Source organism: Bradyrhizobium pachyrhizi (genome assembly GCF_001189245.1).
In the GTDB taxonomy this organism is placed as follows: Bacteria; Pseudomonadota; Alphaproteobacteria; order Rhizobiales; family Xanthobacteraceae; genus Bradyrhizobium; species Bradyrhizobium pachyrhizi.
Map to the genome: position 1 here is coordinate 159,994 of NZ_LFIQ01000025.1, position 51,966 is coordinate 211,959.

Sequence of the window (51,966 nt, forward strand, 5' to 3'; positions counted from 1 at the left end):
GGCCCCGACGACGAGAAACTCATCATCCGCTGCAAGGCCCTGATGGCCCATGCCGGCGGGGAGAACCGCGACGTCGCCAGCCTTCAGCGTGAAGATCCTCCCCTTGTTGCCGCCGAACCGAACGCGGCCCTTGCCGCGCGCGACGCCGAGCACCTCATGGATCCTGGAGTGGTAATGCACGTAGTCGTAGATGCCGTCCCGCCAGGTGTCTCCCCATCCGTTCGCTTCAAACAAGTCTTCGATCACCGCCGCGGCATCCAGGCGGTTATCGAAAGCGACAGCGTTTCGATAGATAATGAGCGGCCATCGCGGATGGTTCGGGACGAGACCGTCATCCCTGAACCTGACAGTGTGAGGTTTTCGCACCCGCTCGAGATCCATAACCTTGCGCTTCCCGGGGCGCTGTAAACCGGTTGCGCGCTCCACGTATCCCTTCAGGTCTTCAAGAGTCGGCATGATCGTCCTCCGTTGAAACGCCGTTCGGGTAGCCGGTCCACAGCCGGAGGGCCCGTTCAAGCACCGCGCCAAGCGCGAAGCCGGCCACAACATCGCTCGCCCAATGCGCCATGATCACAATGCGCGTCAGCGACAGCGCGGCCGCAAGCGCCAGAAACGCCCGCCGGGGGCCAGCCGGCAACGCGCTGGCCCCCGATGCCAGCGCACCCATATGCAGCGCGTGACCTGAGGGAAAAGCATCCTCTCGTTTGCCGGAAATGGGGACGCCGTGGACGTGCCCAATCACCGTTCGACGGTCTGGCCGGGTTTGCTCAAACACAAGTTTCAAACCATGGGGCAGCAGTGACGCAGCAACTGTAACGAGCAAAGCGTGGTTACCTGCGCGCCGCAGCGGCGTCGCGCACCCGCGGGAGGCAAGCCACCCGACGGCTGCCAGGGCCAGCAGAACCTTCTCGTCGGCGCCCCAGGTCAGGGCGCGGGCCACCAGTTCCGGAGCCGGCGCGGTGTTGCGGGCGATAGAGCGCGCGACGACGACATCCGATCTGGTCGGCCGGACAGTGACCGGAAAGCCTGGCCTACGGCTAAGGCGCCTTGCTGACAAGCTAGCTATTTTGAACATGTCTCAAAGGATCGGAAAGGTAAGTACCCTTCCAACGCGTCACCTGCCGACAAGGTCCTCCCTTTGTCCTTTGGTCGAGATCCGGGCGCGCAAAGCGAAGCGGGAGCCGACAATTCGCGCCATGGCCGACCACTGCCGCGTAGACTGTCGAGCGAGAGACAGCGATTGAACAACGCCTTGATCGCGGAGGATGACCTGTTGGTGCGGCAGATGCTGGAGGACGCACCGATTGAAGTTGGCTTCGTTCCGGAAGTCCTTTCCTCCGCGGAGTACGCGGTCACGCTTCTCAACGGCGACGACGCCATATTCCGGGCGCTCGTGACCGACGTAAACCTCAGTGGCGCTATGACCAGCTGGGACTCGCTCCCGTGGTGTACATGACCGGAACGGCTGCGAAGGACCGGGCCAGGTTCGGCCTGGCCCACAGCATCCTTCTCACCAAGCGTTCGCACTGACTCAGCTCGTCACCGCGGTTGCCCAGCTTCTCAAACGCTAGCTGACCGCCAGCCTAGCTGTGGGTCGGAGGAACGGAACGTTCCGCCATGACGGCGGTTGCCCGAAGGGGCAGCCTTGGGCCGCGCCGAGCCAATGACGACTGCGGCGAAGATTGGAAGACACGTTGTAGCCGGCGAGCGAGAACGGTCGGCTGGGCCGGACAGTTGGACCCATCATCTCGGGGGTGGCTCTTCTGATGGCAGCGGCCCTGACTGCCGTACTGATCCCGGAAGAAAGCCGCCCTGTCGAAATCCCCGGAGGAAGAAATCCATCGCGAGACGGGTCCCGAGACACGGCTGCTCCCGAAACGGCAGGCGATAGCGACCGCGGCCGGCAGGCGAGTTCGCCCTCCGAGATCCCGGCGCGCGGATGGAAGGACATTCTGCTGCGGGTCTATTCCAACACCTCCGAGCACCGGATGTTGGCGCTGGCCGCGGGCATGACCTACTACAGCCTGCTGGCGATCTTTCCAGCGCTCGCGGCTCTGGTCGCGATCTACGGCCTGTTCTAGGATCCGACCGCCATCGCCGGGCATCTGGCCCAGGTTTCCGGATTCCTGCCCGGTGGCGCTGGCACTGATCTATCGTTACGGACCGAGCCGCGAGGCGCGGCGCTGGCGCTGGATCACCTGGGGCAGCGCTGCAGCCGCGGTGCTCTGGCTCGGTGCTTCCGCCCTGTTCTCCTGGTATGCGTCCGGTTTCGGGAAATTCAACGAGACCTATGGCTCGCTCGGCGCAGTGATCGGCTTTATGACCTGGCTCTGGATCTCCGCCATCGTCATTCTGATCGGAGCCGAGCTGGACGCGGAGATGGAGCATCAGACTGCGCGCGATACCACGACCGGTTCGCCGAAGCTGATGGGGGCGCGGGGCGCCAGAATGGCTGTCACGCTTGGAGCAGCGCGCAGCGACTGACGGCTTCCGGCTCTGCAGAGGATGGGCGGACCGCCACTCCTCGGGCGGATGGTGCCGTCAGCCAGCGGCTGGTATGTTCTGCCGCTTGCCACCGCCGGACTCCCACTCGGCGATCCGATCAAATGTTGGGACGTACTGACGCGGCCTGTCGCTCGTGCCCACGTACTCCATCGTGACCTTTACGAGATTGACATCGATCCAGGCGCTCATGCGCTCTTCCTCCGTCAGCGAGGTTCGAGCGGCACGCGGGCCGGATCCATCCCGGCCGTTGGACCGAACGTCAACGGCGACTTATAGGTCGGAAGTGCTCGAATCCGTTGTTCGCAAAAGTATTCTTCAAAATCTCGTCGCCGGCCTTGAAATGGGCCGTGGCTATGGCACCCGCGACGACTGAGCTGTGTCCCTGAGGTACTCTCACCATTCCCTCCAGGGCCAATGTTCCCGTCGAACTCTGCGCTACTCTTCGCGACCGCCGGCCGGTCTCGGCGCAAATCGCCGGAAGGGCAAATCCGTCGTGAGTAGGAACCAACGCCAGCGACCAATGTTCGGGCTGATATCCCCTCTAACTCCGAGGCCTTCCATGTATCACCATGTCAAGAAGCTGATGTTCACTGTCCGCGTCGACGAACCGGACCCTCGTTTTGGCAACATGCTTCTTGAACAGTTCGGCGGCGCCAACGGCGAGCTCGCGGCCGCGATGCAATATTCCATCCAGGGTCTGAACTGCGAGGACCCGGACCGCAAAGACCTGCTGATGGACATCGGCACCGAAGAACTGAGTCATCTCGAAATCGTGGGCACCCTCGCCCGCATGCACCTTCAGCCGGCGAAGTTCGATCGCCAGGCGGCCGAAGCCGATCCCCTGATTGCGATCGCGGGCGGCGGTGGCGTGAACCTTTTCAATTCCCAAGGCAATGCCTGGACGGCCGACTACCTGAAGATCACCGGCGAGCTCGACGTCGATCTTCGGAGCAACATCGCCGCCGAGGCGCGCGCGAAGATCGTCTATGAGCGGCTGATCAATTTCTGCGACGACGCCGGCAGCAAGGATGCCTTGCAGTTCCTGATGACCCGCGAGATAACCCACATGAAGGCCTTCGCGCTGGCGCTCGAGAGCATGAGCAAGCCGGCCTTCAGCATCGGCCGCATCGCGCCGACGCCCGGGCTGGTCGATCAGTTCTTCAACGATTCCACCGGCACGGGCGACCACGGCGAGATCGACGCCCGCGGGCCATGGAATGAAGGAAACGGCTGGGTCTTCACGGAATCCCCGGCGATTCAGGCCGACCCCGACGTCTCGACAGCGATCGTCGCGGAGAGTTCGTCCCCGAGCGAGCAGGCCGGCCTGAGTGACCTGTTGGTCGATGAGCTCCGCGACATCCTGCACGCAGAAAAGCAACTAACCAAGGCGCTCCCGAAGATGGCGGAGGCAGCTCGCTTCGATCAGCTCCGTGAGCTGTTCGAGCAACATCTCGTTGAGACCGAAAATCAGGTGAAGCGTATCAATGAGTGCTTCGAGCGGCTCGGCAAGTCCGCGCGCGCGAAACCTTGCAAGGGCATGATGGGGCTTGTCGAGGAAGGCCAGGAGATCATCGCCGAGGGCAGAAAGAAGGAGGACGCGGCCGCCGACCTCGCTCTGATCGGCGCGGCGCAGCGTGTGGAGCACTATGAGATCTCCGCTTACACGACAGCGAAAAACCTCGCCCAGCAACTTCGCCACAGCGCCGTCGTCGCGTTGTTGTCGAAGTCGCTGGCCGAAGAAGAGAATTCGGATCAGCTACTCAACCAGGTCGCCCGATCGCTGATGTCGGTAGCAAGAATGCCCGCCACACTCGAGCAGGCGGAATAGTATTGCCGGCCGGGGGCTAGACTTAGATACCCGCGGGCATCTACGAATAGTTCAGCGGCAGCTCATTATGGATGTGGCAGGCTGCGACGGCAGCGTGCCCGAAGGCGACGGATATCTGGTGCAAATCGCTGACGACGTCGCCAACGCCGTAGAGACCGCTGATCGTGCTCTGCTGCTTCTGATCCACGGTCAAAAATCCTTCCGCTGTATGATCTGCTCCCAACGCAAGCGAAAGCTCCGAACGAACCTCGCTCCCCATGGCGGCGTAGATCACGTCGAATTCAGCCGAAGAACCGTCGACCAACCGTGAAACAATTTGGCCGTCACGCGTTTCAAGGCGCGCCAAGGCTGCCGTGATTTGCACCTCTGCTTCGTGCGGCTTGGCAACCAACGAGCCCTTCCCCTCCTGGATGTCATTGATTGGAATGAGCACGACCTCCCCTGTGAATCCGCGAAGAAACCGTGCCTTGCCGATGGCATGATCCAGCGGCCCGACTACTCCTATCCTCTTGCCACACGACTCGAAGGCGTCACATATCGGACAATAACGGAGCAGGCTCTGCGCGACGGCACTCACCCAGTCCTTCATGGGAGGATGTCGATCGACGATACCGGTCGCGAGCACGACTTTGGTTGCTCGAATGTTGGTGCCGCGGACAGAGGCAACGAAGCCGCCCGTCTCTTTGGAGAGGGTATCTACCCTGCCCTCGACAAGGTGAATGCCGAGTGCCGCCACCTGCTCCCTCATGCGCGCGAGCAATTCGACACCCGAAATTCCGTGTGTAAATGCTGGCAGGTTGTGGCTCTCGGGAATCAACGCTGCACGGCTGGCGTTCGCGTCGATGATCGCGACCTTTCGTTTGAACCTGCCAAGGTAGATTGCGGTCATAAGCCCACCGGGGCCCGCGCCTACAATCAACGCGTCCACCTCTTCCTGCGAACGTGCGGCAGAGTTGCTCAAATGGTCCTGCGCCTTCCGGCGACAAACCCGTAGATCAGCAGCACGATGATCGCCCCGACGATCGCGCCGACGAGCCCAGCTCCCTCCCCAGGGCGGTACCATCCGAGCGACTGCCCAAGAAAAGTTGCAACGAATGCCCCGACGATGCCAAGGACGGTCGTGAGGATAAATCCCGACGGCTCATTGTCGCCAGGCATGATGAACTTGGCAACGACCCCCGCGACAAAGCCGATAATTATCGTCCATATCACGCTCATCATGTGCTCCTCGCGATTCCTGGAAGGTTATGCATTCCGGTCGGGCAGGCGGCCACCGGGCGTGTACTTGTCCACGGCCGCCGGAAGCTCACGCGAAAGCCTCGCAAGCAGCTCTTCCTGCGGAAGGCCGGTCTGCTGCTCCAGCGTAGCTAAGATCTCCGGTCCAATCGCTTGCTTCAGCTGAGGCGGCGAGATGTCCTTGTTCGGCCCGTCGTTGATCCACGATTGAGCGGCATCCCCCTGGCCATTCTGCTTGAATCGGTCGAGGAGCTCTCCAAGCCCGCTATTCAATAGACCGCCCACGCCAGCGCCGCCCAGCATGCCCGATAGGTTGCCGAGCCGGCCTCCACCCGACCCGGCTTGCGGCTGTCCACTGGTCTGGTTGCCAGATCCGATTCCGCTGAGAATTTCCGCAAGCTTGTCCCTGTTCTGGTAGCCAGCAATAGCGAGCAGACCGAGCAAAGCCGTCAAGGATGGCATTCCGCGGCTCATGGCTTTCTCCCTTAAAGGACCGATGTCAATTTTGTTGGCCAACTATGCGAACGTCGCTGTCGCGGTTCGGCGCGCCGCTCGGTTCGAGGTGCGCTGCGCTCACCTTCCCCCGCACTGCATCCATAGCGCTACGGCCTGTCTCCTGCAGACGCTCTAAGGCTTCGGATCCGACGTCACCGAGTTCGGCTTTAAGCGTGTCGGAGGCCTCGCGGACGCTTTGTGAAACGGCTCCGGCGCGCGCGTTGAGATCCTCTTTTACTTTGTCGCTGACTTCGCCGGCCCATTTGTCTTCGAGACCCGATGTGGCGAATGCGCCAGCGACGGCTGCGCCGAGGGCCAAACCGATGGCGCCGAGCATCAACGGTTGTCTCTCGATCAGGTCGGAAAACGACGATTGCACTTGTGCAATGGTCTCCTTCCGAGGCAGCGTCTCACTCACCTTGGTGAAATTCTCCCGCGCGTAAGCGACGCCTTCGTCGAACCGGTCCTTGATCGTGTCTGCAGCGCCCGATACAGCGTCGGTCGCGGTTCTCGTGCTCTCGCGCAGGGTGTCGCCAACGTGCTGCGACAATCCGTGATCCATTTCCGGGGCGGTCGGCGGACTGTTCGTGAATTTGGGTGCGTTCGACCGCAGATTGGCGCTGACGTTGGCGAGCGGTGCTGTCGCCGCGCTCTTCAGCTTCTCCTTGCCCATCAAGAGCCACAGCGCACCGCCGCCGATGAGGGCAGCAGCAAGCGGATTCTCGCGAACCGCTTCCCTGAGGTTTTGCATGAAATTGACTTCGGTAGCACTCATCGGACCATTTCCTTCACGGTGTCCTTGTCCTTTTCGAGCTGCCGCATCGTTTCGCGAGGCGCCAGCTTCCGGGCGTTAAGGCGGTTCATGCCCACCGCAAACAGGACGCCCGCCAACACCGCGGCAACCACTGCTGAGACAAGGTAGGAGATCGATTGCGACCAGCCACTAGCGATCAAGGCGGCCGACAGCGCGAACAGGGCCATGACGAGTGCAGGAACAACCAGGACCGCCCCGGCTGCGAAGAAGCCGACCGCCCAACCAACCTGCTGAAGGTTCTCGCCGAGCTCGGCTTTCGCGAGATCGACTTCGTTCTGGAAGAGCTTTGCAAACTGAGAAAGCGCATCACCCAAGAGGGTTGAGATGGTCCGAAGGTCGGATTGGGTGCTCATGACGCATCCTTGTCTTGTGAGGATGAGGTCGGTTTGCCAGAGGCTCGAAAGAAACGCACGGCTGCGAAGCCCGCGAGGACCGACAGTCCAAGGAAAGCGGCGGGCTGGCGCTTCGCAAAATCGGACGTCCCATCGACGAGATCGCGGAAGGTCCCATTGCGGATTTTCTCGGCCGCGTCTTCGACGTAGTCGGCGGCGGAGTTGATGCCGCGCGCGGCAAAGGGCGCATCGTTGTCAAATGCATGGGCGGCTTGTCGGATGTTTCCCGCGAGCCGGTTTACGAAATCCGCTCCGGAGCGCTGCTGCTCCTCGGCCTTGTCCTGGAAGCGATCCGCCGCTCCCTCCGCCACGTCCGTGGCAACGTCGGCCGCCTCCTTGAACTTGTCGCGCGCGGCGTCCGTTGAAGCCCGCAGCGCATCACCTGCGCGTTGCCTGACATCGGCGCCTGCATCGGCGATCTGATCCTTGAAATTTTGCGGCGAGGCCTCGTCCTGCCCCTGAGAAGCGGCTTGCCGGATATGGGTATCAAATTCGCTCATGACGGTTTCTCTTCGGTTCGAGAAGGATTGAATGCCGCCGTGACGATATCGTCGGCCGCTTCCTTCAATTTTTCGGACATATCCTGGGTCATGCGACTGGCGTGTTTGCCGAGATCCGCCTGGGACACGCTCTTTGCGGCAGCATCGGCCGCAGAGAGCACACTATCCTTTGCAGTCTCGAATCCGGACTGGGCGGCCTTTCCGGCAGCGCGCTTGGCACTATCGCTGGCCTTACCGATTGCGGCAGCTTCCGCCTTGGTGTCAGGAAGGGAAGCTGCGATGATTGCGCCGATCGCAACCCCCAGGCCAGCGATCAGGGCAGCATTGTCATGGATCATCTGCCGGGCGGTTTCCGGAGCCGCGGCCGCCTTGTCGCGAACGGTCGAGCGAACTTGCTCGATCTTGTCTTTCGCGCTTTCCGAGGCGGCATCGATGTCGGCCCTCATTTTATCCGTGGTCCGCGCCGCCCGATCCTTCAGGTCGTCGGCCATTCCGGCCGCCCCTGCTTGAGCCTCCCCTGCGATGTCGGTGGCCTGCTTGCCAAAAGACTGGACACGTTCGGCAGCCTCACCCGCCACTTCCTTGACCGTTTCGACCGTCGGAGCCGCTGCCTCCGCTGCGCGGGCCCGCACGGTCTTCGAAGTTAGGGCGAGGCCCGTGCCAATCATGAGGAGGGGAAGCGGGAGGCCCCGTGCCCGCCGCAGGGCCGGCACGGCAACCGCAGTCCCAGCCGCGATCGCCTGCAGCGGGTTTTCCAGGGCTCGCTGCTTGAGGCTGTCGAGCCAGCCCTGGGTTTTGCGGCTGACAAACTCGGAGAGTTCAGACTTGATGGCTTCGGGCGAGACCTTGTGGCGGAGGTCTTCTGTGGTATCGCTGATCTGCTCTCTCAAGCGATCGACAGTCGCTGCAAGCTGCGCCCGGCTCCGCTCGGACTCGCGCCTTAATTCCTCAAGGGATCGTGTCATGGCTTCGCTGCTTTGTCGTTCTTGTTTGAAAGCGAACTCACGCTTTATTGAATCGTTCCTCCGACCCGCCAGCCGGCGAGCGCGGCTTGGTCAGCGCGGCGCCGAACAGGGTGATCTGGATTAGCGCCGATCGTGAAGAGAGCGGCAGTAGCGTCGGAGCGAGCTAGAGTCGCGGCAAACTCGCTACTACCTCATTGGGGTGTGCGGCGGGCATTGCAGCAGAAATACCCCCTCAACGGGTATGGTGGACGCCGCGAGTTAGTACTTTGGTTTGGCTTCCTCGCCTTGGCCCTCGGAGTGGACGGGATCTTCCCGCGCGATCCGGAGCCACGCCTTGCGATCCCGATCAGTTGGAGCAGGTGCGCCTGTTTCTTGGCCTCCTTGACCGCGCGGCGGTAAAGAGCAGGACCGTCACTTTCCGGCTGGAGCATGAACGCGAAAGCTTGCTTAGGCGAGCTGGCGTTGCTGAGACGGGCACTCACCTGAGCGACTGGTTGCAATCGACCGGCTTGCAGCCGCCCAAATGACGAAAACCGCACTCGAAATACTCATCGAAGTACAGGCCTATCTTGGGAACTGAGGCGCCTCGCCCATGGCGGGACGCAGCTTGAGGAGCCGCGCGATGCTCGAAACGAATGATCTAGTGAACTGTCCGAAATGCGGTGCTTGGCCGATGGCCGTCGGCTCTCAGAAGGACATGCTCGCGCAGCCCCAGATCACCTTCAGATTTTCCAGGTGCGGCAGCGAGGAGACCGGGCGGCTCCGACGTGCTGCCTCGTTGTCGGTCTCGGCAAAGGCAATCTGGAGGCGGCCTGAGCGTGATCCCGGGCCGATCCTCTGGAATTCGTCTTCTTGCCGGGACTGGTCACCGACGATCCTGACAGCGGTGTGGCTCTTGACGTTCGCATCGATCGCCGGCGGAAGCAGGGCTGCATCAAGGGCGCAACCGTCGGGGGAGTCGCCGGCCATATGGCCGGCATGGCAAACCTGGCGCTGCGTCTGGATGCGTGATCGGGCATCGCGAGGCCAACCGAAGAACCCGAACAACTCGAATGCCCAAGTACCCTCGGGCCGGAAGTAGCACCGGCACTAAGACGTGCAGCCGATGAAGATCCGCGCCGATTCCGGCAGCCAAATCCTCGAAGGCTGCATGGACCGCCCCCGGGCGCACCCCGTCGCCGCCTTAGGAACGGATGCGATGTCGCTTCCGTTGACCGCGAAACAGCAAACTCCAGGAGGTCGACATGGCCATGGAAGATCGGGAGACCGCCAGTCTCATTGGAAGCGACAAGGTCGAAGGCACGGACGTGTACGGGCCCGACGGGCAGAAAGCCGGTTACATCGAGCGCGTCATGATCGACAAGGTCAGCGGCAAGGTGTCCTACGCGGTGCTCAGCTTCGGCGGCGTGTTCGGCATCGGGGACGATCATTACCCGCTGCCTTGGCAAACTCTGAAGTACGACACGAACCTCGGCGGATACGTCATCGGCGTCACCCAGGACCAGCTCCGCGGCGCTCCCAAATACGCCGACGAGAGCAATTGGAATTGGGACGCACAAACGAGGCGCTCGGTTGACGATTACTATGGGGTGCCGGTCGCCTAGCGAGGCGGTCGGACACCGCACGTTACGCACAGGAAGGAGCCGCCGCGTCACCGCGGTCGGTCTGCGAGGCACCATGAGAGCGGTTTTCGCGCGTCGCCGACAAGCGCACGGACATGCCCAGTTATCGGTGGCAGCGGTCCTGTTCGCGCTTGTCGCCGGCCTTCTGCTGCTATGCGCAACCTCGTGCAGCGCCGCCGAGAGCTGAGGGGCGGAGGCCGATGCGGATCGCCCAGATCGCTCCGTTGGCCGAAAGCGTGCCACCGAAACTTTACGGCGGCACGGAGAGGGTCGTGGCTTGGCTGGTCAACGAGCTGGTCGAGTTGGGCCACCAGGTGACCCTGTTCGCGAGCGGCGATTCCAGGACGCGCGGAGAGCTACATGCGGTGTGGCCGCGCCCCCTGCGGCTCGGGCGCCCGCGCGTCGACCCGAACACGGCGTGCACGCTCTTGATCGAAGCGGTCTCGCGTCGCGCCTGCGAGTTCGACGTTATCCATGCGCACATCGACTGGCTGCATCTGTCCGCCCTCAGCCGGTGCGGGATCCCTTTCCTCACCACCCTGCACGGGCGCCTCGACCTGCCCGGGATCGGCGAGGTGGTTCGGCAGTTTCGGGAGGCGTCCTTCGTCTCGATTTCCGACAGCCAGCGCGCTCCGCTCAAGGACGCGAACTGGTGCGGGACGGTTCATCACGGTTTGCCGGCCGGTCTGTTTCGGCCATCCTACGCGCCCGGGTCGTACCTCGCCTTCCTCGGACGGCTAACGCCGGACAAGGGGCCCGAGGAAGCCATCCGGATCGCGCGGGCGGTCGGCATGCCGCTGCGGATCGCTGCGAAGGTCCCTCGAGGCGAAACCGGCTACTTCAAAAAGCGTATTCAGCCGGAGATCGACGGGAATCGGATCCAGCTCATCGGCGAGGTCGATGAGTTGGGGAAGCAGTCGTTTTTGTCCGGCGCTGCGGCCCTGCTGTTTCCGATCGATTGGCCCGAGCCGTTCGGCCTGGTGATGATCGAAGCGATGGCCTGCGGCACACCGGTCATCGCCTATCGGGCCGGATCGGTGCCGGAGGTCATCGACGAAGGAGTGACCGGGTTCATTGTCGAGAACGAAGCGGAGGCGATGCGCGCGGTGAAGGAGCTGGCACGGATCGACCGGCGCAAGGTTCGGGCGCGGTTCGAAGAGCGCTTCACCTCAGACAGGATGGCACGGACCTACGAGGACCACTATGGGCGGCTTCTCGCCGCCGGCAGGCCTGCCTACCCGCCCGTCGCCTCCGAACGCCTCGGTACGCTCGCGTCTCCGCTCGTCCCGTGAGCGGCGCTGATCAGGGCGTTGGCTTGGGTTCGATAGAAGGAGGATTGCATGCGCTATCAAGAAAGCGAGCGGCACCCGCGGCGGTGGTTCGCGTCCATCGCAAACAAGGCCTCGCAGGCTGCCGGCCGTGCATCGGCCTTCATCTTGGCCTGCGCTGTAATCGTCATTTGGGCCGTCACGGGACCTCTGTTCCGATTCTCCGACACCTGGCAGCTCGTCATCAACACAGGCACGACCATCGTGACCTTTCTGATGGTTTTCCTGATCCAGAACTCACAGAACCGGGACAGCGCTGCGATCCAGGTCAAGCTGGATGAGCTCATCCGAACCGGAAGCGTCCAGAACTCGTTTGTCGGCATCGAGCACCTCTCCGCCGACGAATTGGAGGAGCTGCGCGCCCTCTGCGAGGAGCGGGCCAGGGTGGTCGCCGCAGGGAGAAGAGGCTCAGGCAGGCGCCGCCCACCCAGATCCCAGGACGCTGCCGATGGCTAACGGTCCAGCGCAAGAAAGAACGGCCTCGCGGCCAATTCCAGGAACGCACGAGCCAATGCGACGTTCGAGCTGAAAGTAGCCGCAGAATTCAGAGGAGGAATTCACCATGAGGTGCATTGCGAGCGCACTGGTCTTTGCTCTGGCGCTTTCCGCCCCCGTCGCACTTGCCCAGACCACGAAGCCGGATGTCTCCGGCGCTCCGAGCGCGCAGAACTCGGGTGCCGGTATAGCCGGCCAGCCGGGCAACAAGAATGGTCCAGCCGCCAAGCCGGGTGAGACCATCGGCGCCAACTCGAGCTCGAACCAGCAGGATCCGACCGTCCAGCATCAGGACACCTCCAACGTCAAAGGTCGGCCGGGAAACAAGAGCGGTCCGCCAGCCAAGGAGCCCGATCGCAAGTGATGCGGGGACGATAGAGGGATCTTCTCGTTCGTCGGCAAGCCCTTTTCGCCACCGAGCTCCCTCACCATCCGGACGATCTCGTCCAGATGGGCTTCTTCAGGGTGCGACCGCCGAGGTGCAGCGGGCGAATAGCCCCTGGGCTAGATCACCGGCAATTCCGCGATGACGAGATCAGGATTCTTGGCGGCCTCGATGGCGACGACTTGTCTTGGGATCGCCGGACCCGCCTCGCGCTCAAGTTCGATGGTTACCATGATGCGATCCGGCGAGCTTCTCGCCGCTCTCCTTCGGCAAGACCTTGCTGACCTGCCGTCCAATGGTCAGCACCGCCTCGAAAGGAGCCATCGGAAGCAAATGCGAACGCTAAGCCAAGCGCACTGCGGGCCACGTTTTTCAAGCCTATTTAAGGTATTGCACAAATACGAAGCGATCAATGAAAAAGGGAATACCTAAAAGGCGAGGCCGCCCGGCGACTGGCAAAGACCCGTCGCGTACGTTTCGCCTTTCTGATGAGTTCATGGCTCAACTCGACGACTGGGCTGCTCGGCAGGATGATAAACCGACCCGCTCCGAGGCCATCCGCCGGCTGGTCGAGATCGGTTTGAGCGCAAAAAACGAGAGCCCTCGAAAGAGCGAGGACAGGCGACAGCGCAAAGATACGAAGCAACGCGCCCGCGAATTGGCCGGAGACGCGATCGGCGGGATGGCCGAGGCCGCAGCTAGTCCAGAGGACCAAGCCAGTCGTAAGCGTCGGCTCATTAAAGGACCGGCGGAATTTCAGAAGGTCAGACGCGACCGAAATTCAACTTGAGCCAGCGGGTCGAGAGTCGTGGTGGATATGATCAAAACCGCGATAGCACGGTTGGAGTTGCCGCATTGGCTTATACTTGCCGGAGCCATGCTGGTACTGATCGGCCTAATTGGCCTTGTGATCAGCCGTCGCCGCGGGATTGAAGCCGAGGGCGAACCTGCCGCCGAGACAAGTCCCGAACCGCGCCCCGAGCTAACATCGTTGCCCGACCTTCTGGACTCCCGGCCAAGAAAGGGCCGGCAATCACGTTAGCTTCAAGTAGCCAGCTAGGCCGACAGGATCGAAATCCCTATCTGAGCGTTGAGTTTGTTGAACCCGAAAAGGAGGTTCAACATGGTCAACGTTCGAGAGCGGAGGAGCACACCCTCAGGCGCGGAAAGAGAAGCCCGCAAGGTATTCAGAGAGGCTGAAGCGAAAGAAGCTTTGAGCGATTACGCTAAAGCGCAAGAGGCATTTTATGAGAACCGCGAAAGGTTGAAAGCGGAGCGCTTGGCCCGGGAGGCCAAGAGCCGCGAGACCGACGATCTGGCAAGTAAACTCGCTGAATGCGCGAGGGAGGCGCGCCACCAGGCCGCACTGTTGCCGCAAGGTCCAGTTCGCGATGCCTTACTTGAGAAAGCCAAGCAGTACGAAGCGCAGATTCCCAACGACTCCACATACACTACTCCTGTTGTGCAGCGCTGATGAAAATGGCGATCAAGCTATCTGCATAACGCTGGCGCCCATTCCAGGCGGCACGTCTACGAACGAGTGCTCGAGTCTCACTTGCTACAGATGGCAACGTGATCCCGTTTCGATGGCCGTCGGTTTGACTTCCTTGCCGAACTAGGCATCGTTTGGGTTCTCTCACTTCGCAGGGCTTCCTTGCAGCTTTGTTCCCAAAAAGGCCCCCCACGACCGGGGGGAGCTGGGCTAATCTTTAACTGGCCGTCTCAGTGCCGATAGCGATACGGCACCGAACAGGGCGACCAATGCCGCTGCATCTGCTTCGTTCCTGATCAAAGAGATCCCAGCATCCGGATCATGCTGGGGCCGAGTTGGATCGCCGAACCGCTGTCGGCCGAGAAGCAGCGGTCGTCGTTTCGGCTGAAAAAATATCGGATGAAAATCGCCTGCCCTGTACGCCAGATCATCACGCCCGTCGCGGTTTCAGAAGTAACTCGCGTGAATCATCCTAATATATTCGGCGAAGTGTCCGGCCAAAATATAGGCCTCAGCACCTTTGGGCCTGGAGGCCGATGCTGAGGCCAGTTGTCTAGTGTCGGCGCGACCCGACAGGAGCCATTGTTAACGCTCTCCTGTGCGATTTGCCACCTTTTCCCTCAGACGCTTGGCAGGCAGGAACCATCGAGAAGCCAGGGCGTCTATCTGTCGCTCCGGCTGGCCAAAGGCGCCCCCGACTGCCGGAGGAAAATCCGTATTGCCGGGTTGGCGGCTCCCTGGTTGGGGCCGCTTTCGTTCGTTGGGGAAACGCAAGCACTGCGTGACCAAGCTGATCGTCGCGATTCACATAGTGAAATGACGGTCGCCTACGTCCTGGACGCAAACTACCTCACGGGCGAGCTTAAATTCGATTTACGCATCGTTGCTGAGAACGGGCATTGGATTCTCTGTCGAATACGAATGATCGCACGGCTCAGCATCAATCCCGCCTCCGAACGCACTTAATTTCTTGAAGGGAGAGATGGACAATATCGCATGCGAGCACCGGTCATCCAGATCAGCGCGGAGGTCGCGCACGCCCACGCCAAGCATAATGGCTCGCTCAGGAAGCGGGCATCACAAAGCGCAGGCCCCAACATACGACTCTTGTTACAGCAAGACGTGGGCAAGGCCGAGCGAAGCGGGAGCTTTAAAACGCCGTCATGACTTAAAGTCCATAAAACTCGGCACAATGTTGCCAGTGAGCCGCCGCTTCGCGCCACCGCGTGGTCTGCGAGTGCAGTACACCCAAATCAGCACCACGACGATCGGAGGCTATCTCCTTGGCTGCGTTAGACGCTTCCTTGAGCTTGTCGCGGGCAATACCATCGACGCTCGCTGTGCATCTCCGGCGCGTTGCATCATCTCGGTGCGGGCGTCGGCCACCTGAACTTTCAGGGTCTGTGAAGAACCTGTGTTCTGGTTCTAGGTGAAATTCGTCTTCTGGTAGGTCTAAATTGCTAATGATATTTTCTCTGGAGCGTCTCGACCTGTTTTGCCTCATGCGGCTGGCGTGATCGTCCAGATCGGCCTTTTGACGCTCTTCGCCTTTGCGTCGGCTGCGGACATCGTCGCTTCCTTGGCCGTTTCAAACCCGGATTGCGTCGCCTCCCCTGCCGCCTGCTTCGATCGCTCGCTTGGCCCGTCGCCTCGGCTCCGGTCTCGGGGAGAGAGCCGCGGCGATGGTCGCGCGATCGCGATCCCTAGTCACCCGCCGATCAGCGCGGCATCGTCGCCTACGATCTCACTGGCCTTTGCCGGCGCGATCGACGCCGTGTCCGTGTCGGCCGGCACGTCGCTCCTGAGCTTGTCGCTCACCGCGGTGGTGGCCTGCGCAGTTTGGTTCCTGAGATCGTTGGCTTTGCCAGCGGCCTTACCTTGCGCGTCGCGGGCGATGTCCCTGGCGCGGCTTTCAACCGAAGCGACTGGTCTTTGGCTTCGCTCCGCGGTGCCTGAGCGCGCTCGGCCGCCTTATCCAGCATTTCCTCTGTTGCCGGGGCGATGGCCTCCGCGGCTCCGTCGCGAGCTTTTGATTAAGGCAAGACCTGCGCCTATCGTCAGGAGTGGTAGCCGCTCGCCGAGCGCAGGAGCGGCACCATGACTGGGTATCCGCAGCGACTGCCTGCAGGGGATTATCCAAGGCCCGTTGCATCACCGCCTTAACCCCGCCCTTGGTCTTCCCTTTAACAAATCGAAGACTTTGGATTTGACGTGTTGCGGGGAAACCTTGTCTCGGATGCTTTATCCGATATCTGTTCCCTCAATCGATTCGACCGTCACGGCGAGTTCTGCGCGGCTGCGCTCGGACTCGCGCCTCAGCTTCTCCACTGATCGCATCATGGCGTTACCGTCTTGGAATTTGACGTTTTCTCGTCTGAATTTTCTTTCGAGACGAACTCACGCTTTACTGAATCGTTCCTAGGCGATTCGAACGCTGGCGCAGCGGCAAGACAACTCGTCGGCCTTTTAGTCCGGGCTGCACGCTCACGCGCTGCGTCGTGCGACAGGAACACGTCGTCCAACCGCTTCGTTGCCTTTCATGGACCGGCTTCTGCTTCATTTCATTTCAGTTAAGCCCAGCTACCCGGTCTGGGTACGGTATCTTTTGAGCCTGGGGCTGGTCGGCTTGGCTTTCCTGACCAAGCTCCTGCTGGATGACCAGTTGAAGCCCTATCCGCTGCTGTTGTTCATTCCGGCCATTTTCCTAGCCTCAGTCATCTTCGATCGCGGATCCGGCTTCCTTGCCACTGGCGCGAGCGCCGCGCTTGCCCTGCGATACTTTATGCCACCGCCCTTGAGCGCTGAGATCCTGCCGCTCTTGATTTTCCTGATAAGCGGGCTGTCCATCGCGGCGGTGACCGAAGCCTTGCGTACCACGTTGGAGAAGCACTCGGAAGCGAAGGCCTACGCGGACGTGCTGCTGATGGAGCTCGCGCATCGGACCAGGAACGACCTTGCGACAATCATGTCGATCCTGCGCCTGCAAGCGCGATCAGACTCCAACCCTGCCGTGCAGGCGGCGATCACCTCCGCCCTCGCACGCATCGAGGTGGTCGCCAAGGTCCATGACAGGCTGCGCAACACCTCCGTTAACAGCACGGTCGATCTCTCGGCCTATCTGGAGGCGTTGTGCGGAAGCCTCGCTGACTTCCACCGGGGCTTGCGCCCGATTGCGATACGGGTGACCAGCGAAGAAATCGCTGTGAAGAGCTCACAAGCTGCATCGATCGGTTTGATCGTCAACGAACTGGTGACTAACGCCTTCAAATACGCATTTCCGGACGGACGACCGGGCACCGTGGAAGTCGATGTCCGGAGCCGAAACGAGCAGGTCGCAATCACGGTACGGGATGATGGAATCGGATGCCCGTTCGAGGCCAAGAGTGGGCTGGGGACGCGCTTGATCAACCTGATGACCGCGCAGATGAAAGGCAGCATGATCAGGACGCCCATGGCAAAAGGTTGCGAGGTGGAAGTGGTGGTCAACCTTGAGGACTGATTACCGAGATCCGCGGGTTGCCACGGGCCTTCAACTACCGACCGCGGCCAGTGCTGTTTTGCCACTCACGTCGTTCAGAATACGACACGATCGAAGGGGAGGAAAGCGCCGGTCTGGTTCGCGTCGGATGCGAGCTCCTCGTCGCGTTCGCAAGCCTAGGGACCAACTGGACGAGTGTGAAAGCAAAGGAAAGCGAGGTTGCCATCGACGTCTATGGCTCTCTGACCTGCGATCCCAATGTCGAGATCGAACATGTTCGTCCGAACTCGATGCCGGTGATCCAGAACTGCAGCGTCCGCTCCCAGATGGTCCGCTCAAGGTCGTCGCAAGTGGCGAGAAGGGAGACTCCGCGGCGGCTGCCTAGGCTTATAGATAGGCCGGCAGAACAGTGGACAAACCGCAAGTATGGCATTTCGGAATCCCTGGTCTGAGTCAGCAGCTCGGGACGGGGAAGATGATGTTGAGTGAAAGGCGACCGGCGTTCCGCGCTCTGCAGGGATGGACGATCTTCGTGTCGCAGGACGCCCGCGCCATTCGCGAGTGCTCAGAGCAAAGCTGGATGTCTGACCGCGTCGATCCGCATGCCTGAGAGCGAGCGTTTGAGACAGCCCGCCAGGATCCGCCGCGTGGCGTTTCTTCCGAAGACGCTGTGAACGAAAGATGCTCGACTCGATCGGCGACACCCGTCCGGAGTGCTCGCCCGAGGACGGTTTATCCCGCGACTAGTCGAACACAAACTTCCATACTATTCGTATGCCATCGGATCCGGAGGCGAGGCGTTTCAATCTCATCACATGCCATACGATTCGACGGTGGCCGGCAACCTCCACAGGCTCCGCTGGGTTAGATCCGGCGAGGCCGGTGCAGAAGCGAATGTCGACTCAGGGCCATGCTCAAATTCAAATTGAGCAAAATGCTTTCGCTTTCGCGGCAAATCGCGACCGCCCCGTGGGCAAACACACGCGGACTCATTGAACCGACTGCCGCGTTATGTTTCAGATCTCGAACCGAACGGGTCGAATCATGCGCTACGAACTCTCCGACGCTGCCAAACCACGCCGCGCGGCGTACCACGGGCGACGTGACCTGCATCCTTTGTTTTGAGTGTCCTTAGGAACAAAGATCCCGATTCGAGCCTAACGATGCAGGAGGATCGCAAATGGCAGTTGCATCGTGGAAGCGTCCGGGATCGCCAATCGGCAAGAAGGGAGCGCGCAAGGTAAACCCGAAGTACAAGCGCCGTTCGCGCGAACCATGGACGGATAAGGAAGTGAAGCAGTTGCGGTCACTGGCGAAGGCGAACACGCCGACAGGCGTGATCAGCCTGAAGATGCGCAGACCAAAGGGCTCAATCGCAAGCAAGGCGCAACGCGAGGGCATTTCGCTGCGGCCCGTCAACCGCTCACCCTACAATCGGCGCAAGAAGGCAGCGCGACGCTAGCTCTCGGCGGGCGGATTCTCATCGAGCACGCCGTTCACGTCGGGCTCTCAACGCCCTTGTCGATGTCGTCGGAGTTGTTGCACTCGCACGTCATCCCTGCCCCGCACTGACAGCCGTGCGGCTCCGCAGTCCACGCGAGGTGCGGATGATTTTCACACACCCAGCCCAGACCGTGGCAGATCGGACAATTGGGATTGATCATGCCGCAACCGCTCGCCTGTGCCTTCGATAGACCTCAATGGCACGGTTTGCGAGCATGATCTTACGATGCTCGCCGTTGCCAGCCATCTCGTCGATGATCTTCGTCAGGAAGCGGCCTGCCGTGTAGGGGTCGCCGATCTCTCCCGAACGTTCGAGAAAATCCCAGGCGATTTGGATAGCGTCTTCGACGAGAATTGAAATGGGCTCGATCATCCTGTCGCAACGCCAGGAGCAGGCATTCGTTCCTAGTGCGGAATAGCCCCGGTCGGCGGAGGCTCTTCCTGACCTGGAGGGAGGAGAGCGCTCCAAGCCTGTGGCGTCGGCGATTGAGATGCCGTCGAGGAGACCCGTTCGTCGACGTCTGCTGCAATCTCCCGTGTGAGCTCTTTTCAAGAGATGGTCGCGCTCGACCCCTCAGGCGCTTGGAACCTTGTTGGAAAATATCCGCGAACGCAGCGAGTCACTCCTGCAGCGACGTCGTTTGTTTGACCCGCTTTCTAGTTTTTCTTCATCACGCATTCCCTCGGAAGCCGGAGCTTCAGCTCCATCTTCCGAGCAAAGTAAAAAGTCACGAAGGGCGTAGCGCTAGACTAAGTTAGTTGCGCCTCAATCCTTTTAGTGAGCTTGCACGCAGCAGTCCTTTGGATTGAGGGTGAACGCGCTCGCCGTGCCGAGGAAGGGGTCGGTCCGCCTGCCAAATGGGTCTTGCCATTCGGTGGGGCCAGCCTCCAGGAACACTTGCTCAGTCGCGTAATTGAAATCCAACAGCTTTGCGGAGAGAGCCATGCCAGACTATCCAAAGCCGCCTTATCCCGACCAGAAGCAGCCGATGCCCGGCGTCACCGCCAGAATGAACCCGCGTCCGGACCATGGCGAATCCAGCTATCGGGGCTCCGGCAAGTTGGCGGGCAAGCGAGCGGTTATCACTGGCGGCGACAGCGGCATCGGGCGCGCCGTGGCCATCGCCTACGCCCGCGAAGGCGCCGACATTCTCATCTCTTATCTAAACGAGCACGACGACGCGCATGAGGTGAAGACGCTGGTCCAGGCGGAAGGGCGTAGGGCCGTCCTAGTCGCCGGAGACCTTCGCAGCCCCGAGCATTGCCGCGCCGTGATCGAACGCGCGGTCGAGGATTTCGGGGGACTAGACATCCTCGTCAACAACGCCGCTCATCAGGCCAGTTTCAAGGATATTGCTGCTATCTCCGACGAGGAGTGGCGGCTCACCTTCGACGTCAATATCCACGCGATGTTCTATCTAGTAAAGGCGGCAGTGCCGCATATGCGGTCTGGCAGCGCGATCATCAACACGGCATCGATCAATTCGGACATACCGAATCCAATACTGCTCGCGTATGCCACGACCAAGGGCGCGATCCAGAATTTTACCGGAGGACTTGCCCAGATGCTGGCCGACAAGGGCATTCGCGTGAATGCCGTCGCGCCGGGGCCGATCTGGACTCCGCTGATCCCATCGACGTTGCCGGACGAGTCGGTCAGGCATTTTGGAAAGCAGGTTCCACTGAAGCGAGCAGGCCAGCCCGCCGAGCTTGCGACGGTCTACGTCATGCTCGCCGACCCGCGTTCGAGTTATACGTCGGGAACGACGGTCGCAGTTACTGGTGGAAAGCCGTTCATCTAGGACATTGACAGAGCGGCATTCAATCGCAAATCCGCCGCCGCGCGCGACCGCAACGATTGCATTTCGCGAGATTGAGCCGCGCTGCGAGCGCCGTCGGCGCCGATATGGCGACCAGCATGGAGCATCCCGATTGCCGCCGCCATTTAACCAGCTCGATCGAGACGCGGCTGGTGATTGCGCCGGCATCGCGCGGGACGCTGACCCGGCGAGCGCACCCGCAAATCTCCACGCGGTCGCGACCAAAGTATTATCCAGGAGAAATAGGCTGGCCGCATGCGGAACAAGAGCTACGCATTCGAGGGATTGTGCAAAGCGCGCTCGATCTGGCCGTGATCGAGAAAAAAGCGGCCCAGCCTGCGCGGAAGCGGGCGTGATGCCTCGGTGAGGCTCTCGATGCCGCACAGGCCGCAACCAGTCGTGCCGACCAAGGCGGGGGTGGCGGTACCTGAAGCGCTCCCCGAACCAAGCCAGATCAGTAGCTCAATGCCTGCATCTCGCGGCACACCTCGAGTGACGCGGACGACACTTGTATGAGGAATTTGCTCTGCGCTGCCCCTTTGCCGATCGTCGGCCGGGCCGCTTCCATGTTGCTCTTGCCATTCAAGTCCTCCCGTAAGTCGTTCTTGAACGAAGGCCTCAGCAATTCGGTCCCGATGAGCAGGAACGGCAAGATCGGCGGGACGTTCTTCGTTGACCAGAGTCAACGGAGGCTTCAGTGAGCGTCCGACTTGCATCGATAATTCTTGTGCTGTCTTGTGGATTGGCAACTGCACAGCCTGCTAAGCCGGCGGACGATATTCAGGCGCCGACCGGGCGTTCGGCGCCTGAAGACAAAGGTCAATTGCAACCGCAAGGCTGGATCGGGCCCGTCAACACGGGGTCGGGTGGCGCTCCTCCGGAAAGTCCCCACGGTCAAAGCCCGCCGAGGATGCAGTCCGCGCCGGACGGATCGACAAAGACCACGGTCATGCCTCCCAAATAGCTCCAAGCGCCAGCGCGGGTGCGCGAGCGGCACCAGGCCAGAAAAAAGGGCAAGGAACAAAACAATTCGGGTTACGTTGCAGACCCATGACGAACCTAATTAAGCTCCCCTGGCGGGCCCGCGTGACACCGCCCCTAGCGGCAACCACGCGAATGGACTGCCTTTGCGTCGTACCAGTCAAAGCCGATAGACAAGCGGAGTAGGCGCATCGGCCTGTACTACTTTTTCCCGCGGCCGTAATCGCACGGACATGCTTCGAAAATTTGCATCGTGCTACGACCGAATCGGGGTCAGCTATTTCACTCAGCACGGGAAGCCCGGTCTAAAGCTTGCCACTCGCCACCGCTTGCGGTTGTTGCTGACTGTCTTGACTGCCTCCTTCACTGAGACGGCAGACGTGCCTGTCTTCTCCGTCTGGTGACCTCATATTTCTGCCCGCTCGCGAGGCGTGGCCTGCATCGTTCCGCAGGCACAACTTCATGGAAAAGGCCAGATATCGAATTCGCGCAAATACCGCGCGGCTTTTTTCATCGGGCCGGGATTACTAGCGATTCGTGGCCGACCCTAATCTTGCCCAGGGGCCGCGAGCAAGTGTCCCGCATGCTTCATGCTCGGCAGTCGTGTTCGTTCCACCACCGAGCTATCGCCCGGGTTTGCTCGTCCCATATTTCGGTGGGCAGGTCCGGGACGGCAATGCGCACGCTGAAGGCCCCGCTCGTCATGTCGTGAAACCATTCCGTGGCAGCGAAGTCGAACCCGAAGCTTCCGGCATGACGGATCGGAAAACCGGCCAGGCCAAGATCTCTGCTCATCTCCGACGCCGCTTGCCTTGCCTCTTCTTCGTCCAAGGGCCGCCTGCATTTGAGCAACACATAAAGGCCATGCGCGAAATTCGTTTGGCTCACCAGATCGCCGAGCGCCTGACGGAAGAAGCGAGCAGTGCGGCGGCTGTTGCGGATGATCGCAGCCACTCTCCTTGCAGTCAGCGACCGATACTCGGGGCTGCCGACATAAGGCGGGAAGTGGGCCGGCAGTGCTGCGCCGCCGAGCAGCCTGACTGCATTCCGCATCTCATCGGGCAGCTTTCGGAGAGGCGAGCGAACCCAGAGATCGGCCTCCGCGGAGCGGACGAAAGTCGTAGAGCCCAATCGTCCATACTCGACGCCCAGCGAATCCAACTTCGTGTGGCTTCGGATCATAGCCACGGGCACTCCGCACCTGCGGGCCTTCCGCAACGCTCGCGCGATCTTGCCGGAGCCACCGGCGAGGCAACTGTTATCGAAGATGCAGAGGCCGAATTGCGTCCAGGGTGACCGCAGACAGGCCTCGAAATCCTTTGCCGATGCGCAGGAATCCAGAAGAAGGATGCGGTGCGACGCGCCTGAAGCGGGCGCGCCCAGGATTTCCCCGGCCGTGATGCTCTTCAGGTGCCGAGCGTACGCTTCAATGAACTCCAGGGTCTCTCCGTACGTCCCTGGCAGCGACACAATATCCGCTCGATCGAACAAGTGCGACGACGCCAAAAGCAGGGCAGATATGGAGGCCATGCCAGAAGACGTGTAGACGGTCTCCCAATCGATGTCATCGCCGAGATCATAAAACGACGGGCCGGCCACGTCGAGATCGGCGCGCTGGTAGTCGTACCGGAAGTCGAACGGGCTATCGGACGATTGCCTGCGATGCGACCAGGCGGTTTCGGTCGTGGTCCAATCTTTCAGATCGTGCTGGGCTCTGATGGCCGCCGTGAGCTTGAACTTGAGTGCGATCGCTTCATTGATCGATTTCGGCGTTGGCGGCGCAAAGGACTTGTCAAGACAGGCGTCCAGCAACTGAACCTCTTCATGCTTCCGACGGAGGTAGGCTTCCATGGTCTCCATGAGCCTTCAACGTCCGGCATCCACCTTGGCTCCTATTGCGCGAGCTGCTGCAGCGGTGGTCAATTTCTGCAGCAAATGGATAGGTTACAGGCGGCGCTTTGTTTCACCTGTCCATTGTGCATTGCGCACGCTTCTTGTCTGGACGCCATCTGGGGATGGACGACCCATGACCGAGTCGAGCGCGCTGGATCGCCAAGGCGTCGCCGATGCGCTTGTTAAGCTTAGGTTTGATGTGCTCGAGATAGCAAGGGTGGCCATTCGAGCTGACGGCGGCGTGGTGCCGCTTCGAAGGCTATGGACCTGAAAGACCTCCCCCCTGCCCGACTTTCATAGACAGGACAAGTTGGAGAACGAAGTGACGAACAGTCGACGGTGGTGTCGCTCGCTTTGCTTCTGCTGCATTGCATTCCGCCGGCCCCGCTGACGTTCAGCCGGATCACGCTCGGCCGTCCGTCGCGACGACGGCAGAGATTCGCTCTCCGCCGAACAAATAAGGTGACGCGGGTTGCGCAGCGTGGCGCGCGGCCGCCCTATCCAACGAGGCCACGACTTGCACCGATGTGGTGTAGCTCTTCGTTCGAACGATGAAGAAATTGGTTATCCAAGCGGCCAACTTAGCTCTAGTTCCACGAGCGGGTACCCCTCCCGCTTAAATTTAGGTTGTAGGCAACCGACCGGACGATCCGCAGACCGCATCCCCATTTTGGGCTTCTCCCGGGCTTTGAAATCAATCTTGCCGCCGCCGCACTGCTCGTCATCAGGATCACGATGTCAACAACGTCAGTCAACGACGCGATGGCGCTTTGGTTGCTTCGCGCCCACATCGTGCAATCGCTAATTCACCTATCTCGACGCGCCCTATGGCAGTCAGCTCGCGCATTACTGCTTTCGCCGTTCGGACAGTGATCGCCGTTGTACTGGTGCTGGCAATTGCTTAGCATGTAGCCAGCAGTGGCGAGAGTCGGGCTTGCTCGACGCAGAATGGATTTGGCCTGGTCAGGCCGCCAGATCGCAGTTCCGCTCATCCTCCGCAATCGGCCGCAACGCGCCGAAATCGATTAGCATCGCCCACGTTCATTGTCACGCAACACAAGACGGTCAAAGCGACGGTGGCCGGTGCCTAAGTGACCAAAAATCAACTCACACAGATGGGTTGATTTTGACGAGCAACTATACCACGGCCAATTCGAAGAGCTTTTCCCCGACAGGATTCCAGTGACACGAGAGCGGCACCTTCGTGAGAATGTCGCAAACCGGCAAGGGTCTGTTCGCCTTCGCTTCCCAAGGAACGGACCAGCGTAACTTGCGGCACCGCCCAACTGCTGCGAGAAACAAATCAGAGCTGATCTATTAACCTGCGATAATTCAAAAGCGACGAAGTCAGTCTGCCTGCGGTTGAGTAACGCACTTAGCAACCAACCCAATTGATGTTCATTTGTCCTCGGCAATTACCCAACCAGAGGACAAACAGATGTTGCGAGTCTTTGCTATCGTATCCACGGCAGCTCTGCTGAGCTCAGCGCCTGTCTCGGCGCAAACGCCATCAGCGCAGAGCGGCCCAAGCAATAGCGCCGTCAATCGTTCGGGTGAAAACAACTCGAACGTACCCGTGGCGGGCCGAAACAGCTTTACCGAGGGGCAAGCGAAGTCACGGATCGAAGCTGCCGGTTATTCCGGCGTTTCCGACCTCAAGAAGGACGATAATGGCGTCTGGAGAGGAAAGGCCACCAAGGGAGGCAACCAGACCGAAGTCAGCTTGGACTTCCAGGGCAACGTGAACCCGGCGAACTAGAAAGGAAGACCAGCATGACCACTACAATTTCTCGCCTCTATGACAACTATGCCGACGCTGAGCGTGTCGTCCAGCGACTCGAGCAGAGCGGCGTCCCCTCCTCCGATATCAGCGTCATCGCAAACAATGGGGAAGGCTGGCACGGCCGGGATGGAAAAGTTGATCGAGACCGCGACGGCGTTGACGACCGAGCGGAAGGAGCAGGCGCAGGTGCGGGCATCGGCGCAGGTCTGGGCGGAGCTGCAGGATTGCTTGCGGGTCTCGGCTTGCTCGCAATTCCTGGCCTCGGCCCGGTCGTCGCCGCTGGATGGCTCGTCTCCACCGCGGCCGGTGCTGCCGCAGGCGCCGCAACGGGCGGCGTCATCGGCGCGTTGACTCAAGCGGGCGTTCCGGAAGAAGAAGCCCAGCGATATGCCGAGGGAGTGCGCCGCGGCGGAACACTCGTCTGTGCACGTGTCAACGAACAGGATCGCGGTCGAGCAGAGGCTGTGCTCGATCGGTCGTCAGTCGACATCAGCAAGCGCACAGCGGCATGGCAACAGTCTGGATGGAAGGGCTTTGATCCTGCGGCAGAGCCACTCAGCAGCGATCAGATCCAGCGCGAGCGCGAACTCTATGGCGAAGGAACCGGAATAGGTCGCTGACGCACAAATTCCGTTTCCCAATTCGCCTACTGAAGGCCCCGACGCATGTCTCCTCAGCGTCGGGGCCTTTTCGCTGCAGTAGGAGGAACGATCTCAAACGCGTTCTGTTTCCCTGTCTATTCACTAAAAACAGGAAGGAAGCGATCAAATGAAAATCGCAAAAATCGCCTTGGCCACCGTGTTCGTGGTCGCCTCAATTGCTGCAGCCAGCGCACAGGGTGGCGGCGGTGGTGGCGGCAGTGGCGGCGGCAGCGGCGGCGGAAACTCACCGGCGGCGACCACCGGTCAGGGCTCGTCCAGCAGTCCCAGCGCCGCGAATCCCGGCGCAACCCAGAATGACCCAAAACTGAAGGAAGGCACGACGGACAAGAGCGGCGCGACGTCGAAAGAGCACATGAAGAAGTAAACTGTGGCTCGGAAGTAAAGCAGCGGTCCCAACATGCCTTACTGGGTTCGCTTCTTTGCTTCCGACGACCGAGTCCGGCGTGGCCGGTGGCGCCGATCCATCCCAGACGCTTCGCGAGAGCCGGCCTCAAATATCTAATGAGGATCGTCCTCGTCCTTGACCAGGGTTGGCCAGTGCGACCGGCGGAAAAGTGCGCAGCCCCGCACTGCGCGCCCGGTTCTCGCGAACCCATCCGATCGGCACAGTGCGCAAACGCCGCTGCCAGCGTGACGAAATGAATGCCTATCTCAAATCTTTTCAAGGCAATCCCTGAATGAAAGCCAAGCGTCATTAGGTCAAGCAGCCGGCACCTCGGCAATGAGGCGTAAGGTTTCATCGCAAGCTGCCGGACATCGAGCACGCGGGGACGTTTGAGTCGACTCAAGCTGGCCGGATCTACATCGAGAAGATCCACTTTCTGCGGGAACAAGGCGACGCCGGCTGCGTATTGGCTTTGCACGACTGCGATAAATGCACTGCTGGGAAATTCCGGACAGACAAGGCTTGCGAACGCCGCCTGGGTCGTGATCGAATACAGGTTGCACAGCAGGCGAACGGGTCCTTACCGGCTTGCATCATCCTTAAAAAGGGTCCCGCTCTCGCGGAACTCGAGCCACTCGCCGACGCCGGGGATCCTCCGTGAGCCGGTCCTCGGAGACCAGCACTCGAGAGGCACCGCGATGGCCGCCAGGCTATCGGCGGCCCGAGAATAGGCTTTTGCCCGGTAGGGGTTTCAGCGCTCGGCTGCTCTGAAAACTTGTTCGGCGTGCCCTTCTTGCAGCCGCCGGTTTTGATGCGTGCGCCATCTATTTCTCTCGACTTTGGAACGTCTTCTTCCGTGCTCGTTTGAAAACACGCTCGGCGGTGTCGGGCGGGCGCATCTATCCACGCAAGCTGATTTGGGAGCAACGATCGGCTGCGTCTAAAGTCAATTCGACCTATGGAGACGGATAAGGGTGTAACAAATGAGCGTCATCGGTCTAGCCATTGCGCTCGTTATCGGCCTAGCCACTGTGATGGTCGTTTACCTGCTGGCGCGGAAAACCCGGCGTGATCGCGATAGCCAAAGTCGACATATCGCCGATGAACGTGACGAGCACGCTAGCCCGCCAAGCAATCTCTCCACAATCGGCGACCGCGAACGCGATAAGGACGCTCGATCTCGTACAGCGGTCGGGAGCCGATACAGCCACCTTGAAGATGATCCGACCTATGCGACGAGCGTAGAATTGGGCAACGTTTTGATGGACCTGAGCGAGTTAGAGACGGACCTCGCCCTGGCTAAGCAAAGAAAGGACACGGATTTAGCTCTCAAAATCCGACTCGAGATGGATGATTTGGAAAATCGCGCTTCCGAACTAGAGAGCCAACTCGTGAATGGTTCCAATAGTCGCCCGGGCTAGCCGTAGGCCGGCCGCTACCGGAAGTACGTCATGCCGCCGGCAACGATCGACACGACAAAAGCCCAAGCCGTAGCCCCAATAAACCAGGACATGCCACCCGGCGTTCATTGGCCGTCATACAGCTTTGTCTCAAAATCGCATCGCTTCGCGCAAAGGAAGGGCCTCAGCACGAGACGGTCAAGTGCCGAGACCGAGTTTTCTACGTCATCCCTTGTTCAACGCCGATGACGGTCGGCACTGAACAGACCATCAACCGACCGGTTAAGGGATCGTTCCCTATTCCCGGTGTTGCCGTATTAGCTGGTCGTGCCATGCCATGGCTGCCAACGAGCGAATGCGCACCACTGCTGTGGCCGTTTCAGGCTCAACCACGAACCATCCCCCGCCCTTGCATGGAGGGCCAGGTCGCATTGAACCGGCTTGGCAGTCGTCGCTATGCCTCGATCAGGCATCCAGAGAGCGCTCTCGACCGTTACCGCAGCGGGCGCCGAGCGCCGCAGCCTAGCAACGGTCGGCCTCAGATTTCAGCTGATCCCGGATCGGCTTCGTGTAATCGGCAAGGTCGAACCATCGGCGCTCCTCAAATTGGCCCGCTTTGTCGCGCCGCCGTGACACGGCTTGCCATCCTTCATCCAACCGACGCCGCAAAATTCAGACCTTGCCGTGCGGATTAACGACCGAGTTAATCCCGCCCAAACCGCGCTCCTCCACGAAGTTTGGCAGATGTGCAGGCAGAGCCCCTCGTCGATCACCGGCAGATCGAGCCCGGTGTCGCCGAAATGGCCGAGGATCAGAGCCACAGACCGGTCGAGGGCCGGCCGCAAATGCCCAAAGCCCGAGGGTGCAGGCCGATATGACCCGGACGAGATTGCGCAAATCCTGCCAGCTGCTATGGGACCGATACGTGGATCGTGCGCTCACTGCAGCGCTTGCCGCTCAGCCATCCGCAAGATCGCGGCTCATCCTGCGCCATTACCACCAGACCGCGGCACGCCACCGTGGTGATGCCGAGCAATGCCAACCAATCCGCAACGGTCTCGGCCTGAGGATCTCCCGAGCCGTCGGCACGATCCGGACTAGCGGTTCAGTGTAGCCGGACACCAGCGCCGCATCCTGGTCGCCCGGCTCCAGACCTGCGACGAGGAATCGGATTCCGCTAACGAGTTGGCGTCATTCGCCACTCATCCTTCACAAGAGGTCATAGGAACAACGTCCTTGCGATCCGAGTTATTCCCCGCCTCGTATGGAGTACTGCGGTGGTCACCACGATGATCTCTGCAAGGGATCTGGAGCTGGTAGCCCTTCGAGAACTTCGAAGCGTTCCCAGTGGCGAATACGTTATCGATGTCGAAGTCTATCCGAGAGACCGGACTTGGCGACTCAACGTCACTGTCCGGGACGGCGCCGACGTCGATCGCATCCAAGATGCCGTAAAGACCACGACGAGCAGGCTTAAGGAGCGATATTTCCTTCGGGCTGATTGGTGAAGTGCCGTGCGCTGTTCCGATCTCGGCAATGGCGAGCTCGCCGGCTGGCGTTAAGAAGCAGCCGCCCTCACCAAGCGTCGGCCATCTGCAGATCAAGGCACGCCGCTTCAGATCGGCATAGACGACAGTGGCAGCCAATTGCTCATCTGTCTCGATGAAACAACCTCCTCGCCTGGATTGCGCTTCAGGAGAGCGGGCGCCGCCAGTTCAGGTCACGAAGCTCCGTCATTGTAGCCGGCGCACTGGAGTCAAACGTCACAACGATCGAGAATAGCTACGCATCCCGGTTCCTCACAACTTGATGCATGGCGTAGCACCACGGCTTCAAGCGCTCCAAGTGTAGACTTCCCGCGCTGCGCGATGCAGCCGGATGGCGACGGCCTACTTCGGCACCCTGGTCCTGGCGGTGCGTGAAGAAGCTGCGTGGCGGTACATCGGACATGTCGGCACTGGCTTCAGCCATCAGACCTTGGAAGAGTTCCATGGAAAGCTCGCGGAGTTGAAGGCGGCAAAGCAGCCGTTCTCTGGCAAGCTCAAAGACGAGCACGTCACGACGACGTGGGTCCGGCCGTCTCTGGTCGCCGAGGTCAAATTTGAGAGTGGACCAGCAGGGGCGAACTGCACCAACCGGTGTGCCTAAGCCTTCGCTCTGATAAGAAGACAACGGACATGACGCGCGAAGGCCCGCGGGCCCGGTTATAATGTACTTCTTTACGCGGCTGGGAACTAAAAGACCGATCGAACTTTTCTTGTCGGAGGCCTCGGATTCCGCGCTTACGGCAAAGGACGTACAAATGCTGCGAGTGAGTAAGGACGAAGAGCTAGACCGCACGGCCGATGTCGCCGCCGCTATCGCGGAGGAAGGCTTGCGATATGTGAGCAATGCCACTCCGGGCTACCGGCGCAAGCGGACCGGGACTTCGTTCACTTACTACGATAAAGTCGGCAAGCGGATTATCGATCAAGCGGTCATCCGCCGCATCAAATCGATCGGCATCCCTCCGGCGTACGAGTTCGTCTGGATATGCCCGTCTCCCTACGGCCACATCCAGGCAACCGGATTGGACGCACGCGGGCGTAAGCAGTACCTGTATCACCCGAAATGGCGGGAGCTTCGGGAGCAGAACAAGTACGAGCAAATCATGCAGTTCGCGGCCGCGTTGCCACCCCTGCGTGCGCGTGTCGTATCGGACATGAAGCTGAACGGTCTCCCCCGCGATAAAGTGCTGGCAACCATCGTTAGTTTACTTGAAAAGACGCTCATCCGTGTAGGCAACGCCGAGTACGCCGAGAAGAACAAGTCGTATGGGCTCACCACAATGCGGCGCAAGCACGTGGCAATCGGCCGCGGCGTTCTGCGCTTCGACTTCACCGGCAAGTCGGGCAAACAATGGAAGCTTCAGGTCGAGGACAGACGGATCGCTGCGATCGTGAAGCGGTGCGCAGAGATACCAGGGCACGAACTCTTCAAGTATCTCGATGACGACGGGACGTCCCGAACGGTGGACTCCGGCGACGTCAATGGCTACATCAAGGAGATTACGGGACAGGATTTCAGCGCCAAGGACTTTCGGACCTGGGCCGGCACGGTACTTGCGGCCCTCGCGCTGTCTGAGTTCAAGAAATACGATAGCCAGGCAGAGGCCAAGCGGAACGTCGTCGCGGCCATTGAGAAGGTGGCAAAGCAACTCGGCAACACGGCGGCCATCTGCCGAAAGAGCTATGTCCATCCTGAGATCCTGAACGCCTACATGTCCGGCGATCTCGTCAAGATGGTCGACGCCAAGATCGCGCAGAAGTTCAAGCGTCAATACAGCAAGCTCACCTCGGACGAGATCATGGTCCTTGCCTTCCTCCACAAGCGGCTTCGAGCCTCACTCGATGCCCGATGCCAGCTATAATCAGATGGACGTCTTACCTCCGGCGACGGCAACCTTCGTGCAGAAGGTGTGGCTCGACAGAGGATCTGCGAGTAGGTGTGGCAAGCTCCGCCGGTTGACCGACGCGCTTCACCGGCACTTGCTCGCCTAAGTTCTTCATCGCGTCATCCGGCATCGTCGATGGGATGGTTGGCGTTCCAGATCGGTCCGGACACCACGGCATTCACGCGTATTTCTTTCGGCCAGCATCCGCTGCTAGGCCGCCGGTAAACTCGAATGAAGCCGGTCGACTTCATCTGCATCTCTATCTCCGTTGAGGTTAGAGGGCCTTTACCAGATAGGTAGCTGTCAGGCTTCCGGACTCGGCCACCTGCTTCGGCGGCCCTGACGCCACGATCCGGCCACCGTCGTCGCCTGCTCCGGGTCCCACGTCGAGAATCCAGTCGCTCTTCGCCGCGACCGACATGTCGTGTTCGACCAGGACCACGGTGTTGCCAGCGTCGACGAGGCCTTGAAGCTGCCTGCTCAACTTCTGAACGTCTGATGGGTGCAGGCCGGTCGTCGGTTCGTCGAGAACATAGAGTGTCCCGCCGCGCTGCGGCCGCTGCAACTCGGTGGCGAGCTTAACGCGCTGCGCCTCACCTCCAGAAAGCTCGGTCGCCGACTGACCGAGCCTAATGTAGCCCAGTCCCACCTCTCGCAGCACGCCCAGCGACCGGGAAAGCGTCTCGTCTTCTGAGAAGAATGCGAATGCCGCGTCGACCGTCATCACCAGCACATCTGCGATCGACTTGTCGCGAATTTTTATCTCGAGCGTCTTCGCGTTGTACCGAGCGCCCTTGCAGGCCGGGCACGGCGTGTAGACGCTAGGAAGGAAAAGAAGCTCGACGCACACATATCCTTCGCCCTCGCAGGTCTCGCAGCGGCCCTTGGGGACATTGAACGAAAACCGGCCGGCGTCGTATCGCCGGGCGCGTGCCTGCTTCGTCGCGGCGAAGAGCTTGCGCACGTGATCGAGCAACCCGGTGTAGGTCGCCAAGTTGGACCGCGGCGTTCGTCCGATCGGTTTCTGGTCGACGACGACAAGCCGCTTGACCCGATCGAGACCCTCGGCAATCTCGCCGCCCAGCGTACGCACCGTCGCGTCGAGTACGCCTTCATCCGTATCCGCCTCCCGGCGTTGGCCAAGCCGCTCGGCAACGGCCTCGACGAGAAACTGGCTGACCAGAGTGGACTTACCCGAGCCCGAGACGCCGGTGACGCAGGTGAGGACGCCGAGAGGGAGATCGGCATCCAGGCCGTCGAGGTTGTTGCGCGTGACTCCCCGCAGCTTCAGCCAGCCGCTCGGCTCGCGAACCTTTCGTGTTGGCTCGGCGGTTGCGCCAAAAAGGAAGCGCCTGGTCTGCGACGATTCTACTTCCGCCAGTCCCGCAAGTCGTCCGCTGTAGAGTATCTCGCCGCCCTGCTCACCCGAGGCCGGCCCGACATCAACAATCCAGTCGGCCTTGCGCACCAGGTCGAGCTCGTGTTCGACAACGAAAAGCGAGTTGCCCGAGGCTTTCAGACCCTGCAACGCCCGCAGCAACGCTTCGGTGTCCGCCGGGTGCAGGCCGGCCGACGGCTCGTCGAGCACATAGACGACGCCGAAAAGGTTCGATCTGACCTGCGTCGCGAGCCGAAGCCGCTGCAATTCACCGGGAGACAACGTCGGCGTACTCCGCTCGAGCGTCAGATATCCAAGGCCGAGATCCAGCAAGACTTCGAGACGTCCCGCGAGGTCTTCGACGATCCTTTGCACGACAAGCGCCTTCTCGGGATGGGCCTCGTCTGGCTCGACGCGAGCGATATACGGCTTTACCAGCGCGTTCAGCTTATTCAACGGCAGACGCGACATCTCAGCGATGTCCAGTCGGGCGAACTTGACGGAGAGGGCGTCCGGCTTGAGCCTCTTGCCCTTGCAGACCGGGCAGTCGTCGCTTGACAGGAACTGGGCCACGCGCCGCTTCATCATCGCGCTTTGCGTGGTGGCATAGGTTTGAAGAACATACTTGCGAGCTCCGGTGAAGGTGCCCATGTAGCTCGGTTCTTCCCTTTTCTTCAGAGCCCTACGTGTTTCCGCAGGCGTGTATCCGGCGTAAACTGGAACGGACGGTTGCTCCTCGGTGAAGAGAATCCAGTCGCGATCCTTCTTTGAGAGTTCGCGCCACGGCCTGTCGACGTCGTAACCCAGCGTTACCAAGATATCTCTGAGATTCTGGCCCTGCCAAGCCGACGGCCAGGCCGCGACCGCCCGATCCCGGATTGTCAACGTGTCGTCTGGCACCAGCATTTGTTCGTCGACCTGATGGACGCGTCCGATACCGTGACAATTGGGACAGGCGCCTTCCGGCGTGTTGGGGGAGAAGGATTCCGCGTAAAGCAACTCTTGGCCGCGCGGATAGTCGCCAGCGCGTGAGTAGAGCATCCTTAGCAAGTTGGATAATGTGGTGACGCTACCCACCGAGGATCTGGTCGTCGGCGATCCACGTTGCTGCTGCAGCGCGATGGCTGGCGGCAGTCCTTCAACGCCGTCGACGTCGGGAACCCGCATTTGGTGGAAGAGCCTACGCGCATATGGCGACACGGATTCGAGATACCGACGCTGCGCCTCCGCGTATATGGTTCCGAACGCCAGCGAGGACTTGCCGGATCCGGAGATGCCGGTAAAGACCACGAGTTCGTTGCGAGGAATGTCGAGGGAGACATCCTTGAGATTGTGCTCGCGCGCCCCTCTGACGCGAACAAAGCCGTCACGCGCTTCGGGCGGCGGTTCTTCCGGTCTTTTTGCTTTGGCATCCATCCAGGAAAGAAGCTCTGCCGGGGCGCAGAGTTCCGTGCACCGCCACATGCAATTACCGGCCGTGGGTTGCCCTTGCATCTGCCGTTGAGCATCCTGCGATGAAGTCGCCGTATTCTCGCTCGCCTTGTTCATCACTGACTAGGTGGATGCCCCTTGGCGTTGGTTGACGCGGCATCCGTCGCTTCATTGGCCTTTCCGGTCGTCACAGGGCCGGATCCCGCATCGCGGCCGGCCGTGTTGCGGGACCTGCAAGAGCGACTGCTGGACTGACGGCGAGAAGCGCGGCCAGCAATATCGATTTCGAAATCATAAGGTTCTTCTCCTACTTTGCCGGCTCGTGCTTGGCCGTGCCGGGTTCGGCCACCTTGCGATGCTGCTTTGCAAGCAATTCAGACGGAGTCACGTTGGCGATGGCCGACTGCATCTTGTTCTTGAAACCCGTAACGACGTCGCCCTTAGCATTCATCATCGCGTCAAATCCTGCACGGGCGACCAATGCGGGATCGTCCTTCGGCTCAGAACCAACCTTGGTGTCGAGCATATCGGCCCGCTCGAAGAATGCGGTCTCCGTGGCACCAGGCATCAGGCAGGTCACGGAGACCTCGGTATCCCGAAGCTCTTCGCGGAGCGCGAACGAGAGTGAGTTCAGGTAAGACTTGCTGGCATTGTAGACGGCCTGGAAGCTTCCGGGCGTGAAACCGGCGATAGACCCTGTGATGAGAATGCGCCCCTTGTTGCGCCGACGCATCTCATTGCCGACCTTATGAAGTAAACTTGTCGTTCCCGTCACGTTGGTATCGATTACTTCGCAGATTCGGTCCAAGTTCTGGTCAAGAAAAGCATGCCCAAGCCCACGTCCAGCGTTGGCCATGAGGACGTCGACCGCCCGTCCTTTCGCGGCCGCATAAAGCTGAGCAACGCCCCCTTCAGTCGCGAGATCGACATGGAGAGCATCAACCGCGGCCGCCCCGGGCTCGCTTCTCAATTTGGCGGCGGCCTTTTCGATTTCGGGTTCGTCTGCGGCTATCAACAGGTCGAAGCCCTGCTGTGCGCAGATGCGAGCGAGCTCGTAGCCGATACCGGTCGATGCGCCGGTGACAATCACAAATTGTCTTTCCATTACCGTTCTCCGCTCATTCGATCTCGCCTGTCAATCGCGGAGCGCTGGGGCCGTTCCTAAGGCAATAGGAACATCGAGCGAAGCCTGCGCTTAGCCAGCATCTTTGGCTAGGAGTTCCCCATGAAGGCTCTCACGTGGCACGGCAAGGGCGACATTCGATGTGAAACGGTCGCCGATCCCAGGATCGAACATGGTCGCGACGCAATCATCAAAGTTTCGGCTTGCGCGATTTGCGGCTCGGATCTTCATCTGTTCGACGGCATCATGCCCAGCATGGAAAAGGGTGACGTGCTTGGCCACGAGACGATGGGCGAGGTCGTGGACGTCGGCAAGGAGAACACCAAGCTGAAGGTGGGCGATCGTGTCGTCGTGCCGTTCACGATCTCCTGCGGGGAATGCTTCTTCTGCAAAAACGGCTTCTACTCCGGATGCGAGCGATCCAATCCGAACGCCAGGCAGGCGGAGAAGATGTGGGGACATTCGCCTGCCGGACTGTTCGGGTATTCGCACATGCTCGGTGGCTTCGCTGGCGGGCAGGCGGAATACATGCGCGTCCCCTACGCCGATGTCGGGCCGTACAAGGTCGCTCCAGGCCTGTCGGATGAACAGGTACTGTTCTTGTCCGACATCTTTCCAACCGGTTACATGGCCGCTGATTTCTGCAACCTGAAAGGCGGAGAGACGGTCGCCGTCTGGGGTTGTGGCCCGGTTGGACAATTTGCCATCAAAAGTGCCTTCCTGTTGGGCGCAGAACGGGTGCTGGCAATCGACGCGGTTCCCGAGCGGTTGGCACTGGCCGAACAATCCGGGGCGACTACACTGAATTTCCAGAAGGAAGACATTTACGACCGAATTCAGGAACTGACCAAAGGACGCGGAGCCGACGCTTGCATCGACGCCGTGGGCACCGAGCCCGAGACCACAGCCAGCATGGATTCCGTAATGGATCGCATCAAGGTTGCGACATTCATGGGAACGGACCGTCCGCACGTGCTTCGTCAGGCCATCGAGTGCTGCCGCAACTTCGGAACCGTTTCGATCGTTGGCGTCTACGGAGGCTATCTAGACAAGATCCCGATGGGCAGCGCGATCAATCGCGGCCTCACCTTCCGGATGGCCCAGACGCCGGTCCAGCACTATATGCCCAAGCTGATGGAGCGCATCGAAAAGGGCGAGATCGATCCCTCCTTCGTCATCACCCATCGCGCCACGCTCGCGGAGGGACCGGAGCTTTATAAAACCTTCCGAGCCAAGCGAGATGGCTGCATCAAGGTGGTGATGAAGCCGTTCGCCGCATGACGCCTGCGAAACCACGCTGGCTCGCGGCAGCCCAGCTCGGTATCTTCAGCAGCAGCTTCTCGACGCTGCTCAGCCAGGTGACGGCCGGTCAGCTTGGTCGCGACCCGCTGGTCGATTGGATGACGGTCGCGTCCATTCCGGCGCGCGACGGCGTGCTCTCGTCCGATCCCAGCACCGCCGCAATCGCGATTGGCATCGCCTTTCACCAATGGGCGGATTTCTCCTGGACGCTCTTGTTCTTCGGTCTGCTCGGCGACTGCACCGAGCGCCTGCATCCGGTCGCACTTGCAGCTCTGGCAGCCCCCTGGGGTCTGCTGACCTCGGCTACCGAGTGGTTCGTGCTGGTCCCGCTGTTCCCCTTCTGGCAACCCATCTTCACATTGCAGCAGCCCTACTGGATCGGCTTTTTAGTTCATCTGTCATCGGCTGCGATGTACCCGCTGTTCGCTTGGTTTCGATGGCCGATCGGTCACGCTCCGGCAACGACAGCCGTGCCGTTCGCACAACGGTAAGCACTTGGGGCCGGCTGCGTTCTGACCCTCTCGGCCGGACTCGGATTGGCCGACGCGCTCTCCGCGCCGCTCCCGCTGATCAGCAAGGAGCGGGATGCGGATCAGCGCTATATGCGCCGCATGACCACACATCATCAGCAAGGAATTATCCTTGCGCACCTTGCGGTCGCACGCGCACGGGATTCCCATCTGCGCAGCCTGGCAGCCCTCATGGTGGCATCCCAGTCGGGGGAGAACATGATCTTCGCGCGTTGGTGGGATGGGTGGTTTGGCGAGCCGATGCCGATGTGCTCAGACAACGAACGGCCATCGATGCCCGGCTATCTGAATTTGGCGCAGATGGCAGAAGCGCGCGATGCCGCGGATGGCGGCTTCGATTCGACGTTTATCCGGCTCATGAGCCTGCATCATGCCGGCGCAGTGCAGATGGCAGACCAGGAATGGCATTCAGGTGGCGATCCCCGGCTTCGTCTCATGGCCCATGCGATCCGCCATGAGCAACAGGGACAGATCGCCCTGATGCATGGTGTCGATGGAATAGAAGCAATGCGTCAGGCGACACGCAACATGTTTGCGAACAATCTTTGATCAATTTGGTCGGCCTAACGCAGCAATCGAAAAGGAACCAAGGTGCTCATTCGTGCCTTGAGATTGAGGAGGATCAACATGGCACGTACAACATGGAAGCGGCCCGGCTCACCGATCGGCAAGAAGGGACCGCGCAAGACGAACCCTTCGTATAAGCGTCGCTCGCGTGAGCCGTGGACGACGGCAGACGTCGGGCTGCTGCGACAGCTCGCCAACGGCAATACGCCCACCGGCGTGATGAGCATCAAGCTTCAGCGCCCGATCGCAGCTATCCGCAGCAAGGCGCAACGCGAAGGCATCTCGTTGAGGCCGATCAATCGCTCGCCGTATAACCGGCGAGTGACCAAGACGCGCGCAGCGAAACGGCGTTGACGAAGTCGGCCCGGCCCTCCACGGGAGGCGGGGTCTCACCTGTCTTCGGCGCTACAACGCCTCAACTGAACATTTGTAACATGGCGCGTATCCTGATCGGTACCTCCGGCTGGCATTACGACTCCTGGCACGGTCCCTTCTTCCCGGGAGGTTTGCCGTTGAAGGATCAGCTCCGTTACTACGCTGAAAACTTCGAGACCACGGAGCTAAACAGCGTTTTTTATCGCACTCCGACACCGAGCGCCGTGAAGGCATGGCGAGATCAGACCGGCGTCGATTTCGTCTTTGCATGGAAGGCATCCAAATTCATTACGCACTGGAAGCGCCTCTCCGACCGCTCCCGGAACAGTCTCGATCTGCTTGAGGACCGCGCTTCTTTCCTGCGAGGCAAGGTAGGGCCGATCCTGTTCCAGTTGCCCCCGCAGTTCGAGGCGAACGCGGACAGGCTTGCGTCTTTCTTCAAGCTGTTGTCGAAGAAACGCCGCTACACTTTCGAGTTTCGTCATCCGAGCTGGTATCAGCCCCGTATCCTGCGGATGTTGGCGGACGAGAATATCTCGCTCTGCCTGTCGGATCACCACGATGCGCCCGCACCCTGGAAGCGCACAGCGGACTTCGTCTATGTGCGCGGCCATGGTCCGAGCGGACGCTACCGCGGTCACTACAGCCGCCCGACGTTGAGACAATGGGCGCGGCGCATCAAGTCCTGGAAGCGACAAGGCTGTGACGTGTATGTCTATTTCGACAACGACCAAAAGAGCGCCGCGCCGGCTGATGCGCTGAAGCTAAAGGCGCTCCTGACCCGCGGTACTGAGGGCAAGCAGCAACGGAGCTGTAAATAGCTCCTGCCAATTTCGCTTTTTCCTTAACTTATGTGAAATTTTCGGAACAGCTCAACTCGTAAGCAGCTTCAAAGCGACGAGGGCTCAGAAAGTCGAAGGGCCTCCGTCACTTCTCGAGAGACTTGGTCTATTTGAGATGGGGCCGCTCCGTCATATTGCCAACTGGCCACGGCCGCAAGAGCCAACGCCAATAGACGGCCCACCGGCTCAACTTGCGGTCAAAACATCCGGGTTGCCAGCAGCATATTTCTCTCAACCAAAGGAACTTTCGGTCGCCCAAGCGGGCCACGCCTCACATATGCGCTTGAAGACTACAGACCAGACGCACTGGCGTCTCCCGGGGCGACCATCCAGTCCTCCAGGAGGTCCTCGGGATCATCATCCGCAAAGCGCCGATCTCGCTTCGTGCAGCCTCTCTTTTCCTTTGCCAAGTTTCGCCTTCGATGCCACAGCATAACGCATTTTGCCTTCTTTCTCCGTAGAACGGCACAAGATGATTGCAGTTCCTACCGGCAAGCCGACCCGCACGACCATCTGTTACGCTGTTTCCGAGAAGGAACAAATTCTTTACGGCCCCATTTTCCAAAGAGCCGTCGGGGGCGATGACGGGCTTGTTCATTGTTCGAAGGAAAGACGATGGCGCGAAAAGCGAAGAAACGGAAATATTCCAAGAGTTCGGGCAGCGACGTCAAAAGCGAAATGCGACGCTACAAGAAAGGCAAGGCGAAGAGCGGTCGAGGCGGCAAGGGTGGCAAGGTCAAGAGCCGAAAACAGGCGATCGCAATCGGACTTTCAAAGGCGCGCAAGAAGGGCAAGAAGGTGCCGACGAAGAAGAAATGAAAGAGACCGGCAAAGCGAGCCGGGCCGCGTTTCACCTCAAACCTTGCCGTTGCCTCGGTTGGTGAAGCGGGCGTTGCCTAGACCCGTCCCGATTGTCATCACGCCCCAGCGCTTGACGTCCTGCATGAAGGGCATTTCCGAAAGCCCCTGCACCACGCCGTCATAAAGTCTTCGTCCGCCGAGAGACACTGTTGACCGATTCCGGCCGGCAGGCCGCGACATCGCCGGCCTTGAGGGTGAATATCCGGCCCTTGCTGCCGCCAAAACGCACGCGTCCCCTGCCGCGGGCAATGCCCAGCACCTCTTGGATCCGGGAATTGTAGTGGACGTAGTCGTAGATTCCGTCGCGCCAGGTGTCACCCCAGCCGTTGGCCTCTCAGAGGTCCTCTATGACGGCCGCAGGATCAGGCCCCTCACCGAGATCGACGGCGCCCTTGTAGATGACGAACGGCCAGCGCGGATGATTGGGTACGAGTCCATCGTCCTTGAACCGAACCAAGTGTGGCTTTCTTGGCCGCGCCAAAGTCGCGGCTTCGTCCTTGTCCGGACGGCCCAAGCCAGTCGCACACTGCATGTACTCCTTCGGGCCCTCAAGGATTGGCATCATCATCCTCCTTCGATCGCAGCGGATAGCCTGTCCAGAGCCTCAGCAGACGCTCGATGAAGGCGCCAAGTGCGAAGCCCACGACGACACCGCCCGCCCAGTGCGCCAGCACGACGACCCTCGTCAGCGAAAGGCCTTACCGCGAGCACTTGGATAGCCCGTCGCGGTCCAGGCGGCAGCATGCTCGCTGCGGACGTGAGTTCGCCCATGTGCAGGGCGTGTCCCGAGGGGAAAGCGTCTTCGCGCTTGCCGGAGAACGAGACGCCGTGCACGTGGCCGAGCACCGTTTTCCGGTCGGGACGGGTCTGATCGAAGATAGACTTCATGCCGTGCGGCAGCAGGGAGGCGGCGACCGCGACGAGAAGTGCGTGATTGCCCGCGCGCTGGAGCTGCTCGGACCGCCCCCGGGAAGCGACCCTGCCGCCGACCGCCAAGACCAGAAGGATCTTCTCGTCGGTGCCCCAGGTGAGCCCGCGCGAGATCCTCTCGGCGCGGCGGGTGGTGTTGCGAGCCACGGTTTGCGCGATCGCCACGTCCGCCCTCGTCGGCTACACGGTCAGAAGAGCCATCACCTCACCCGCAGCAGAATTCCGCAGTGCCCGCAGTGCCTCATTTGAATTGCAGATGCCATCATAACGTTCGAGCAGGAGCCAAGTTCATCCCTAGGAACACCCGCCGCGGACCGGCATTAGATCGCGTTCGGAGGGATCGTGCGGAAGGAGCGAAACTCGCGTTGGCTGATGGCAAGCGGGACCGCGGTGCCGGCATGTCTCTTCGCTAGCTACCTGCTAATCGGCGGAAAGGACTCCAGCGCAGTCCACGCGAATTCCGGCCTTACAACCGAGCAAGCCGCCGCTCAGGCCTGCGCGAAGCTTGTTCCGACCGATCCCAACTCAAGGTCCAGCCGAAACAGCCTCAAGGAGATCAAGTAGCATGCGCGCCAACCTGCCAGTCGGGAATACTTCAACGACGTCGCAATCCAAAGGCGGCTGGTTCGCTCGTCTGGCCGTTGCGACCGCACGGATTTCCGGCCGGCCCGCAACCTTCCTTCTCGCCGTTGCCGTCGTGGCGGTGTGGGCGGTGACGGGTCCGCTGTTCGCCTTTAGCGACACGTGGCAGTTGGTGATCAACACCGGAACTACCATCGTCACCTTCCTGATGGTGTTCCTCATCCAGGCGACGCAGAATCGGGACACGCTGGCGCTTCAGCTGAAGCTGGACGAACTCATCTTAGCCACCAAAAACGCGCACACCCAAATCGCCGGCATCGAGGAGGCTCCCGACGAGGAGATCGAAAGCGCCAAGGTCGAGGTTCTCAAGCGGGCCCGCTAGAATAGGAACCGCAATGCCAGCCTTCCGTTATTTGCCCCGTGTCTACCCTCGCCTCCTACATCGGCGGTGTCGCCGCCTTCCTAGCCTCTCTTTTACGTGCCCCAGGTCCGGAAGGCCTGGCCTCGCGGATTCACGGCGGATCTGTCGCTCGGAATGTTGGCCGCGCTCACGCTCGGCCTTTCGCTCTGGATCGTTTACGGCGTCATGCAGGGAGATTGGGTCATCGTAGGCTCGAACCTAGTCGGCGGCACACTCGCCGGCGTCGCTCTTGGTTGCAAAGTCCTCGATCTCTCGCCGACGCAGGAACGGCGCCCGTCCGGCTGTCGCTCGAGGAGGGAGCCATGAAGGACGGTGAACTGAGTTACGGTCCTCCCAGCGCCAGTGCGGTCCATATCTGCGTCGACATGCAGCGCATCTTCGCGGAACGGACCGAATGGACGATGCCGTGGCGTTTGCGGGTCCTGCCGAACGTCGTCGAGATCACGGCGGCGCACCCTCAACACACCATCTTCACCCGTTTCATCCCGGCAAGAAAAGTCGGTAAGGGCTCCGGGATGTCGCGACGCTACTACGAGCGTTGGAGTTCGATGACCATCGATGAGCTGGGCCCGGACCTGATCGATCTTTTGCCGGAGCTTACCCGCTTCGTTCCGCCGGCCCGCACCTACAACAAGTACGTCTATTCGCCTGGACCGGAAGCCACTTACACGCCCTGTTGCGGAGTTCGTCTGTCGATACCGTTGTCATCACCGGCGGCGAGACGGACGTCTGCGTTCTGGCCACGGTGTTGGGCGCCGTCGATTGGGGCTTCCGCGTCATTCTCGTGACCGATGCGGTCTGTAGTTCTGCCGACGAGACCCACGATTCCATGATGAACATTTACATGAACCGGTTCGGCCAACAGGTCGAGTGCGTGACGACGGAAACGCTTCTCGCCGCCTGGCCCGGCAGCAACCACAAGGCCTCTGCCATAAGCGCCCCCTATTTCATGCAGGTCCTCTTGCCGAAGGAGGCGGGCCGCTGCGAAAGAGTTGGGCGGCGCGGAGAGCTTGTCAGCGCACCCGATCAGGTCAGTGGCGGAGCGGCGTCGGCAAAGAGGAGGATACGATCTCGGTCGTCGAGGTCATGACAGACCGCCGTTCCGCCGACAACTCGCGCGCTATGCGTGAGAGCCTGGAGCGAATAAGCGGAAAGAAATCGTCGTCCAAGCCCAGGGAATCGCACTGTGACACTTAGGAACAGTCCTCGGCGCCAGCGGTTTGCTGGGCGAACCCAACGCAGGAGGACGCCATGGGCTTCTTCACCAAGGACATCAAAACGCTGAACGACTTGTTCGTACACACGCTCAAGGACATCTACTACGCGGAGCAGCAGATCGCCAAAAATCTCCCCGACATGGTCGAGAAAGCGACCGATCCGGGTCTCAAGAACGGCTTCCAAACCCACCTCTCCGAGACCAATAGCCAGATCGCACGGCTCGAGAAAGTCTTTCAGATGCACGGAGTGGAGATCCAAGGGGTCGATTGCCCGGCGATCGACGGCATTCTGGAGGAAGCGAGCGATGTCGCCGGGGACGTCGAGGACAAGCAAGTTCTCGACGCGGCGCTCATCGCGGCCGCCCAGGCCGTGGAACACTACGAGATCACCCGCTACGGAACGCTAATCGCTTGGGCGAAGATGCTCGGCCGCGACGACTGCGCCTCCATCCTGCAGCAGAATCTCGATGAGGAAAAGGCGACCGACGAGAAGCTCAACACGATGGCGCTGCGCAGCGTCAACAAGAAAGCTGCGTGAGCGCTGATGGCGCGAGGGCCGTAATCAGCACGTAGCGGCCCTCGCGGGCGAAGGAGAGATGGAGGACAGACAGACCGGACGCCGATCGCAAACCAGCCTCGACGGCTGGAGCATCGCCGCGGCGCTCGGCTTGATGGCGGCAGCTTTCCTGATCGAACGCTTAGGTCCGACCGACCGAAATGGTGGTCAACCGGACTCCTCCAAAGTTCTTCCTTCTCGCACGAAGCGGGATGCTCTTCCGCCGGCCTGGCCGCGAAAAGCGAAGACCGTGGCCGCCAAGCCCACTTCGCCCGCCGAAATCCCCGCCAAAGGATGGCGCCACAGGGGCCCGGATGGCTGACACGGTCGGCGCCAAGAAATCTGCCTAAAAGATACTGCTGAAAGCCAGATTGCTACTGATCGGCGCTTACAGCAACCTTGCCTTTGCCGCGGATCGCCAATTGAAAGAACAAAAGGCGCTGGTCCGCGTTCTAACGACATGTCAGACGCTTTTGATTACCTCCGGGCCTACGCCGTCCGAGCTCTCTGCAAGGCGAGATCGATGCCGCACGGCAGGATGAGACATCTACAGCTTGTGGCAGGCCCGAATATCCAGCACCTCGACGACTTCCGGGCAGCACAAAAGCTCGAGAAATCTCTCGATCACCGTCCGGAGGATGGCTCGAGCATTCAAGGTCGCTTAGTTTCAGCGGCGCCGCAGGACACAAGACGCGAGGCTGGTTGAGTGCCGCCCCTCGACACCCGCACTGTGGCAAGTCTGTTGCGTGAATACGCACAGCGCACTGCCTTGCGTGGCGGCAACCCCTTCCGAGCAAAAGCCTATTCACGCGCCGCGGACAGCCTGACGGCCCTCGCAATCCCTCTTGATGTGCTCGTCGCCGAAGACCGGCTCACCGAGATGCCCGGCGTCGGCGAGGCGATAGCCGACATCATCACCCAAATACACAGAACGGGTACTCATCCGAGCCTCGAAAAGTTGCGTAAGGAGGTTCCCGAGAGTGTGCTCGAGATGCTGGCCGTGCCCGGTCTCCACCCCGACAAAGTGCTGCATCTTTACAAAGACCTCGGCATCACCTCTCTCGCCGAATTGGAGACGGCCGCAAAGGATGACCGCATCAAGAAAGCCAAAGGGCTTGGCGCCGCGCTCCAAACCAAAATCCTGCAGAACCTGGCTATCGCGAAGAGCGGAGAAGGCCGCCTTCACCTGCACCGTGCCGCCGCATTGCTCTCCCACGCAAAGGATTCGATTCGTAAGGCCCGGCCCGAGCTGAAGCGCGTAACGATCGCAGGCGACTTCCGCCGAGGCTGCGAGCTCGTTGGCGACCTCGCGATCGTTGCAGAGGCTCCCAAGGCCGACGAGACGTCGAAAACGCCGGCGGCCGACGGGCTGCAGATCCGCTTGTCTGATCGCAAGCACTTCGGCGCCGTCCTTCTCTTTGCCACTGGTTCCGCCGCTCACATCGAGAAGCTTCAGGCTTTGGCCGCGAAGAAGGGAATGCGGTTGGAGACCGACGGCTTGCATAAGGGCCGCGCTCTGATCGCCGGCGAGGAGTCAGACATCTACTGCGCTCTCGCCTTGCCCTTCATCGACCCCGAACTCCGGGAAGGACGCGGTGAGGTCGACCTCGCGCTCAAGGGCAAGTTACCGAAACTCGTCACCGACCAAGACCTGCGAGGAATTCTTCACTGCCACACCGATGCCTCGGACGGGACCGAGACCTTGGAGACTATGGCCAAGGCCACGCGCCAACGCGGCTTCGAGTATTTCGGCGTGGCCGACCATTCCAAGTCCGCGCACTACGCCGGGGGCCTTTCGGTCGAGCAGATCGCTGAGCAGCACCGGGAAGCGGACCGACTGAACAAGCGCTTCGGCAAGGACTTCCGGGTCCTGAAGGGTATCGAATCGGACATCCTAGCCGACGGGTCGTTGGACTATCCGGATGACGTGCTCGATCGGTTTGATTTCGTGGTCGCCAGTATCCACCGCCGTTTCAAGTTGGACCGCGAGGCGCAGACGCAGCGCCTTCTTCGGGCCATCTCCGATCCCCACACCACAATCATCGGCCACATGACCGGGCGGCAGCTCCAACGGCGGCCTGGCTACGAAGTCGATGTCGAAAAGGTACTTCGCGCGTGCGCCAAGCACGACGTCGTCGTCGAGATCAATGCCCACCCATGGCGGCTCGATCTGGATTGGCGCTGGCACCAGGCGGCCCTCGACTTCGGCTGCATGTTGAGCATCAATCCGGACGCGCACTCGATCCCCGAGCTGGACCACATGCACTGGGGCGTCGAGATGGCCCGAAAGGGCGGCGTTCCTGCCGATCGGATCCTGAACGCCATGAGGCTTCCCGAGATCACGCGCTACCTCCGCCAGAAGCGGCGCTCCCTCGCCCGCGCCGCCTGATGTCGCAGGCGCACGATCTCTCGCTCGCGGGAAGGGTGGTTGCGGTCGCCGCCGATCGCGGGCACCATTTCAGCAAACCGACCCAAGACCGCATAGTCCTGGTGCAAGGCCATGGAGTCGAAGGCGACGCCCACGCCGGCGCATTCGTCCGGCACCGCTATCTCGCCCGCCGCCGGCCGCGCCTACCCAATCTCCGACAGGTCCACTTGATCCCTTCCGAGCTCTTCGCATTGCTTCGCGAAGCTGGCTTCGAATTCGCCGCGGGTGACCTCGGCGAGAACATCACCACTGCCGGGCTGGACCTGGAATGGATGCCGCTTGGGACCCTCATTGAGTTCGGACCCGCGGCGATCATAGAGCTGACTGGACTCCGGACGCCCTGCGTCCTCATCGATCGCTTCCGGGCTGGCCTTAGACGGCAGATCATCTCGTCCACAGAAACGGACCCTCCGTTCAAATGTGGTGTGCTTGGCGTAGTGCGAACCGGCGGCACGGTCGCGGCTGGCGATCGGGCGCGAGTTCGGCTCGCCTCCTCCTATTTCCGCGCCTTGCCGGCTTTGTAAGGAGCCGGTGCACAAGTCTGAGCTCTAGTGGCCGAATCGAAACCCGGTCCGTAGAGCATCGCACAAAGCGGCGGGATTTATCGCTGGGTTGGCGCATAGGGGCAACCAAATGCGAGAGTGAAGGCTTTGCCTGGGAACCCATTTCACCGCGAATTGCTTGCTTGAGAACCACATCGCGTTCCCGCCGCCTGATAGCTAATTGGTAGCTATCGTCAGAGGCAACTTGAGTATTACCTTTGATACAAAATGCTAATTCTAAGCGCACGCCTTTTGACCTCCTGACCAAAAGACAGCGAAAAACTTCAACGTTGCGACGTTCTTTCCATTTCCCGCGCAGAAACGGCAATATTATCAATGTTGACGCTGCAAAACATCCTGTCGACCGCGCAGCATTTGGCGCCATGATAGTAGCTAGAGACTTGAGCCGATATTAGAATAAAGCGCTGATTTTGCTGGTACAGTTGGGTGGGCTCGAACCACCGACCTCCTGTTCCACAGACAGGCGCTCTAACCAACTGAGCTACAACTGCATCCTGACGCGCGGCCCGCTCAAGCGGGGCGGCGATTTCGGGCGGAAACTAGGTGCAACGCCGCGCTTTGGCAAGGCCGTACCGCGCCGATTTCCGCTGTTATGTCGGGCCGCTTGACGGGCCCCTGGCCAGCAAAAAGGCCCGGACCGCTTCGGCCCGGGCCTTTCGCTGGTCTCCCAAACGGCAGCGATCAGGCGGCCGGCTTGTAGAACTTCGAGGCGCTGGCCTTGATCGGCTCGGCGGTCTCGCTGGCGACCTTCTGGCCGAGCTCGGCCAGTTCCTTGGCCTGCGCGGTGTAGGTCTCGAACTGCTTGCGGGCGTGCGACGTCCACAGCTCGACCGCTTCGGTCGGCGACTTCACGCTGAACAGCTCCTGGGCGAAGTCGAGCGACGAGGTGGTGTTGGCCTTGAAGAACTCGATCAGCTTGGCCGAATACTCGCTGGCGCCCTTGCTCACCGAGGTGAACACGGCCTCGACCGTCGAGTTGTGGGTCTCGGCAGCATCCTTGAACTTGGCGTAGCTGTCGCGGGCCTGCAGAACGCCCTTCTCGGCGAACGCGCGCATCTGCTCGGGAACTTCAAACGGAATGATCGAGGCGGAAAACGGATCGGACGGGTTGGTCATACGTGTAATCCTTCGCAACGGGTGAGTAGATGTGACCATTGCGGACGTCCCGGAGCCCATCAGGCCGGGAGCGCTGAAATGGATCACGCTGCCTTGATTCACGGGAGTGCCCTTCGTCGGGCGCGCCTAATAAACACCCATATCATGTCAATTTTGTGCAACGCAACGTAAGATCGCGTGCGACGCCACATTTTTTATGCGACGGAATATAGATTACCGCGGCCGACCGAGGCTGAACGCCCCCGGGTCGGCCGCGGCCAATGCGCCCCGTCAGTTCTTCGGCTTGACCGCGTCCATCGCGGCGCGGCTGACGGCCTGGCCCATTTCGCTGGCCTGCTCGGCCAGCGAGCGCATCTGGCCCTGCACATATTCGCTGTGCAGCCGCATCACCTCGCTGAGGTCCTTGGCCTTGAGCAGCGCCTCGGCATAATCCAGCGACGACTGCACGTTCTTTTCGGCATAGGACAGAGCCTTGGCGGAAAGATCCTTGGCGCCGGCGCGCATCTCGGCGTTGCGCTCCTCGATCTTGCCGGCGGTGTCCTTGGCGCTGGTCACGAATTGCTCGAACGCCTTGCGCGCCTGATCAAAACTGGCCTCCGCCATCGACCGCATATCCTTGGGAATCTCGAACTTGGGGATCTCGAAATGGTCACGCCCGTTATCGCTCATGGTCGCTCTCCCTCACTTGCTGATCGGCCCGCCGCTTGGCCCTGCGGGCCCAGGGCAAGATAGACGGCAGAATATATATCGTGGCACTGCAATCGCAGGTGTGACGCGGCGCCGCCTGGTTCCGCATCGCGCGGCTCGCAGCAACCTTGCTTTGCCCGACAACGCCAAACGGCTGTGGATCGTTCAGCCAAGTTAACGTTATCCCGGCTTTGGCGGGGGCAGTTTCGCTGCGGACATGGACCTGCCGTCCCCCAGTTGCGATACTAACCTTCTGTTAAGGCTGTCGTCCTGCGGCTGCCGGGCCTTCGGCTGAGCTTAAGGAAGAAAGCCAAACCCATGCGGTCAAATCTTGCGTGATGAGTGACGCGGAATTCCAGATCCAGGCGCTCGGCGATGTCAGGCTGGCGGATCATGCGACGGGCGCCCTGCCGGCATGGCTGTGGGCGGCCGACGGCGCGCGGATTCTCTGGGCCAATCCGGTCGGCGCGCAGGTATTCGGTGCCGCCAACGGCGCCGAGCTGGCGAAGCGCGGCTTCGGCCCGGCCGATCCGCACCGCCGCCAGGTCGCGCGGCTCGGCCACAGCCTGAACGCCAATGGCGCGGTCCGGCTGGAGCGCCTGCGCGGCTTCGGCGCGGCGCCCGGCATGCTCGCGACCTGCGGCTGCGCCCGGATCGACCTGCCGGACGGCAGCCACGGCATCCTGATGACCGCGCTCAACGCGACCGGCCGCGGCATGTCGCTTGCGGAACGCCTGCAGCGGCTGCTGCAGGGCTTGCCGCGTCCGGCCGCCGCCTTCACCAGCGACGGACTTTTGGTCGCAACCAACGAGGCGGCGCGTGCGCTGCCCGGCCTGCACGACCTCACCGAAGCCGGTCTCGATGCGGCGCGCGACGAAGCGCTGACGCAGGGCCGCGCGGCGGCGAGCGTTGCGATCGGCCGCGTCGTGCTGCAGCGGATCGGCCACGGCGCCGATCGCGCGCTGGTCGCGTTGATCAAGCCGGCGCCGCATCTCGCCGCGAGGCCGGCGCCGATCGTGCCCGAGCCGGTTGAGTCGGAGACGCCGGCGCCCGAAGCACAGGCTCCCGCAGCGCCAGCGCAGCAAGAGGCCATGGCCGTAGAGCCGCCGCCAGCACCTGCAGTTGTCGAACAAGCCGTTGCGCATGACGAAGCGCACGCGACGGCCGGCGCAGCACCGATCGCCTTCACACTGTTCGACGCGCTGGATCCGCAGTTGGAAGAGCGCGTCACAATCGAGCCGATCGTCAGCGCGGCCAAATCCGAACCTGAGAATGCTGCTCCATCTGCCGCGGCAGCAGAGGCGGCGCACGTAGAGGCGCCCGTCGAGACCGCAGCTCTCGACACCACGCAAGACGAAACACCTGCCGCCGAGGAACCTCTGTCGGAAGCACTGATCGAAGTGCCGGACGGCGCGCAGGTCGAAGAGCCTACGCCTCTTGCCCCGCCACTTGCGTCGGCAGAACTTACGCATTCAGAGCCGACGTCCGTCGAGACTGCGCCTCTCGACACCACGCCCGACGAAAGCCCCGCCGTCGAGGAGCCGTTGTCGGAAGCGCTGATCGAAGTACCCACGGAGACGCACGCCGAAGAGCCCGTGCCGGAGTCCGCGCCTGATCTCGCAGAGACGGCCAACACGCGGGAAACATCAGCGCCGCCGGCCGATCCCGCCCCCTCGCCTTATGCGATCGCTGACACGCCTGCGCCGGCCGCCGAACCGGAGCCCGCGACATTGGCGCCGGTGCCACCGCCATCCTGGCTCGACGAGCCGTTGCCGGTGCGGCGGCATCCGCTGCGCTTCATGTGGCAGATGGACCATGAGGCCCGCTTCTCGCTCGGCTCCGATGAATTCACCCGCCTGATCGGCCTGCACACCGCGGCGGGCTTCGGCCGGCTGTGGAGCGACATCGCCGAGAGCTTTGGCCTCGATCCCGAAGGCCGCGTCACGCAGGCGTTCGCCAGCCACGACACCTGGAGCGGCATCACGCTGCACTGGCCGGTCGACGGCGGCGGCCGGCTGCCGGTCGAACTGTCCGGCCTGCCGGTGTTCGATCGTGCCAGGAATTTCGCCGGCTACCGCGGCTTTGGTGTGTGTCGCGACCTCGACGGGCTTGCGCGACTCGCCGCATTGCGCCGCTATGAGTTCTTCAGCGGCACGGTCGCGCCGCAATCGCTGTCGGCCGATGTCGCACCGGCGCCGCGCACCGTTGCGCCGCCCGGGCCCGCCGCGCCACAGGACAATCCTCCGCCGCACGCGGAGCCGCCGCCCGACACGACCGCAGCAGCACCACCCGAGGAATTGACCGAGCCGACAGCCGCAGAGACTTCACACCGAGCCGATCCGGATCACGCCGTGGAAACGCACGAGGAAACGCACGAAGTGCGTCACGACCCGCCACCGAATGTGGTGCCGTTCCGTCCCGGCGGCGACACCCGGCCGCCGTCGCTGACGCCGGTCGAGAACAACGCCTTCAACGAGCTCGCCCGTCAATTGTCGGCGCGGCTCGAGAACGAGGCCGGCCTCGCCGCGACCACGAACGACAGCGTGCCGGCCGAGCCGGTCGCCGAAGCGCCGCCCGCAAGCGAACCGGCGCAGCAAGCAGAGGCGCCAGCGCAAGAGGCGGTCGCGCAGCTGGAGACGCCGGCGCAAACACCAAAGGCCAGCTGGCTGGCTGCGGCGGAGCCGGCGCCGCGCGCCGACTCCCGGCGCGACCGCGCGCTGCTCGATCTGCTGCCGGTCGGCATCCTGATCTACCGGCTCGACCGCCTGCTCTATGCCAACCACGCCTTCCTCTCGCGCATGGGCCATGACAGCCTGCACGCGCTGGAAGCCGCCGGCGGCCTCGACGCGCTCTATGTCGAGCCCGGCGTCTCGCAGGCGAGCAGCACGTCGGGCACCGGCACGCCGGTGACGATCTCCGCGAACCAGAGCACCGAGCACGGCGCGCAGTCGGTGTCCGCGGAGGCGCGGCTGCACACCATCACCTGGGACGACGATTCCGCGCTGGCGCTGATCTTCTCGCGCACGCTGGACGAGGATGCCGCGATCGCCGCCGCATTGTCCGAGCCGGAGCCTGCGGCCGAGCCACTGCTTGCGCCGGCTGAGCCGCAGGCCGGCCACGCCGACGCCGAGGAGCTCGGCGCGATCCTCGACACCGCGGCCGAAGGCATCATCATGTTCGATGCCGATGGCAACATCCATTCCTGCAACCGCAGCGCCGAGGCGCTGTTCGGCTATGACGGCGACGAGTTCGTCACCCGCAAGCTCGCCGACCTGTTCGCGCCGGAAAGCCAGCACGGCATCTCCGACTATCTCGCCAGCCTGAAATCCGCCGGCGTCGCCAGCCTGCTCGACCACGGCCGCGAGACGCTCGGCCGCGTCCGCCAGGGCGGCATCATCCCGCTGTCGGTGACGATGGGCCGCACCCGCGCCGACGGGCCGAACTTCTTCGCGGTGTTCCGCGATCTGTCGCAGACCAGGAAGAGCGAAGGCGAATTGCGCGAGGCGCGGCGGCTCGCCGAACGCGCCGCCAACGCCAAGTCCGACATGCTGGCGCGGATCAGCCACGAGCTGCGCACGCCGCTGAACGCCATCATCGGCTTTGCCGAGGTGATGATCGGCGAGCGCTTCGGCGCGCTCGGCAACGAGCGCTATGTCGAATAC

The 51,966-nt window shown here is 61.4% G+C and carries 54 protein-coding genes, 1 tRNA gene and 5 pseudogenes; 35 read left to right on the top strand and 25 right to left on the bottom strand.

Features of this window, described 5'->3' with window-relative positions; all coding sequences use genetic code 11:
- Together AKL29_RS02810 and AKL29_RS02815 are read right to left on the bottom strand one after the other, a co-directional pair.
- Positions 1–456: cupin domain-containing protein (locus AKL29_RS02810; protein WP_244481711.1), on the bottom strand; the 456-nt coding region annotated here is incomplete at its 3' end.
- The gene (locus AKL29_RS02815; RefSeq protein WP_038377906.1) at positions 443–1,075 is read right to left on the bottom strand and encodes a phosphatase PAP2 family protein; all 633 of its coding nucleotides are present in this window, start codon (positions 1,073–1,075) and stop codon (positions 443–445) included. The genes AKL29_RS02815 and AKL29_RS02810, both read right to left, overlap by 14 nt.
- A gap of 165 nt (positions 1,076–1,240) precedes the next feature.
- Between AKL29_RS02815 and AKL29_RS40195 the strand changes: the two genes are divergently transcribed.
- Both AKL29_RS40195 and AKL29_RS40200 read left to right on the top strand, forming a co-directional pair.
- The gene (locus tag AKL29_RS40195) at positions 1,241–1,456 is read left to right on the top strand and encodes a hypothetical protein (protein WP_152977396.1); all 216 of its coding nucleotides are present in this window, start codon (positions 1,241–1,243) and stop codon (positions 1,454–1,456) included.
- Between the two features lie 310 nt (positions 1,457–1,766).
- A pseudogene (locus AKL29_RS40200) lies at positions 1,767–2,484 on the top strand (YihY/virulence factor BrkB family protein).
- A 57-nt stretch (positions 2,485–2,541) separates the two neighbouring features.
- On the opposite strand, the gene AKL29_RS42655 reads toward AKL29_RS40200, so the two are convergent.
- Entirely contained in the window at positions 2,542–2,694 is a 153-nt protein-coding gene (locus tag AKL29_RS42655; protein ID WP_160321700.1) for a hypothetical protein, read from the bottom strand.
- Between the two features lie 370 nt (positions 2,695–3,064).
- Between AKL29_RS42655 and AKL29_RS02830 the strand changes: the two genes are divergently transcribed.
- On the top strand, positions 3,065–4,333 hold the full coding sequence (locus AKL29_RS02830) for a DUF892 family protein (protein WP_028337219.1): 1,269 nt from the start codon (positions 3,065–3,067) through the stop codon (positions 4,331–4,333).
- A gap of 40 nt (positions 4,334–4,373) precedes the next feature.
- On the opposite strand, the gene AKL29_RS02835 is transcribed toward AKL29_RS02830, so the two are convergent.
- The 8 genes from AKL29_RS02835 to AKL29_RS46560 form a co-directional block, all read right to left on the bottom strand.
- Complete coding sequence (locus AKL29_RS02835; protein ID WP_283809384.1) at positions 4,374–5,261, bottom strand: NAD(P)/FAD-dependent oxidoreductase; 888 nt, start codon at positions 5,259–5,261, stop codon at positions 4,374–4,376.
- 29 nt (positions 5,262–5,290) lie between these two features.
- A complete protein-coding gene (locus tag AKL29_RS02840; protein WP_028337221.1) occupies positions 5,291–5,551 on the bottom strand; it encodes a GlsB/YeaQ/YmgE family stress response membrane protein in 261 nt (86 codons plus the stop codon).
- 27 nt (positions 5,552–5,578) lie between these two features.
- Positions 5,579–6,043 carry a YidB family protein gene (locus AKL29_RS02845; RefSeq protein WP_028337222.1) on the bottom strand — a complete coding sequence of 155 codons (465 nt, stop codon included), beginning with the start codon at positions 6,041–6,043 and terminating at the stop codon, positions 5,579–5,581.
- Positions 6,044–6,068: 25 nt separating this feature from the next.
- Positions 6,069–6,839, bottom strand: coding sequence for a hypothetical protein (locus AKL29_RS02850; protein ID WP_050382910.1), 771 nt, complete (start codon positions 6,837–6,839; stop codon positions 6,069–6,071).
- Positions 6,836–7,231 carry a phage holin family protein gene (locus tag AKL29_RS02855; RefSeq protein WP_050382912.1) on the bottom strand — a complete coding sequence of 132 codons (396 nt, stop codon included), beginning with the start codon at positions 7,229–7,231 and terminating at the stop codon, positions 6,836–6,838. Before AKL29_RS02855 ends, AKL29_RS02850 begins: the two co-directional genes overlap by 4 nt.
- Positions 7,228–7,770, bottom strand: a complete 543-nt coding sequence (locus AKL29_RS02860; protein WP_050382913.1) for a hypothetical protein — start codon at positions 7,768–7,770, stop codon at positions 7,228–7,230. Before AKL29_RS02860 ends, AKL29_RS02855 begins: the two co-directional genes overlap by 4 nt.
- Positions 7,767–8,735, bottom strand: coding sequence for a hypothetical protein (locus AKL29_RS02865; protein ID WP_050382916.1), 969 nt, complete (start codon positions 8,733–8,735; stop codon positions 7,767–7,769). Before AKL29_RS02865 ends, AKL29_RS02860 begins: the two co-directional genes overlap by 4 nt.
- Before the next feature lie 687 nt (positions 8,736–9,422).
- Positions 9,423–9,782: a hypothetical protein gene (locus tag AKL29_RS46560; protein ID WP_160321701.1), complete on the bottom strand. Its 360-nt coding sequence runs from the start codon at positions 9,780–9,782 to the stop codon at positions 9,423–9,425.
- A gap of 197 nt (positions 9,783–9,979) precedes the next feature.
- Between AKL29_RS46560 and AKL29_RS02875 the strand changes: the two genes are divergently transcribed.
- From AKL29_RS02875 to AKL29_RS02910, 9 genes are all read left to right on the top strand, one after another.
- Positions 9,980–10,339 (top strand): PRC-barrel domain-containing protein, encoded by a 360-nt coding sequence (locus AKL29_RS02875; protein ID WP_028337226.1) that lies wholly within the window; start codon positions 9,980–9,982, stop codon positions 10,337–10,339.
- Between the two features lie 218 nt (positions 10,340–10,557).
- The gene (locus AKL29_RS02880; RefSeq protein WP_050382922.1) at positions 10,558–11,649 is read left to right on the top strand and encodes a glycosyltransferase family 4 protein; all 1,092 of its coding nucleotides are present in this window, start codon (positions 10,558–10,560) and stop codon (positions 11,647–11,649) included.
- 48 nt (positions 11,650–11,697) lie between these two features.
- The gene (locus tag AKL29_RS02885) at positions 11,698–12,141 is read left to right on the top strand and encodes a low affinity iron permease family protein (protein ID WP_050382923.1); all 444 of its coding nucleotides are present in this window, start codon (positions 11,698–11,700) and stop codon (positions 12,139–12,141) included.
- Positions 12,142–12,247: 106 nt separating this feature from the next.
- Positions 12,248–12,544, top strand: a complete 297-nt coding sequence (locus AKL29_RS02890; RefSeq protein ID WP_050382925.1) for a hypothetical protein — start codon at positions 12,248–12,250, stop codon at positions 12,542–12,544.
- A 517-nt stretch (positions 12,545–13,061) separates the two neighbouring features.
- Positions 13,062–13,355: a hypothetical protein gene (locus tag AKL29_RS02895; protein ID WP_244481712.1), complete on the top strand. Its 294-nt coding sequence runs from the start codon at positions 13,062–13,064 to the stop codon at positions 13,353–13,355.
- Between the two features lie 333 nt (positions 13,356–13,688).
- The gene (locus tag AKL29_RS02900; RefSeq protein ID WP_152977397.1) at positions 13,689–14,039 is read left to right on the top strand and encodes a hypothetical protein; all 351 of its coding nucleotides are present in this window, start codon (positions 13,689–13,691) and stop codon (positions 14,037–14,039) included.
- A 600-nt stretch (positions 14,040–14,639) separates the two neighbouring features.
- Positions 14,640–15,023 carry a hypothetical protein gene (locus AKL29_RS41565; RefSeq protein WP_152977398.1) on the top strand — a complete coding sequence of 128 codons (384 nt, stop codon included), beginning with the start codon at positions 14,640–14,642 and terminating at the stop codon, positions 15,021–15,023.
- 1,573 nt (positions 15,024–16,596) lie between these two features.
- Positions 16,597–17,556 (top strand): sensor histidine kinase, encoded by a 960-nt coding sequence (locus AKL29_RS02905; RefSeq protein ID WP_050382927.1) that lies wholly within the window; start codon positions 16,597–16,599, stop codon positions 17,554–17,556.
- 1,159 nt (positions 17,557–18,715) lie between these two features.
- Positions 18,716–18,997: a hypothetical protein gene (locus tag AKL29_RS02910; protein ID WP_028337232.1), complete on the top strand. Its 282-nt coding sequence runs from the start codon at positions 18,716–18,718 to the stop codon at positions 18,995–18,997.
- A gap of 198 nt (positions 18,998–19,195) precedes the next feature.
- On the opposite strand, the gene AKL29_RS02915 is transcribed toward AKL29_RS02910, so the two are convergent.
- Positions 19,196–19,411 (bottom strand): hypothetical protein, encoded by a 216-nt coding sequence (locus AKL29_RS02915; RefSeq protein ID WP_050382929.1) that lies wholly within the window; start codon positions 19,409–19,411, stop codon positions 19,196–19,198.
- Positions 19,412–19,982: 571 nt separating this feature from the next.
- On the opposite strand from AKL29_RS02915, the gene AKL29_RS02920 reads away from it, so the two are divergent.
- Positions 19,983–20,840: an SDR family oxidoreductase gene (locus AKL29_RS02920; protein ID WP_050382930.1), complete on the top strand. Its 858-nt coding sequence runs from the start codon at positions 19,983–19,985 to the stop codon at positions 20,838–20,840.
- A gap of 19 nt (positions 20,841–20,859) precedes the next feature.
- On the opposite strand, the gene AKL29_RS41570 is transcribed toward AKL29_RS02920, so the two are convergent.
- A complete protein-coding gene (locus AKL29_RS41570; protein ID WP_244481726.1) occupies positions 20,860–21,015 on the bottom strand; it encodes a hypothetical protein in 156 nt (51 codons plus the stop codon).
- Between AKL29_RS41570 and AKL29_RS44320 the strand changes: the two genes are divergently transcribed.
- On the top strand, positions 20,957–21,214 hold the full coding sequence (locus AKL29_RS44320) for a hypothetical protein (RefSeq protein ID WP_244481728.1): 258 nt from the start codon (positions 20,957–20,959) through the stop codon (positions 21,212–21,214). The genes AKL29_RS41570 and AKL29_RS44320 overlap by 59 nt on opposite strands.
- Here AKL29_RS44320 and AKL29_RS41575 read toward each other — a convergent pair.
- Both AKL29_RS41575 and AKL29_RS02930 read right to left on the bottom strand, forming a co-directional pair.
- Positions 21,128–21,544: a formate dehydrogenase accessory sulfurtransferase FdhD gene (locus AKL29_RS41575; protein WP_152977400.1), complete on the bottom strand. Its 417-nt coding sequence runs from the start codon at positions 21,542–21,544 to the stop codon at positions 21,128–21,130. The two genes, AKL29_RS44320 and AKL29_RS41575, sit on opposite strands and share 87 nt — an antisense overlap.
- Positions 21,545–22,427: 883 nt before the next feature.
- Positions 22,428–23,699: a hypothetical protein gene (locus AKL29_RS02930; protein WP_028337237.1), complete on the bottom strand. Its 1,272-nt coding sequence runs from the start codon at positions 23,697–23,699 to the stop codon at positions 22,428–22,430.
- A gap of 166 nt (positions 23,700–23,865) precedes the next feature.
- Here AKL29_RS02930 and AKL29_RS42665 point away from each other — a divergent pair, with 166 nt between their 5' ends.
- From AKL29_RS42665 to AKL29_RS02950, 5 genes are all read left to right on the top strand, one after another.
- Positions 23,866–24,003, top strand: coding sequence for a hypothetical protein (locus AKL29_RS42665; RefSeq protein ID WP_160321702.1), 138 nt, complete (start codon positions 23,866–23,868; stop codon positions 24,001–24,003).
- A gap of 1,167 nt (positions 24,004–25,170) precedes the next feature.
- The gene (locus AKL29_RS02935; protein WP_028337238.1) at positions 25,171–25,491 is read left to right on the top strand and encodes a PepSY domain-containing protein; all 321 of its coding nucleotides are present in this window, start codon (positions 25,171–25,173) and stop codon (positions 25,489–25,491) included.
- A gap of 14 nt (positions 25,492–25,505) precedes the next feature.
- Positions 25,506–26,135 (top strand): hypothetical protein, encoded by a 630-nt coding sequence (locus AKL29_RS40210; protein ID WP_080667261.1) that lies wholly within the window; start codon positions 25,506–25,508, stop codon positions 26,133–26,135.
- A gap of 148 nt (positions 26,136–26,283) precedes the next feature.
- Positions 26,284–26,541 (top strand): hypothetical protein, encoded by a 258-nt coding sequence (locus AKL29_RS02945; RefSeq protein ID WP_050382934.1) that lies wholly within the window; start codon positions 26,284–26,286, stop codon positions 26,539–26,541.
- Between the two features lie 1,004 nt (positions 26,542–27,545).
- On the top strand, positions 27,546–27,983 hold the full coding sequence (locus tag AKL29_RS02950) for a hypothetical protein (RefSeq protein ID WP_050382937.1): 438 nt from the start codon (positions 27,546–27,548) through the stop codon (positions 27,981–27,983).
- 1,181 nt (positions 27,984–29,164) lie between these two features.
- On the opposite strand, the gene AKL29_RS42670 is transcribed toward AKL29_RS02950, so the two are convergent.
- A complete protein-coding gene (locus AKL29_RS42670; RefSeq protein ID WP_050382939.1) occupies positions 29,165–29,608 on the bottom strand; it encodes a hypothetical protein in 444 nt (147 codons plus the stop codon).
- Positions 29,609–29,852: 244 nt separating this feature from the next.
- Between AKL29_RS42670 and AKL29_RS02960 the strand changes: the two are divergent.
- Positions 29,853–30,172, top strand: a pseudogene (locus tag AKL29_RS02960) (ATP dependent DNA ligase); the annotation flags it as partial.
- 92 nt (positions 30,173–30,264) lie between these two features.
- Positions 30,265–31,371: a DNA topoisomerase IB gene (locus AKL29_RS02965; protein ID WP_050383050.1), complete on the top strand. Its 1,107-nt coding sequence runs from the start codon at positions 30,265–30,267 to the stop codon at positions 31,369–31,371.
- 143 nt (positions 31,372–31,514) lie between these two features.
- Here AKL29_RS02965 and AKL29_RS46565 read toward each other — a convergent pair whose 3' ends face one another.
- From AKL29_RS46565 to AKL29_RS02975, 3 genes are all read right to left on the bottom strand, one after another.
- Positions 31,515–31,652, bottom strand: coding sequence for a hypothetical protein (locus AKL29_RS46565; RefSeq protein ID WP_430648848.1), 138 nt, complete (start codon positions 31,650–31,652; stop codon positions 31,515–31,517).
- Between the two features lie 17 nt (positions 31,653–31,669).
- A complete protein-coding gene (locus AKL29_RS02970; protein ID WP_050383051.1) occupies positions 31,670–34,189 on the bottom strand; it encodes an excinuclease ABC subunit UvrA in 2,520 nt (839 codons plus the stop codon).
- Between the two features lie 322 nt (positions 34,190–34,511).
- A complete protein-coding gene (locus tag AKL29_RS02975; protein WP_050382944.1) occupies positions 34,512–35,309 on the bottom strand; it encodes an SDR family NAD(P)-dependent oxidoreductase in 798 nt (265 codons plus the stop codon).
- A gap of 120 nt (positions 35,310–35,429) precedes the next feature.
- Between AKL29_RS02975 and AKL29_RS02980 the strand changes: the two genes are divergently transcribed.
- The 6 genes and pseudogenes from AKL29_RS02980 to AKL29_RS03000 form a co-directional block, all read left to right on the top strand.
- Entirely contained in the window at positions 35,430–36,608 is a 1,179-nt protein-coding gene (locus tag AKL29_RS02980; protein ID WP_050382946.1) for a zinc-dependent alcohol dehydrogenase, read from the top strand.
- Complete coding sequence (locus AKL29_RS44330; protein ID WP_244481713.1) at positions 36,605–37,120, top strand: hypothetical protein; 516 nt, start codon at positions 36,605–36,607, stop codon at positions 37,118–37,120. The genes AKL29_RS02980 and AKL29_RS44330 overlap by 4 nt, the downstream gene beginning before the upstream one ends.
- A 45-nt stretch (positions 37,121–37,165) precedes the next feature.
- On the top strand, positions 37,166–37,708 hold the full coding sequence (locus tag AKL29_RS44335; protein ID WP_244481714.1) for a DUF305 domain-containing protein: 543 nt from the start codon (positions 37,166–37,168) through the stop codon (positions 37,706–37,708).
- A gap of 42 nt (positions 37,709–37,750) precedes the next feature.
- Positions 37,751–38,080: a hypothetical protein gene (locus tag AKL29_RS02990; protein ID WP_244481715.1), complete on the top strand. Its 330-nt coding sequence runs from the start codon at positions 37,751–37,753 to the stop codon at positions 38,078–38,080.
- Between the two features lie 80 nt (positions 38,081–38,160).
- A complete protein-coding gene (locus AKL29_RS02995) occupies positions 38,161–38,922 on the top strand; it encodes a DUF72 domain-containing protein (protein ID WP_050382951.1) in 762 nt (253 codons plus the stop codon).
- Between the two features lie 636 nt (positions 38,923–39,558).
- Positions 39,559–39,753 (top strand): annotated as a pseudogene (locus tag AKL29_RS03000) (DUF6496 domain-containing protein); the annotation flags it as partial.
- 45 nt (positions 39,754–39,798) lie between these two features.
- On the opposite strand, the pseudogene AKL29_RS41580 reads toward AKL29_RS03000, so the two are convergent.
- From AKL29_RS41580 to AKL29_RS03010, 3 genes and pseudogenes are all read right to left on the bottom strand, one after another.
- Positions 39,799–39,924: pseudogene (locus tag AKL29_RS41580) on the bottom strand (ROK family protein); the annotation flags it as partial.
- 214 nt (positions 39,925–40,138) lie between these two features.
- Positions 40,139–40,366, bottom strand: a complete 228-nt coding sequence (locus tag AKL29_RS44340; RefSeq protein ID WP_244481716.1) for a cupin domain-containing protein — start codon at positions 40,364–40,366, stop codon at positions 40,139–40,141.
- 2 nt (positions 40,367–40,368) lie between these two features.
- Positions 40,369–40,899 carry a phosphatase PAP2 family protein gene (locus AKL29_RS03010; protein ID WP_347336972.1) on the bottom strand — a complete coding sequence of 177 codons (531 nt, stop codon included), beginning with the start codon at positions 40,897–40,899 and terminating at the stop codon, positions 40,369–40,371.
- A gap of 400 nt (positions 40,900–41,299) precedes the next feature.
- Here AKL29_RS03010 and AKL29_RS03020 point away from each other — a divergent pair, with 400 nt between their 5' ends.
- The 7 genes and pseudogenes from AKL29_RS03020 (at position 41,300) to AKL29_RS03050 (ending at position 46,462) form a co-directional block, all read left to right on the top strand.
- A complete protein-coding gene (locus AKL29_RS03020) occupies positions 41,300–41,698 on the top strand; it encodes a low affinity iron permease family protein (protein ID WP_050382956.1) in 399 nt (132 codons plus the stop codon).
- A gap of 153 nt (positions 41,699–41,851) precedes the next feature.
- Positions 41,852–42,043, top strand: coding sequence for a SemiSWEET family sugar transporter (locus AKL29_RS44345; protein ID WP_244481717.1), 192 nt, complete (start codon positions 41,852–41,854; stop codon positions 42,041–42,043).
- A pseudogene (locus AKL29_RS03030) lies at positions 42,040–42,641 on the top strand (cysteine hydrolase family protein); the annotation flags it as partial. The gene AKL29_RS44345 and the pseudogene AKL29_RS03030, both read left to right, overlap by 4 nt.
- A gap of 347 nt (positions 42,642–42,988) precedes the next feature.
- Positions 42,989–43,492: a YciE/YciF ferroxidase family protein gene (locus AKL29_RS03035; protein ID WP_050382959.1), complete on the top strand. Its 504-nt coding sequence runs from the start codon at positions 42,989–42,991 to the stop codon at positions 43,490–43,492.
- Between the two features lie 58 nt (positions 43,493–43,550).
- On the top strand, positions 43,551–43,832 hold the full coding sequence (locus tag AKL29_RS41585; protein WP_152977401.1) for a hypothetical protein: 282 nt from the start codon (positions 43,551–43,553) through the stop codon (positions 43,830–43,832).
- Positions 43,833–44,216: 384 nt separating this feature from the next.
- Positions 44,217–45,899: a DNA polymerase/3'-5' exonuclease PolX gene (locus AKL29_RS03045; RefSeq protein ID WP_050382962.1), complete on the top strand. Its 1,683-nt coding sequence runs from the start codon at positions 44,217–44,219 to the stop codon at positions 45,897–45,899.
- Entirely contained in the window at positions 45,899–46,462 is a 564-nt protein-coding gene (locus tag AKL29_RS03050; protein ID WP_050382964.1) for an MOSC domain-containing protein, read from the top strand. The genes AKL29_RS03045 and AKL29_RS03050 overlap by 1 nt, the downstream gene beginning before the upstream one ends.
- Positions 46,463–46,915: 453 nt before the next feature.
- On the opposite strand, the gene AKL29_RS03055 is transcribed toward AKL29_RS03050, so the two are convergent.
- From AKL29_RS03055 to AKL29_RS03065, 3 genes are all read right to left on the bottom strand, one after another.
- Positions 46,916–46,992, bottom strand: a tRNA-His gene (locus AKL29_RS03055).
- Positions 46,993–47,182: 190 nt separating this feature from the next.
- Complete coding sequence (locus AKL29_RS03060; RefSeq protein WP_028336028.1) at positions 47,183–47,617, bottom strand: phasin; 435 nt, start codon at positions 47,615–47,617, stop codon at positions 47,183–47,185.
- 270 nt (positions 47,618–47,887) lie between these two features.
- Positions 47,888–48,286: a phasin family protein gene (locus AKL29_RS03065; protein WP_050382966.1), complete on the bottom strand. Its 399-nt coding sequence runs from the start codon at positions 48,284–48,286 to the stop codon at positions 47,888–47,890.
- A gap of 356 nt (positions 48,287–48,642) precedes the next feature.
- Here AKL29_RS03065 and AKL29_RS03070 point away from each other — a divergent pair.
- Positions 48,643–51,966: PAS domain-containing protein (locus AKL29_RS03070; RefSeq protein ID WP_244481718.1), on the top strand; the 3,324-nt coding region annotated here is incomplete at its 3' end.

Bases quoted from the DNA above. Each gene is read 5' to 3' on its own strand.
- AKL29_RS02855 (WP_050382912.1), bottom strand. From the start codon at position 7,231: ATGAGCACCCAATCCGACCTTCGGACCATCTCAACCCTCTTGGGTGAT.
- AKL29_RS02910 (WP_028337232.1), top strand. From the start codon at position 18,716: ATGGCAGTTGCATCGTGGAAGCGTCCGGGATCGCCAATCGGCAAGAAG.
- AKL29_RS02815 (WP_038377906.1), bottom strand. From the start codon at position 1,075: ATGTTCAAAATAGCTAGCTTGTCAGCAAGGCGCCTTAGCCGTAGGCCA.
- AKL29_RS02915 (WP_050382929.1), bottom strand. From the start codon at position 19,411: ATGATCGAGCCCATTTCAATTCTCGTCGAAGACGCTATCCAAATCGCC.
- AKL29_RS42655 (WP_160321700.1), bottom strand. From the start codon at position 2,694: ATGAGCGCCTGGATCGATGTCAATCTCGTAAAGGTCACGATGGAGTAC.
- AKL29_RS46565 (WP_430648848.1), bottom strand. From the start codon at position 31,652: ATGCAGATGAAGTCGACCGGCTTCATTCGAGTTTACCGGCGGCCTAGC.
- AKL29_RS02905 (WP_050382927.1), top strand. From the start codon at position 16,597: ATGGACCGGCTTCTGCTTCATTTCATTTCAGTTAAGCCCAGCTACCCG.
- AKL29_RS03035 (WP_050382959.1), top strand. From the start codon at position 42,989: ATGGGCTTCTTCACCAAGGACATCAAAACGCTGAACGACTTGTTCGTA.
- AKL29_RS40210 (WP_080667261.1), top strand. From the start codon at position 25,506: ATGACCACTACAATTTCTCGCCTCTATGACAACTATGCCGACGCTGAG.
- AKL29_RS02975 (WP_050382944.1), bottom strand. From the start codon at position 35,309: ATGGAAAGACAATTTGTGATTGTCACCGGCGCATCGACCGGTATCGGC.
- AKL29_RS03065 (WP_050382966.1), bottom strand. From the start codon at position 48,286: ATGAGCGATAACGGGCGTGACCATTTCGAGATCCCCAAGTTCGAGATT.
- AKL29_RS02900 (WP_152977397.1), top strand. From the start codon at position 13,689: ATGGTCAACGTTCGAGAGCGGAGGAGCACACCCTCAGGCGCGGAAAGA.
- AKL29_RS02830 (WP_028337219.1), top strand. From the start codon at position 3,065: ATGTATCACCATGTCAAGAAGCTGATGTTCACTGTCCGCGTCGACGAA.
- AKL29_RS41585 (WP_152977401.1), top strand. From the start codon at position 43,551: ATGGAGGACAGACAGACCGGACGCCGATCGCAAACCAGCCTCGACGGC.
- AKL29_RS02945 (WP_050382934.1), top strand. From the start codon at position 26,284: ATGAAAATCGCAAAAATCGCCTTGGCCACCGTGTTCGTGGTCGCCTCA.
- AKL29_RS03050 (WP_050382964.1), top strand. From the start codon at position 45,899: ATGTCGCAGGCGCACGATCTCTCGCTCGCGGGAAGGGTGGTTGCGGTC.
- AKL29_RS02885 (WP_050382923.1), top strand. From the start codon at position 11,698: ATGCGCTATCAAGAAAGCGAGCGGCACCCGCGGCGGTGGTTCGCGTCC.
- AKL29_RS02880 (WP_050382922.1), top strand. From the start codon at position 10,558: ATGCGGATCGCCCAGATCGCTCCGTTGGCCGAAAGCGTGCCACCGAAA.
- AKL29_RS02840 (WP_028337221.1), bottom strand. From the start codon at position 5,551: ATGAGCGTGATATGGACGATAATTATCGGCTTTGTCGCGGGGGTCGTT.
- AKL29_RS02935 (WP_028337238.1), top strand. From the start codon at position 25,171: ATGTTGCGAGTCTTTGCTATCGTATCCACGGCAGCTCTGCTGAGCTCA.
- AKL29_RS42665 (WP_160321702.1), top strand. From the start codon at position 23,866: ATGACCGAGTCGAGCGCGCTGGATCGCCAAGGCGTCGCCGATGCGCTT.
- AKL29_RS02980 (WP_050382946.1), top strand. From the start codon at position 35,430: ATGAAGGCTCTCACGTGGCACGGCAAGGGCGACATTCGATGTGAAACG.
- AKL29_RS44320 (WP_244481728.1), top strand. From the start codon at position 20,957: ATGGAGCATCCCGATTGCCGCCGCCATTTAACCAGCTCGATCGAGACG.
- AKL29_RS03020 (WP_050382956.1), top strand. From the start codon at position 41,300: ATGCGCGCCAACCTGCCAGTCGGGAATACTTCAACGACGTCGCAATCC.
- AKL29_RS02875 (WP_028337226.1), top strand. From the start codon at position 9,980: ATGGCCATGGAAGATCGGGAGACCGCCAGTCTCATTGGAAGCGACAAG.
- AKL29_RS02895 (WP_244481712.1), top strand. From the start codon at position 13,062: ATGGCTCAACTCGACGACTGGGCTGCTCGGCAGGATGATAAACCGACC.
- AKL29_RS02970 (WP_050383051.1), bottom strand. From the start codon at position 34,189: ATGGATGCCAAAGCAAAAAGACCGGAAGAACCGCCGCCCGAAGCGCGT.
- AKL29_RS02995 (WP_050382951.1), top strand. From the start codon at position 38,161: ATGGCGCGTATCCTGATCGGTACCTCCGGCTGGCATTACGACTCCTGG.
- AKL29_RS02845 (WP_028337222.1), bottom strand. From the start codon at position 6,043: ATGAGCCGCGGAATGCCATCCTTGACGGCTTTGCTCGGTCTGCTCGCT.
- AKL29_RS02850 (WP_050382910.1), bottom strand. From the start codon at position 6,839: ATGAGTGCTACCGAAGTCAATTTCATGCAAAACCTCAGGGAAGCGGTT.
- AKL29_RS44345 (WP_244481717.1), top strand. From the start codon at position 41,852: ATGTTGGCCGCGCTCACGCTCGGCCTTTCGCTCTGGATCGTTTACGGC.
- AKL29_RS44340 (WP_244481716.1), bottom strand. From the start codon at position 40,366: ATGCCAATCCTTGAGGGCCCGAAGGAGTACATGCAGTGTGCGACTGGC.
- AKL29_RS02860 (WP_050382913.1), bottom strand. From the start codon at position 7,770: ATGAGCGAATTTGATACCCATATCCGGCAAGCCGCTTCTCAGGGGCAG.
- AKL29_RS02965 (WP_050383050.1), top strand. From the start codon at position 30,265: ATGCTGCGAGTGAGTAAGGACGAAGAGCTAGACCGCACGGCCGATGTC.
- AKL29_RS02950 (WP_050382937.1), top strand. From the start codon at position 27,546: ATGAGCGTCATCGGTCTAGCCATTGCGCTCGTTATCGGCCTAGCCACT.
- AKL29_RS02930 (WP_028337237.1), bottom strand. From the start codon at position 23,699: ATGGAGACCATGGAAGCCTACCTCCGTCGGAAGCATGAAGAGGTTCAG.
- AKL29_RS02865 (WP_050382916.1), bottom strand. From the start codon at position 8,735: ATGACACGATCCCTTGAGGAATTAAGGCGCGAGTCCGAGCGGAGCCGG.
- AKL29_RS44330 (WP_244481713.1), top strand. From the start codon at position 36,605: ATGACGCCTGCGAAACCACGCTGGCTCGCGGCAGCCCAGCTCGGTATC.
- AKL29_RS02890 (WP_050382925.1), top strand. From the start codon at position 12,248: ATGAGGTGCATTGCGAGCGCACTGGTCTTTGCTCTGGCGCTTTCCGCC.
- AKL29_RS03060 (WP_028336028.1), bottom strand. From the start codon at position 47,617: ATGACCAACCCGTCCGATCCGTTTTCCGCCTCGATCATTCCGTTTGAA.
- AKL29_RS02920 (WP_050382930.1), top strand. From the start codon at position 19,983: ATGCCAGACTATCCAAAGCCGCCTTATCCCGACCAGAAGCAGCCGATG.